General features: G+C 38.9%; 51 protein-coding genes (2 of these 51 running past the window's edge). 26 read left to right on the top strand and 25 right to left on the bottom strand.

Annotation, left to right across the window (positions count from 1 at the left end; genetic code table 11):
• A protein-coding gene (yhjE, locus tag F931_RS20990) for an MFS transporter (RefSeq protein ID WP_016143091.1) crosses the window boundary here: on the bottom strand, nucleotides 1–1,295 show its 5' portion. Its footprint begins 16 nt before the window's first position; 1,295 of the gene's 1,311 nt are visible here — the first part of the coding sequence; the start codon lies at nucleotides 1,293–1,295; its stop codon lies off the left edge, out of view.
• 132 nt (nucleotides 1,296–1,427) lie between these two features.
• A complete protein-coding gene (trhA, locus tag F931_RS20995) occupies nucleotides 1,428–2,069 on the bottom strand; it encodes a PAQR family membrane homeostasis protein TrhA (protein ID WP_031945569.1) in 642 nt (213 codons plus the stop codon).
• A 127-nt stretch (nucleotides 2,070–2,196) separates the two neighbouring features.
• On the opposite strand from trhA, the gene gstcD reads away from it, so the two are divergent.
• Complete coding sequence (gene gstcD / locus F931_RS21000; protein ID WP_016143093.1) at nucleotides 2,197–3,408, top strand: class I SAM-dependent methyltransferase; 1,212 nt, start codon at nucleotides 2,197–2,199, stop codon at nucleotides 3,406–3,408.
• Between the two features lie 12 nt (nucleotides 3,409–3,420).
• Nucleotides 3,421–3,840, top strand: a complete 420-nt coding sequence (locus tag F931_RS21005) for a GNAT family N-acetyltransferase (protein WP_016143094.1) — start codon at nucleotides 3,421–3,423, stop codon at nucleotides 3,838–3,840.
• 29 nt (nucleotides 3,841–3,869) lie between these two features.
• Here the strand turns inward: F931_RS21005 and yjjU are convergent, their stop codons facing one another.
• The 5 genes from yjjU to F931_RS21030 all read right to left on the bottom strand — a co-directional run bounded on the left by yjjU (nucleotide 3,870) and on the right by F931_RS21030 (nucleotide 9,706).
• Nucleotides 3,870–4,730, bottom strand: a complete 861-nt coding sequence (yjjU, locus tag F931_RS21010; RefSeq protein ID WP_016143095.1) for a patatin-like phospholipase family protein — start codon at nucleotides 4,728–4,730, stop codon at nucleotides 3,870–3,872.
• Between the two features lie 15 nt (nucleotides 4,731–4,745).
• Nucleotides 4,746–5,003 carry a hypothetical protein gene (locus F931_RS21015; RefSeq protein ID WP_001280981.1) on the bottom strand — a complete coding sequence of 86 codons (258 nt, stop codon included), beginning with the start codon at nucleotides 5,001–5,003 and terminating at the stop codon, nucleotides 4,746–4,748.
• 163 nt (nucleotides 5,004–5,166) lie between these two features.
• Nucleotides 5,167–7,302, bottom strand: a complete 2,136-nt coding sequence (locus tag F931_RS21020; RefSeq protein ID WP_016143096.1) for a 3-hydroxyacyl-CoA dehydrogenase NAD-binding domain-containing protein — start codon at nucleotides 7,300–7,302, stop codon at nucleotides 5,167–5,169.
• A gap of 18 nt (nucleotides 7,303–7,320) precedes the next feature.
• Nucleotides 7,321–8,526, bottom strand: a complete 1,206-nt coding sequence (fadA, locus tag F931_RS21025) for an acetyl-CoA C-acetyltransferase (protein ID WP_025470457.1) — start codon at nucleotides 8,524–8,526, stop codon at nucleotides 7,321–7,323.
• Nucleotides 8,527–8,695: 169 nt separating this feature from the next.
• Complete coding sequence (locus F931_RS21030) at nucleotides 8,696–9,706, bottom strand: AraC family transcriptional regulator (RefSeq protein WP_002116561.1); 1,011 nt, start codon at nucleotides 9,704–9,706, stop codon at nucleotides 8,696–8,698.
• 210 nt (nucleotides 9,707–9,916) lie between these two features.
• Between F931_RS21030 and amacR the strand changes: the two genes are divergently transcribed.
• From amacR to F931_RS21060, 6 genes are all read left to right on the top strand, one after another.
• Nucleotides 9,917–11,035 (top strand): CaiB/BaiF CoA transferase family protein, encoded by a 1,119-nt coding sequence (amacR, locus tag F931_RS21035; protein ID WP_016143098.1) that lies wholly within the window; start codon nucleotides 9,917–9,919, stop codon nucleotides 11,033–11,035.
• Nucleotides 11,036–11,190: 155 nt separating this feature from the next.
• Nucleotides 11,191–12,423, top strand: a complete 1,233-nt coding sequence (gene oprB / locus F931_RS21040) for a carbohydrate porin (RefSeq protein ID WP_080648594.1) — start codon at nucleotides 11,191–11,193, stop codon at nucleotides 12,421–12,423.
• A gap of 177 nt (nucleotides 12,424–12,600) precedes the next feature.
• Nucleotides 12,601–15,006, top strand: a complete 2,406-nt coding sequence (gene gcd, locus F931_RS21045) for a glucose/quinate/shikimate family membrane-bound PQQ-dependent dehydrogenase (RefSeq protein WP_016143100.1) — start codon at nucleotides 12,601–12,603, stop codon at nucleotides 15,004–15,006.
• Nucleotides 15,007–15,171: 165 nt separating this feature from the next.
• Nucleotides 15,172–16,815 (top strand): nitrite/sulfite reductase, encoded by a 1,644-nt coding sequence (cysI, locus tag F931_RS21050; RefSeq protein ID WP_016143101.1) that lies wholly within the window; start codon nucleotides 15,172–15,174, stop codon nucleotides 16,813–16,815.
• Nucleotides 16,808–17,293, top strand: coding sequence for a DUF934 domain-containing protein (locus F931_RS21055; RefSeq protein WP_016143102.1), 486 nt, complete (start codon nucleotides 16,808–16,810; stop codon nucleotides 17,291–17,293). The genes cysI and F931_RS21055 overlap by 8 nt, the downstream gene beginning before the upstream one ends.
• A gap of 81 nt (nucleotides 17,294–17,374) precedes the next feature.
• Nucleotides 17,375–17,728, top strand: coding sequence for a DMT family transporter (locus tag F931_RS21060; RefSeq protein ID WP_016143103.1), 354 nt, complete (start codon nucleotides 17,375–17,377; stop codon nucleotides 17,726–17,728).
• 51 nt (nucleotides 17,729–17,779) lie between these two features.
• On the opposite strand, the gene F931_RS21065 is transcribed toward F931_RS21060, so the two are convergent.
• The 3 genes from F931_RS21065 to F931_RS21075 form a co-directional block, all read right to left on the bottom strand.
• Complete coding sequence (locus F931_RS21065; protein ID WP_016143104.1) at nucleotides 17,780–18,223, bottom strand: VOC family protein; 444 nt, start codon at nucleotides 18,221–18,223, stop codon at nucleotides 17,780–17,782.
• A 130-nt stretch (nucleotides 18,224–18,353) separates the two neighbouring features.
• Complete coding sequence (locus F931_RS21070; RefSeq protein ID WP_016143105.1) at nucleotides 18,354–19,529, bottom strand: thiolase family protein; 1,176 nt, start codon at nucleotides 19,527–19,529, stop codon at nucleotides 18,354–18,356.
• Between the two features lie 108 nt (nucleotides 19,530–19,637).
• Nucleotides 19,638–20,153: a GspH/FimT family pseudopilin gene (locus F931_RS21075; protein ID WP_016143106.1), complete on the bottom strand. Its 516-nt coding sequence runs from the start codon at nucleotides 20,151–20,153 to the stop codon at nucleotides 19,638–19,640.
• Nucleotides 20,154–20,532: 379 nt separating this feature from the next.
• Here F931_RS21075 and omp38 point away from each other — a divergent pair, with 379 nt between their 5' ends.
• Nucleotides 20,533–21,576, top strand: coding sequence for an outer membrane protein Omp38 (gene omp38, locus F931_RS21080; RefSeq protein ID WP_014207589.1), 1,044 nt, complete (start codon nucleotides 20,533–20,535; stop codon nucleotides 21,574–21,576).
• 120 nt (nucleotides 21,577–21,696) lie between these two features.
• Here the strand turns inward: omp38 and F931_RS22485 are convergent, their stop codons facing one another.
• The 5 genes from F931_RS22485 to yicE form a co-directional block, all read right to left on the bottom strand.
• On the bottom strand, nucleotides 21,697–21,840 hold the full coding sequence (locus F931_RS22485; RefSeq protein ID WP_171067908.1) for a hypothetical protein: 144 nt from the start codon (nucleotides 21,838–21,840) through the stop codon (nucleotides 21,697–21,699).
• A gap of 17 nt (nucleotides 21,841–21,857) precedes the next feature.
• Nucleotides 21,858–23,063, bottom strand: coding sequence for an RtcB family protein (locus F931_RS21090; protein WP_016143108.1), 1,206 nt, complete (start codon nucleotides 23,061–23,063; stop codon nucleotides 21,858–21,860).
• Between the two features lie 268 nt (nucleotides 23,064–23,331).
• Nucleotides 23,332–24,792: an amino acid permease gene (lysP, locus tag F931_RS21095; RefSeq protein WP_016143109.1), complete on the bottom strand. Its 1,461-nt coding sequence runs from the start codon at nucleotides 24,790–24,792 to the stop codon at nucleotides 23,332–23,334.
• Between the two features lie 21 nt (nucleotides 24,793–24,813).
• Complete coding sequence (gene rsmC / locus F931_RS21100; RefSeq protein WP_016143110.1) at nucleotides 24,814–25,827, bottom strand: methyltransferase; 1,014 nt, start codon at nucleotides 25,825–25,827, stop codon at nucleotides 24,814–24,816.
• Nucleotides 25,828–25,890: 63 nt separating this feature from the next.
• Entirely contained in the window at nucleotides 25,891–27,249 is a 1,359-nt protein-coding gene (yicE, locus tag F931_RS21105; RefSeq protein WP_016143111.1) for a uracil-xanthine permease family protein, read from the bottom strand.
• A 178-nt stretch (nucleotides 27,250–27,427) separates the two neighbouring features.
• Between yicE and typA the strand changes: the two genes are divergently transcribed.
• The 4 genes from typA to lamB all read left to right on the top strand — a co-directional run bounded on the left by typA (nucleotide 27,428) and on the right by lamB (nucleotide 31,808).
• Nucleotides 27,428–29,263, top strand: a complete 1,836-nt coding sequence (typA, locus tag F931_RS21110; RefSeq protein WP_002116501.1) for a translational GTPase TypA — start codon at nucleotides 27,428–27,430, stop codon at nucleotides 29,261–29,263.
• A gap of 254 nt (nucleotides 29,264–29,517) precedes the next feature.
• On the top strand, nucleotides 29,518–29,949 hold the full coding sequence (mscL, locus tag F931_RS21115) for a large conductance mechanosensitive channel protein MscL (RefSeq protein WP_016143112.1): 432 nt from the start codon (nucleotides 29,518–29,520) through the stop codon (nucleotides 29,947–29,949).
• 136 nt (nucleotides 29,950–30,085) lie between these two features.
• On the top strand, nucleotides 30,086–30,427 hold the full coding sequence (locus F931_RS21120) for a gamma-glutamylcyclotransferase family protein (RefSeq protein WP_016143113.1): 342 nt from the start codon (nucleotides 30,086–30,088) through the stop codon (nucleotides 30,425–30,427).
• Between the two features lie 199 nt (nucleotides 30,428–30,626).
• The gene (gene lamB / locus F931_RS21125; protein ID WP_016143114.1) at nucleotides 30,627–31,808 is read left to right on the top strand and encodes a maltoporin; all 1,182 of its coding nucleotides are present in this window, start codon (nucleotides 30,627–30,629) and stop codon (nucleotides 31,806–31,808) included.
• 99 nt (nucleotides 31,809–31,907) lie between these two features.
• Here lamB and ppiC read toward each other — a convergent pair whose 3' ends face one another.
• Both ppiC and mutM read right to left on the bottom strand, forming a co-directional pair.
• Nucleotides 31,908–32,198 carry a peptidylprolyl isomerase gene (ppiC, locus tag F931_RS21130; RefSeq protein ID WP_002051379.1) on the bottom strand — a complete coding sequence of 97 codons (291 nt, stop codon included), beginning with the start codon at nucleotides 32,196–32,198 and terminating at the stop codon, nucleotides 31,908–31,910.
• A 19-nt stretch (nucleotides 32,199–32,217) separates the two neighbouring features.
• On the bottom strand, nucleotides 32,218–33,042 hold the full coding sequence (gene mutM, locus F931_RS21135) for a bifunctional DNA-formamidopyrimidine glycosylase/DNA-(apurinic or apyrimidinic site) lyase (RefSeq protein WP_016143115.1): 825 nt from the start codon (nucleotides 33,040–33,042) through the stop codon (nucleotides 32,218–32,220).
• A 75-nt stretch (nucleotides 33,043–33,117) separates the two neighbouring features.
• Here mutM and F931_RS21140 point away from each other — a divergent pair, with 75 nt between their 5' ends.
• The 4 genes from F931_RS21140 to mdcF all read left to right on the top strand — a co-directional run bounded on the left by F931_RS21140 (nucleotide 33,118) and on the right by mdcF (nucleotide 38,046).
• Nucleotides 33,118–33,684: a DNA-3-methyladenine glycosylase gene (locus tag F931_RS21140; RefSeq protein WP_016143116.1), complete on the top strand. Its 567-nt coding sequence runs from the start codon at nucleotides 33,118–33,120 to the stop codon at nucleotides 33,682–33,684.
• A gap of 133 nt (nucleotides 33,685–33,817) precedes the next feature.
• On the top strand, nucleotides 33,818–35,947 hold the full coding sequence (yncD, locus tag F931_RS21145) for a TonB-dependent receptor family protein (RefSeq protein ID WP_016143117.1): 2,130 nt from the start codon (nucleotides 33,818–33,820) through the stop codon (nucleotides 35,945–35,947).
• Nucleotides 35,948–35,956: 9 nt separating this feature from the next.
• Nucleotides 35,957–37,066, top strand: coding sequence for an NADH:flavin oxidoreductase/NADH oxidase (locus F931_RS21150; protein WP_016143118.1), 1,110 nt, complete (start codon nucleotides 35,957–35,959; stop codon nucleotides 37,064–37,066).
• Between the two features lie 56 nt (nucleotides 37,067–37,122).
• Nucleotides 37,123–38,046 (top strand): AEC family transporter, encoded by a 924-nt coding sequence (gene mdcF / locus F931_RS21155; RefSeq protein WP_016143119.1) that lies wholly within the window; start codon nucleotides 37,123–37,125, stop codon nucleotides 38,044–38,046.
• A 33-nt stretch (nucleotides 38,047–38,079) separates the two neighbouring features.
• Here mdcF and ybeQ read toward each other — a convergent pair whose 3' ends face one another.
• From ybeQ to F931_RS22320, 4 genes are all read right to left on the bottom strand, one after another.
• Nucleotides 38,080–38,904, bottom strand: a complete 825-nt coding sequence (gene ybeQ / locus F931_RS21160; RefSeq protein WP_016143120.1) for a tetratricopeptide repeat protein — start codon at nucleotides 38,902–38,904, stop codon at nucleotides 38,080–38,082.
• A gap of 183 nt (nucleotides 38,905–39,087) precedes the next feature.
• Entirely contained in the window at nucleotides 39,088–39,798 is a 711-nt protein-coding gene (locus tag F931_RS21165) for a DsbC family protein (RefSeq protein WP_016143121.1), read from the bottom strand.
• Between the two features lie 146 nt (nucleotides 39,799–39,944).
• Nucleotides 39,945–40,667 (bottom strand): CAF17-like 4Fe-4S cluster assembly/insertion protein YgfZ, encoded by a 723-nt coding sequence (locus tag F931_RS21170; protein WP_016143122.1) that lies wholly within the window; start codon nucleotides 40,665–40,667, stop codon nucleotides 39,945–39,947.
• Nucleotides 40,668–40,726: 59 nt separating this feature from the next.
• Nucleotides 40,727–40,843, bottom strand: coding sequence for a hypothetical protein (locus F931_RS22320; protein WP_080649775.1), 117 nt, complete (start codon nucleotides 40,841–40,843; stop codon nucleotides 40,727–40,729).
• 41 nt (nucleotides 40,844–40,884) lie between these two features.
• Between F931_RS22320 and F931_RS21175 the strand changes: the two genes are divergently transcribed.
• The 4 genes from F931_RS21175 (at nucleotide 40,885) to F931_RS21190 (ending at nucleotide 42,818) form a co-directional block, all read left to right on the top strand.
• On the top strand, nucleotides 40,885–41,334 hold the full coding sequence (locus F931_RS21175) for an SRPBCC family protein (RefSeq protein WP_016143123.1): 450 nt from the start codon (nucleotides 40,885–40,887) through the stop codon (nucleotides 41,332–41,334).
• A 138-nt stretch (nucleotides 41,335–41,472) separates the two neighbouring features.
• Complete coding sequence (gene yeaO / locus F931_RS21180) at nucleotides 41,473–41,829, top strand: DUF488 domain-containing protein (RefSeq protein ID WP_016143124.1); 357 nt, start codon at nucleotides 41,473–41,475, stop codon at nucleotides 41,827–41,829.
• A 91-nt stretch (nucleotides 41,830–41,920) separates the two neighbouring features.
• Nucleotides 41,921–42,265, top strand: coding sequence for a zinc ribbon domain-containing protein YjdM (gene phnA / locus F931_RS21185; RefSeq protein ID WP_004789255.1), 345 nt, complete (start codon nucleotides 41,921–41,923; stop codon nucleotides 42,263–42,265).
• Nucleotides 42,266–42,476: 211 nt separating this feature from the next.
• Nucleotides 42,477–42,818, top strand: a complete 342-nt coding sequence (locus F931_RS21190; protein ID WP_016143125.1) for a YegP family protein — start codon at nucleotides 42,477–42,479, stop codon at nucleotides 42,816–42,818.
• Nucleotides 42,819–42,870: 52 nt separating this feature from the next.
• Here the strand turns inward: F931_RS21190 and proS are convergent, their stop codons facing one another.
• The 4 genes from proS to F931_RS21210 form a co-directional block, all read right to left on the bottom strand.
• Nucleotides 42,871–44,586, bottom strand: coding sequence for a proline--tRNA ligase (gene proS / locus F931_RS21195; RefSeq protein ID WP_016143126.1), 1,716 nt, complete (start codon nucleotides 44,584–44,586; stop codon nucleotides 42,871–42,873).
• Between the two features lie 58 nt (nucleotides 44,587–44,644).
• Nucleotides 44,645–47,743: an efflux RND transporter permease subunit gene (locus tag F931_RS21200; protein WP_016143127.1), complete on the bottom strand. Its 3,099-nt coding sequence runs from the start codon at nucleotides 47,741–47,743 to the stop codon at nucleotides 44,645–44,647.
• A gap of 15 nt (nucleotides 47,744–47,758) precedes the next feature.
• Nucleotides 47,759–48,868 (bottom strand): efflux RND transporter periplasmic adaptor subunit, encoded by a 1,110-nt coding sequence (nolF, locus tag F931_RS21205; protein ID WP_080649776.1) that lies wholly within the window; start codon nucleotides 48,866–48,868, stop codon nucleotides 47,759–47,761.
• A 68-nt stretch (nucleotides 48,869–48,936) separates the two neighbouring features.
• The gene (locus F931_RS21210; protein ID WP_016143129.1) at nucleotides 48,937–49,575 is read right to left on the bottom strand and encodes a hypothetical protein; all 639 of its coding nucleotides are present in this window, start codon (nucleotides 49,573–49,575) and stop codon (nucleotides 48,937–48,939) included.
• Nucleotides 49,576–49,859: 284 nt separating this feature from the next.
• On the opposite strand from F931_RS21210, the gene pilG reads away from it, so the two are divergent.
• The 5 genes from pilG to chpA all read left to right on the top strand — a co-directional run.
• Nucleotides 49,860–50,243: a twitching motility response regulator PilG gene (pilG, locus tag F931_RS21215; protein ID WP_000389061.1), complete on the top strand. Its 384-nt coding sequence runs from the start codon at nucleotides 49,860–49,862 to the stop codon at nucleotides 50,241–50,243.
• A 22-nt stretch (nucleotides 50,244–50,265) separates the two neighbouring features.
• Nucleotides 50,266–50,628, top strand: a complete 363-nt coding sequence (gene pilH, locus F931_RS21220) for a response regulator (RefSeq protein ID WP_000101096.1) — start codon at nucleotides 50,266–50,268, stop codon at nucleotides 50,626–50,628.
• 60 nt (nucleotides 50,629–50,688) lie between these two features.
• The gene (gene pilI / locus F931_RS21225) at nucleotides 50,689–51,225 is read left to right on the top strand and encodes a chemotaxis protein CheW (RefSeq protein WP_016143130.1); all 537 of its coding nucleotides are present in this window, start codon (nucleotides 50,689–50,691) and stop codon (nucleotides 51,223–51,225) included.
• Nucleotides 51,226–51,267: 42 nt separating this feature from the next.
• On the top strand, nucleotides 51,268–53,346 hold the full coding sequence (gene pilJ, locus F931_RS21230; RefSeq protein ID WP_016143131.1) for a methyl-accepting chemotaxis protein: 2,079 nt from the start codon (nucleotides 51,268–51,270) through the stop codon (nucleotides 53,344–53,346).
• 147 nt (nucleotides 53,347–53,493) lie between these two features.
• A protein-coding gene (gene chpA, locus F931_RS21235; protein WP_016143132.1) for a hybrid sensor histidine kinase/response regulator crosses the window boundary here: on the top strand, nucleotides 53,494–57,671 show its 5' portion. Its footprint extends 334 nt past the window's final position; the window shows 4,178 of its 4,512 coding nt (coding positions 1–4,178); its start codon is at nucleotides 53,494–53,496; its stop codon lies beyond the right edge, outside the window.

Raw genomic sequence — 57,671 nt, forward strand, 5'->3', positions numbered from 1 at the left:
ACATCATCATTTTTTGTTTCACGAATGAGTAAGAACGCGATGAGTGATAAAAGTGATGCAGCAGTAAGATAATAACCAACCGCATATAAACCATAAGTTTCAGCAAGCTTAGTCGCAATGAGTGGGGCAAAAGATGCACCAAAAATACCAGCCAAGTTAAAAGTTAATGCTGAACCTGTATAACGAACTGAAGTTGGGAAAAGTTCAGAAAGAACTGTACCAATTGGACCATAGGTTAAGCCCATAATTGCCAAGCCAGTACATAAGAAAAGGAAGACAATTAAGGTATTTCCAGACTCTAACATACTAGAGAAGAACAAGCCGAAAATCGCAGCAGCAATACAAACCCCAATAGAAGTTGTTTTACGACCAAATTTTTCTGCAAAAATAGCCGATAAAGGAATGAATGCGGCAAAGCAAAGTGTAGCAAAGAGTTGAAGTTCTAAGAATTCACCACGTGCATAGCCAAGCTTTGTGGTTCCCCAGTTTAAAGCAAATACGGTAGTAAGATAGAACACGACAAAGGTACAAATTGCTGCAACTGTGCCAAGAATAAGTTTACCTGTATGTTTAGTTAATACTTCTTTAAATGGAATATTAACTTCTTTTTGCTTATCTAAAACCTTTTGGAAAGCTGGAGTTTCATGAAGCTTTAAGCGAATGTATAAGCCAACAATAACCAATACAGCACTGGCAATAAATGGAATGCGCCAGCCCCATTGCATGAATGCTTGCTCAGGAATAACTGCACTTAATAATAAGAAAGAACCTGTTGCTAGAATAAAGCCAATTGGAGCACCTAGCTGTGGAAACATGCCATACCATGCTCTTTTACCTTCTGGGGCATTTTCAGTCGCTAATAGTACTGCGCCACTCCATTCACCGCCCAAGCCTAGACCTTGTCCTAAACGACAAACGGCTAATAGTAATGGTGCGACAATTCCGATTTGGGCATAGGTTGGAAGCAAACCAATACATACGGTCGAAATACCCATGGTCAGTAAAGCTGCAACTAAAGTTGCTTTTCGGCCAATACGGTCTCCGAGATGGCCGAATAGTGCAGCACCAATAGGGCGAGCAATAAAGGCAATTGCAAAGGTTGCCAGAGATTGTAAGACTGCGGCACTGCCACTACTAGCAGGGAAAAATAGGTGTGGAAAGATAATCACGGCAGCTGTTGCATAGATATAAAAGTCGAAGAACTCAATGGTTGTACCGACTAAGCTTGCAAACAAAACTCGTGTCTTTGAATTAGTGGCTACTACAGGAGCAGCAGTCGCAGAGGTTGACTCCATATAAGTCCTTATATAAGTTAAAATTTATTTTTAATTACTACTCTTTTTAAAGACATATTTTTCTCAAAGAATAGCGTGAAAGAACATCATCCATGACTCTTTCAGGATCACTGAATATGAGTGAAAAATGGATTAAACTATGTACCAATAGATGGCAAGAAAATGTGCCCCTGCACCTAAAAGCACAAAAATATGCCAGATCGCATGGGTATATCTTACCTTTTTTAACGCGTAAAACAATGCTCCAACCGTATAAGCTAATCCGCCAATGATTAAGAAAATCAATGCATCTTTGCTTAAATAAGTACGCATATCATCCATAACAAAAACAGCAAGCCACCCCATAAGAACATAAGCAAGTAAAGAAATTTTCTGAAAGCGGTGAATGAAAACTAACTTGAAAAGTGTACCAATTGCAGCAATGCTCCAAAGTGCAATAAGCAAAATATGAGCTTTTTGTGTAGGAATCGCGATGCTCAGGAACGGGGTATAGGTGCCAGCAATTAAATAGTAAATGGCTGTATGGTCGAGCTTTTTATACCAGTAACGCAGATTTTGGGTTTGGGCAAAGTGATAGAGAGTCGAGCTAGTAAAAACTAAAATAAGACTAAATGAATATACCCATAAACCTACCCACTGAGCAGTGGAAAGATAAGATCCCTTTATAATTAAAAAGATAGAAGCTACGACTGCCATAATAACACCAGCGCCATGACTATAGGCATTAAATAGTTCTTCTTTTGGATCGTAAGTTTCCAACACAGATTTACTCATAACTTTAATTTTTTTGATTAAAAATACAAATGTATAGAAATACAAAACAGTCGTAAAGTTATTTTATTTTTAATCCTAGACCCTTTAAACTTCTATTTTATATGAGTCTTCATTTTTAGGTATATCCGTGTCGGTTTTCTCCTTTGAGCAAGAACAGCAATTCTTTCATGAAATCAAGCAAATGCTTGATCAACAAGCTTTTGAGCGATTGATCTTGAGCCAATATAAGGGAGAGTTGGCGCAGCTGGAAAAAATTACTTTCCGTGTTGTAGAGCTACATGGACAAAAACAGCTTTCAGCTTTATATCACTATACCACCCAAGATGTGACTAAAAACTATTCATTTGAAGAAGGCTTACAACAGATTGAGCAATTAATCACTCAGTGTAAGCAAGCAAACTTATTTTCGACTACTCAAGAAATTCAACTTAAAAAAAATAAGAAAAAAGCCCTATTGAATATGGGTAAAAAGCAGGCGGTAAATGCGACACAAACGGTTCAGTCACATGACCGTGAAAAGCAGCGCTATGTACAGCAGGGGAATGCATTTTTAAAAGAGCTGGGTATTACTGATGAAAAAGCTCAAGTCATTCCAAGCATGGCTCGTAAATGGAAACAGATTAATAAATTTATCGAAATTTTTGCGAGTGCTTATGAACAGATTGATGCATCTCAACAAGAGTTACGCATTGTCGATTTTGGTTCGGGGAAAGGTTATTTAACTTTTGCTTTGTATGATTATCTGCAACAACAACAGAAAACACCATTGATTACGGGTGTAGAGCTGCGTCGTAATTTGGTGGAGTTTTGCCAAAATGTTGCAGACAAAGTGCATTTTAACCATTTAGACTTTTTTGAAGGTGATGTACGCAGTTATCAACCAGAAAAGCTAGACGTCATGATTGCTTTACACGCTTGTGATATTGCGACTGACTTCGCCATTCACACGGGAATTCGTTTAAACGCTTCGATGATTATGTGTGCGCCCTGTTGTCACAAAGAGTTGCGCCCACAATTACATAGCCCAGAAGTTTTACAGCCAATGTTACAGTTTGGTATTCATGCTGGGCAACAAGCCGAGATGCTAACCGACACTTTACGTGCGTTACTTTTAAAAGCGTATGGCTATGAAACCAAAGTTTTTGAGTTTGTATCGCTTGAACATACCAGTAAAAACAAAATGATTTTGGCAACAAAGCGCAAAAATGTTTCTCAACCTGATGCCAAAATTATGGCTCAAATCCAAGCATTGAAAGAAATGTATGGGATTAAGAAACACACACTAGAACTGCTGTTACAAGATCAGTTACCAATCGAAAATATTGGCTGCAAGTGCTAGGACGGTGAGCGGATGTATAAAATTATAGAGAGTGATTGGGAACAACTCGGAAAAGATGCGAAATACATCCGTGAGCAAGTCTTTATTCAAGAACAGGGAATTGCACCTGAAGATGAATGGGACGACTTGGATGCCATAGTTTTGCATTTTATTGTCTATGACAAAGAACAGCCTATCGCTACAGCACGTCTATTACCGCAGCATAGCGTAGGGCGTGTTGCTGTTTTAATGCCTTATCGAAAGCAGGGTATAGGTAAAATTTTAATGCAGTATATTATTGAATATGCGCGTCATCATAAATTGCCTTACTTAAAGCTTTCGGCGCAAACCTATGTGACCGCTTTTTACGAAGCTTTAGGCTTTAAAGTACAAGGCGAAGTTTACCAAGACTGTGGCATTCCACATATTGATATGGTTTTAGAGTTAAATTGAGACTTCTTTTTAGAAATCTCAATTTTAATTTATTTCATTGCATTCCAACTTTCGATGGCTTGTAAGCCAGTCTCTAAACCAACTTCATAACTGTAGCGAAGCTTTTTCGGATTGGTAGTTAAACGGCCAGCCATATTTTTAAGTGGCGGTGGACACACTTCTAAAATTTGTTGGTCTGGATTTTCACCACGAACAAAATCTACTGAAGCGTTATAACGAGCACAGCGGCTACGCAAACTATTTGCAAAACCATAATGATGTTTAAAAGCGTATTTTGCGAGGAATTGATCACCTCGACTACTTGCCTTGAAGTAGTTTTTCGGACGAGTGCGTAAAACTAACAGTTTTTTGACGCCACTTTGCTGAGCCGTCCAGCGAACGGGTAAGGCATCTGCAACACCACCATCAAAATATGGTTCACCCATAATATCAACAGGATGACGCGTTAAAACTGGAATGGAGCTAGAAGCACGAAGTGCATTGAGTAAATTATCTTTACCTGCACGAAGATATTCCGCATGACCCGTTTTGGCATGGGTCAATACCATATAAAAATCTGGATTTTTGGCAAAAAGACTTTGTTGATCAAGTGGGTGCTCTTGCTCACCAATTTCCCACATCCATTTTAAATCAAGTAAATCGCCGCCTTTAAAAAAGCGTTTGTAATCGATGAATTCTGGACGGAGTGAATGATCAATATAAAAGGTTAGCGTGCGGCCTTGCTGGCCTGCTAAGTAGTTGGCGACATTGGTTGAGCCAGATGATACACCAACATATAAATCGAAAGGGTTGAACTGTTGTTGTAAAAACGCGTCAAGTACACCACTGGTAAAGGCACCGCGCATGCCTCCACCTTCTACAACCAGTGCATTACGGGAAAAATCTGTCATTTGAAAAATATCTAATTACTGAGTTGATTGCTTGTGTTCTTGCATATCCATTTCAGGCATATTGTCACTATGTTGAGCGTGTTGCTCAGTAGAGTGTTCAGCCTTTTGCTGCATTTGCTCTTGTTGAGCTTTACGCTGTGCACCTGGCATATAGTCAGGTTCATTACTCATCGCTAAATAGAAAAAACCAAGGAAAATCGCACTTAAGACACCAACGATCAGAACAAATTTCCAGCCTAAAATTGCTGACTCGGAAGAATTTTTATCGGACATAAGGATTTCTCGAATGTGCTGTAGAAGCACAAAAATGAAGTCTATTTATAGCATATTTAGGTGGGGGCTGAAATCTTAAAGGTTATAAAGAAAAACCCATATAAATAAAATATATTTATATGGGTAAGGTTTATGCAGTTTTTGAATATTCAGTAAGTCTAAGTTATTGAATATTTTGTTTCTGCTCAGCTTTGGCTTTTAGTAAGGCAGGTGGGGTAAAACGTTCACCATATTTTGCAGCCAATTCTTCGGCACGTTTTTGTGCTTTATCAGTACCATACTGATTTAGGAATTGAATTGCTCCTCCCGTCCAAGGCGCATAACCAATTCCAAAAATAGAACCGACATTGGCATCAATTACAGACTCTAATACACCTTCTTCATAACAACGTAAGGTATCTAGCGCTTGTACAAACAGAATGCGATCAATCATATCTTGTTCAGAAATATCATGATCTTTTTTCCAGCGGTTTAAGCCTTCCCAAAGGTGCTTTTTACCATTTTCTGGATATTCATAAAAACCTGCACCAGCAGCTTTACCTTTACGGTTTAACTCATGAATCATGGTGTGAACCACTTCATCTACAGAAGTTTTAGGTAAATCTTTTCCTTCGGCTTGTAGGGCTTTACGTGCTTCACTGGCAACATGCTCTGTTAATGTTAAAGATACTTCATCTTGAATAGCGAGGGGTCCAACTGGCATGCCAGCTTTCAGTGCAGCCATTTCAATACGTGCTGGGTGAACGCCTTCTGCAAGCAAACGCATACCTTCTTGAATAAAAGTACCAAATACACGACTCGTAAAGAAACCTCGGCTATCGTTAACGACAATTGGTGTTTTTCCAATTTGTTGTACAAAGTCGTAGGCTTTGGCAAGGGTTTCACTTGAGGTGTTTTTGCCTTTAATAATCTCGACCAACTGCATTTTGTCGACAGGGCTAAAAAAGTGTAGGCCGATAAAAGCTTTATCATCCTTACTTGCTTGCGCTAAACCTGTAATTGGCAGGGTCGAGGTGTTGGAAGCCATTACACCGTTAGGTGCTAGATATTGCTCGGCTTCTTGAGTGACTTTAGCTTTGAGTTCTTGATTCTCAAATACGGCTTCAATAATTAAATCACAATCTTGTAAGTCTGCAGCAGAAGCTGTAGCCGTGATGAGCGATAAAACCTGATCACGTTTTTCTGCCGTCATGCGGCCTTGTGATATACGTTTATCTAAGAGCTTTTGTGAGTAAGTTTTGCCTTTCTCTGCATTTTCAATAGATACATCTTTAAGTACAACTGGAATGCCTTTAATGGCTGTTGAATAAGCGATGCCTGCACCCATCATGCCTGCACCCAACACACCAACTTTAGTAGCTTGCCATTTTGCAACGTCGGCAGGGCGGCTTGCACCAGACTTAATTGCATTTAAACCATGCCAGAAAGTGCCGATCATATTTTTAGAAATTTGGCCTGTGGTAAGCTGAGTAAAGTAGCGAGACTCAATACGCAAGGCGGTATCGACATCAACTTGAGCGCCCTCAACTGCGGCAGCCATAATCGCTTCAGGGGCAGGGTAACAACCTTTAGTTTTGTCTCTTAACATGGCTGGTGCAATTGCAAGAATTTGTGCAACTGCTGGCGTTTTTGGATCACCACCTGGGATTTTATAACCCTTCACATCAAAAGGCGGTTGAGATTTTGGATTGGCTTTGATCCAAGCAATTGCTTTATCTAAAAGTTCTTGTTCATTTTCGACAGTGTCATGAATTAAGCCTAAAGATTTTGCTTTATCAACACCAAACTGTTTACCTTCCATTAAAAATGGGAACGCGTTTTGAAGCCCCAGTAGACGTACCATACGTACAATACCGCCGCCGCCCGGTAACAAACCTAAAGTAACTTCTGGTAGGCCAAATTTACTTTTCGGGTCATTAATTGCAATACGATGATGGCAACTTAATGCGATTTCCCAACCACCGCCAAGTGCTGTGCCATTTAATGCTGCAACCACTGGAATACCGAGTGTTTCAATTGTACGTAAATGACCTTTTAGCTTTTCAACCATATTGAAAAACTCAGTCGCATGTTCAGGCTGAACTTGAATCAGCTCATCTAAATCACCGCCTGCAAAGAACGTTTTTTTAGCTGAGCGGAAAATTACACCTGAAAGTTCTGTTTCTGCTTTAAGTTTCTGAGTCGCTTCATCGAGCGAGTCACGAAACTCGGCATTCATGGTGTTCGCAGATTGACCAGTTGAATCAAGCGTTAAAATGACAATATTGTCGGCATTTTTTTCGTATTGAATTGCACTCATCTTTTATATCCCTAATTTTTATACGCGTTCAATAATGGTGGCAATACCCATTCCACCGCCCACACAGAGCGTTGCTAAACCGCGCTTTTTATCTTGTCGTTCAAGCTCATCAAGTAGTGTGCCTAAAATCATGGCACCTGTTGCTCCTAATGGATGGCCTAAAGCAATCGCGCCGCCATTTACGTTGACTTTTTCAACAGGAACGTTGAGCTCATTAATAAAACGCATAACAACCGCCGCAAATGCTTCGTTGACTTCAAATAGGTCAATATCATCGATCGTGAGGCCAGCTTTTTCTAAAGCTTTACGTGCGGCAGGAGCAGGTCCTGTTAGCATGATAGTTGGGTCAGTACCGACTAGGGCAGTCGCCAAAACTTTAGCGCGCGGTTTTAAATTTTGTTCTTTTACCGCTTTTTCAGAAGCTAATAAAACTACAGCTGCTCCATCGACAATACCTGATGAGTTACCTGCGTGATGAACATGATTGATTTTTTGTGCTTCAGGATATTTTTGCAAAGCTACTGCATCAAAACCCATTTGTCCCATCATTTCAAAACTTGGGTTGAGCTTCGTTAAACCTTCGAGTGTGGTGTTGCCTTTAATAAATTCATCTTTATCTAAAATCACCACACCGGCGTGATCTTTTACTGGCACAACTGAGTGATTGAAATAACCATTTGATTGAGCCGCCGCCGCTTTTTGTTGTGACTTCACAGCAAAATTATCGACATCTTCACGGCTATAGCCATCTAACGTTGCAATGAGGTCGGCCCCAATGCCTTGTGGAACAAATGATGACTTAAGGTTTGTTTCTGGGTCTAAAGCCCATGGCCCACCATCAGAACCCATTGGAATGCGTGACATTGATTCAACGCCACCAGCAACCACTAAATCTTCCCAACCAGAGCGGACTTTCATTGCTGCCATGTTGACTGCTTCTAAACCTGATGCACAAAAACGATTGATTTGCACCCCAGCAACATCATCGTTCCAACCTGCTGCAATCGCTGCTGTTTTAGCAATATCACCACCTTGGTCGCCAATTGGTGTTACACAGCCTAAAACAATGTCGTCAACTTTAGATGTATCGAGTTGATGGCGCTGCTGTAATTCATTTAATAAGGTGGTCAGTAATGTGATTGGTTTTACTTCATAAAGAGAGCCATCTTTTTTTCCCTTTCCGCGTGGGGTGCGAATGGCATCAATAATATAAGCCTCGCTCATAGCAGTTCCTTTTTTATTACTTAAACTTTGTTGTGTTTTGAGTGTACTGGTTTTAAGAGCGAGTGCAATGACGATAAGCGCACCCATCAGGTGATGATTTTTGCCAATAGAAATACAAAAAAGCCCAAGTTGAACTTGGGCTAAATGTAAAGCTAAATAGATTTAAGTATTAATGGTAACCGTGTAGCTGGCGATAAAGGCCAGGGGTTACTCCCGTCCATTTTTTAAATGCACGGTGGAACGTACTGGTTTCACTAAAACCAACTTGTTGAGCAACGTCTTCAAGTGTTAACTCGGGGTTGAGTAACAGGTGAATTGCAGCATCTCGACGTAAAGCGTCTTTTACGCCTTGATAACTTTTACCTTCGGCAGCTAAGCGGCGACGTAAGGTTTGAGGAGATAGATACAACATTGATGCAACATCATTAAGCGTTGGCATTTCTTCACCAATCTGGCTTTTGAGCACTTCACGAATACGAGAAGTTAGCGAATTGGTATTTTTGAATTTTACTAAAAGCTGAGCAGGTGCTGCTTTTAAGAACTCTTCCAGCGTTTTTTCATCTTGACGGATTGGCAAATCAAGATAATCGGCTGCAAAGGTTATTTCAGTACGCGGTGCATCAAACTGCATGACTGGTGCAAAAAATAATGCATCATATTCATCTGCATGTGCAGGGCGTGGATAGCTAAAATGAACACGCTCTAATGGCAAACGGCGTTCAATCAACCATGATGCCAGACCATGCCAAATCATGAGCATACTTTCAGTAATGAAATGATCTGGATCTAAAGTTTTTGGAATAAGAGGAACGAGACGTGCTTCGTGTTTGTCACGTTCTAGTGTTACCGACCATTCATCACCAAATAATTTATAAAATTGAGATGATAGTTCAAGGGCTTGTCCTAATGTTTTTGCGTGAATAATCAACTGACACATAATGGCAAAAGTGCCCAGACGACGTGGTTGTACGTCAAATCCAACGTGTTCATCCTGTGTGACCATCCACAACATTTTTATAAAACGAGTGTATTGTTCTGGTGAGATTCGAGCTTTAGGTTGACGTAATAATTCTGCTTCAATACCCACATGTGAAAGGAGCATTTCAACATCCATGCCAAGGCGTTTTACGCCTGTCAAAGCCGCATTCACGAAGTGGATGCTAATCGTATCGCGACTCATATTGAATCCTTCAGTCTCTTTGATGTTCACTTTAAATTGACCTAAATGACCGTCTAAAAAAATAAATTGGCGATTTACAACAGAGTAAAAGCACTTTTTACATGTTAAATTGCCGAAATGATCAAGGTAAATGGCTGAACATGACATTGTTTTACTATATTTGCTTAACTAATATAAAAGAAAATTCGAATAATAGTGGTTAAAAATACGATGACGACAGCATTAAATGGACTTAAAGTTCTCGATTTCTCGACGCTCTTACCAGGACCTTTTGCAACAATGTATCTGGCCGATATGGGAGCCGAAGTCATCCATATCGAATCTCCATCACGTCCTGATTTAATCCGAATCATGCCACCATATGCAAATGGTCAAGCAACAGCACATAGTTATCTAAACCGAAATAAACAGTCGATTGTTCTAGATTTAAAGGATAAGACGAGTATTGATCTGATCAAAGCCAAAATTTCTGAGTTTGATATTGTCATAGAGCAGTTCCGACCAGATGTCATGCGCCGTCTCGGATTAGACTACGCGACACTTGCCGAAATTAATCCACGTCTCATTTATTGTTCAATTACAGGATACGGACAAACAGGAAGCTATAAAGACAGAGCTGGGCATGACATAAACTATTTAGCTTTAGCTGGTATTGCTGGATATAGTGGTCGACAAGACAGCGGTCCGCCTCCGCTCGGTATACAAGTTGCAGATATTGCGGGTGGTTCACTTCATGCGGTCATTGCGATTTTGGCTGCGGTCGTCGAACGCGGACGTAGTGGAATGGGGCAATATATTGATATTTCTATGACTGACTGTGTTGCTAGCCTCAATAGTATGGCCGCATCCGCTACACTTGCGGCACAAGTTGAACAGGCTCCTGAGCATGGCATGCTTAATGGTGGCATTTTCTATGACTATTATATGACTCAAGATGGGCGTTATCTTTCAATAGGTAGTCTTGAGCCACAGTTTATGTCTGGTTTGTCAGTAGCTCTTGATTTACCTTTATTATTACAAAAAGGTGCTTCTTTGGATGTAGAAGACAGACAGGAAGTTAAACAAGCAATTCAAGAGAAAATTAAAAGCAAAACATTTAAAGAATGGCATGAAATTTTCGCAAATCTTGATGTATGTGTAGAACCTGTTTTAAGCCTATCTGAGTCCCTAAACTCGCCTTTAGCACAAGAACGTGGATGGATTGTGGATGTACCTTTGCAAAATAATGCGACCGATACAGAACCACAATTGGCTTGTCCAATTAAGTTTTCAAGATCGAAAATGAGATATTCCTTTATTGGTCAAAAACTTGGTGAAGGACGCTGGTAAAGAGCCAAGGCCGTTTCTTATACAATGTGTATTAAAATTATTATTAGATTAATCAATCGATTAACATTTTGAATAATTTCTTTACATAAAATTAGCGTACCCTTTATAAACAAAGACATAAAAGGTATGTAAACATGAAAACACATAAATCCTTGATGGCTTCTTGTTTATCCGTTTTATCAATTACTCTTTTTATACAGCATGCACAAGCTGCTGCTGCATTCGACCCAAATAGTCCTTGGATGTTGGGTGATTGGAACGGTCAACGCACTGCGTTACAAGCACAAGGTTATGATTTTTCTTTTGGATATACCGGCGAATATGCCGGTATTTTAGATTCAAAAAATACATCTACGCATGGTAGTGCTTATACGGGGCAACTGGCATTAGGAACTCATTTTGACCTAAATAAAATTTTAGGTTGGCAAGATACTGAAGCTCAAATCACGTTGACTTATCGTGATGGGCAGTCACTTTCTGAACATTCACCAGCTTTAGCAGGGCACTTAAGCTCGGCACAAGAAGTGTGGGGGCGTGAGCAAACTTGGCGTTTAACTGATTTGTGGATTAAGAAAAAATTCATGGATCAAAAATTAGATGTTAAAGTCGGTCGTTTTGGTGAAGGTGAAGACTTTAATAGTTTTGATTGTGATTTCCAGAACTTGGCGCTTTGTGGTTCGCAAGTCGGTAACTGGGTGGGCGATCAGTGGTATAACTGGCCGGTTAGCCAATGGGCAATGCGTGTTAAATATAACTTGCAACCTGACTTATATACCCAAGTTGGTGTATATGAATACAACCCGGAAAATCTGGAGCGAGGCAAAGGTTTTAACTTAAGTACTGATGGTTCTCACGGTGCAATTATTCCTGCCGAAGTGGTTTGGTCACCTAAATTAGGTGCTCAAAGTATGGCGGGTGAATACCGTTTAGGTTATTACTACAGCACTGCTGACGCCAAAGAAATTGCAGATGAAACCAAAAACTCTCATAAACAAGGTGTATGGGTAACTGCAAAACAAAAATTATTCCAGCCTGCTGATCAAACAGATCGCGGTTTAACAGGTTTTGTCAACCTGACTTTCCACGACTCTGACACCAACAAAATTGATAATATGCAAAATGTAGGCTTAGTCTATAAAGGTTTGCTTAATCAACGTCCTCAAGATGAGTTGGCGCTCGGTGTGGCTCGTATCCATATCAATGATGATTGGAACGATGTTCAAACTAAAGAATATGACACCGAATACAATACCGAGCTTTACTACGGTATTCATGCGACGAACTGGCTAACTATTCGTCCAAATGTGCAATATGTTCGTCATGTTGGTGCATTAAAAAATGGTGATAACACTTGGGTAGGCGGCATTAAATTCTCAACCGCATTCTAAGCGTAATTACTCCGAAAAAACGGATTGTCGAGGGCTAACTCATTGATTGAAGTATCCTGACCTTCCGTTTTTTTCTTTATGCCTGAATTTTGTTTTAGATGTATGGGTAATGTCGATTTTTAATTAGAAACTCGGCATATCTTTCCTATAAAAATGATGATTGATAAGAGGTGGTTTATGAATCAACCTACTTCAAGATCAGGTTTAACGACTTTTACCGTAATTATTATTGGGTTATTAGCGTTATTCCTGTTAATTGGAGGTATTTGGCTCGCTACATTAGGCGGTTCAATTTACTACATTATAGCTGGAGTCTTGCTCCTCATTGTTGCATGGCAACTCTACAAGCGTGCTTCTACTGCTTTGTGGGTTTATGCTGCATTAATGCTAGGAACTATTATCTGGAGTGTCTGGGAAGTTGGAACAGACTTTTGGGCGCTTGCACCACGTTTAGATATTTTAGGTATTCTTGGTTTATGGTTATTGGTTCCGGCTGTAACTCGTGGAATCAACAACCTTGGATCAAGTAAAGTTGCTTTATCTTCAACTTTAGCAATTGCAATCGTGTTGATGGTTTATTCAATCTTCAATGATCCGCAAGAAATTAATGGTGAAATTAAAACTCCTCAGCCTGAAACTGCTCAAGCCGTTCCGGGCGTTGCAGAGAGCGACTGGCCTGCTTATGGTCGTACTCAAGCTGGTGAACGTTATTCTCCATTGAAACAGATCAACGATCAAAACGTAAAAGACTTGAAAGTTGCTTGGACTTTACGTACTGGCGATCTCAAAACGGGTAATGACTCAGGCGAAACGACCAATCAGGTTACACCGATTAAAATCGGTAATAACATGTTTATCTGTACGGCTCACCAGCAATTAATTGCGATTGATCCTGCGACAGGTAAAGAAAAATGGCGCTTTGATCCGAAGCTTAAAACGGATAAATCGTTCCAGCATTTAACTTGTCGTGGTGTGATGTACTACGATGCAAACAATACAACTGAGTTTGCAAAGAGTCTCCAAAGCAAGAAATCTAGCTCTACACAATGTCCGCGTAAGGTATTTGTACCAGTGAATGATGGCCGTCTAGTGGCTGTGAATGCTGACACTGGTAAAGCATGTACTGACTTTGGTCAAAATGGTGAAGTGAACTTGCAAGAGTTTATGCCATATGCTTATCCAGGCGGTTACAACCCGACATCTCCTGGTATCGTAACTGGTTCAACAGTTGTTATTGCTGGTTCGGTAACCGATAACTACTCAAATAAAGAACCATCTGGTGTAATTCGTGGCTACGACGTTAACACTGGTAAACTTCTTTGGGTATTTGATACTGGTGCAGCAGATCCAAATGCAATGCCGGGCGAAGGTACGAATTTTGTTCATAACTCACCAAATGCATGGGCTCCTTTAGCATACGATGCCAAACTTGATATCGTTTATGTACCAACAGGTGTAGGTACACCAGACATCTGGGGTGGTGACCGTACTGAGCTGAAAGAGCGTTATGCAAACTCAATGTTAGCGATTAATGCTTCTACTGGTAAATTAGTGTGGAACTTCCAGACAACCCATCATGATTTATGGGATATGGACGTACCATCACAACCATCTTTAGCTGATATTAAAAACAAAGCTGGCCAAACTGTTCCTGCAATCTATGTATTGACAAAAACAGGTAATGCTTTTGTTCTTGATCGTCGTAATGGTCAACCAATTGTTCCTGTGACTGAAAAACCAGTACCACAAACAGTTAAACGTGGACCACAAACTAAAGGTGAGTTCTACTCAAAAACTCAGCCATTCTCTGACTTGAACTTGGCACCACAAGACAAATTGACAGATAAAGATATGTGGGGTGCCACAATGCTTGATCAGCTCATGTGTCGTGTATCTTTCAAACGTCTAAATTACGATGGTATTTACACTCCACCATCTGAAAACGGTACTTTAGTTTTCCCTGGTAACTTAGGTGTATTTGAATGGGGTGGTATGTCAGTTAACCCTGACCGTCAAGTTGCTGTAATGAACCCGATTGGTTTGCCATTCGTAAGCCGTTTAATTCCTGCTGATCCAAACCGTGAGCAAACTGCAAAAGGTGCGGGAACTGAACAGGGCGTACAACCGATGTACGGCGTACCTTATGGTGTAGAAATTAGCGCATTCCTATCTCCGCTTGGTTTACCTTGTAAACAACCAGCTTGGGGTTATGTAGCTGGCGTTGATTTAAAAACTCATGAAGTGGTATGGAAAAAACGTATTGGTACAATCCGTGACAGCTTGCCGAACTTGTTCCAGTTACCAGCTGTGAAAATTGGTGTGCCTGGTTTAGGTGGTTCAATTTCTACTGCCGGTAATGTCATGTTTGTTGGTGCAACTCAAGATAACTACATACGTGCGTTTAACGTCACTAACGGTAAGAAACTTTGGGAAGCACGTTTACCAGCTGGTGGACAAGCAACACCAATGACTTATGAAATCAATGGTAAGCAATATGTTGTAATCATGGCTGGTGGTCATGGTTCATTTGGTACGAAAATGGGCGACTATTTAGTGGCTTATGCCTTACCAGATAACAAATAAAAAGCTTTTATAGAAAGGGCCCGGATTTATCCGGGCTTTTTTATGTCGATTTGTATTAAAGCTTATCAATAAAACCGTTATTAAATATGCAAAAAAAGCATTTTATTGATGAATAAAAGCTCGCTATGCTATCCGCCTTAATAATGAATCTACTAGCCATACGCCATGTATTTATATACCGATTTCGACCAGCAGCTGGTTAATGAACGAGTTGCTCAGTTCCGTGATCAAACAGAACGCTATTTAGCTGGCAAACTTTCTGAAGACGAATATCGTCCATTACGTTTGCAAAATGGTTTATATGTGCAACGTTATGCGCCTATGCTGCGTATTGCTGTGCCGTATGGCTTAATGAATTCTAAACAATTACGTAAAGTCGCTGAAGTTTCAACTGCTTATGACCGTGGTTACGCACACGTATCTACACGTCAAAACATTCAGTTGAACTGGCCTGCACTTGAAGATGTGCCAGATATTTTGGCGGAACTTGCAACTGTACAAATGCATGCTATTCAAACCAGTGGTAACTGTATTCGTAATACGACAACTGACCAATATGCTGGTGTGGTTGCTGGTGAAATTGCAGATCCACGTCCAACATGTGAATTGATTCGTCAGTGGAGTACATTCCACCCTGAATTTGCATTCTTACCACGTAAGTTCAAAATTGCTGTTTCTGCACTTGAAGAAAAAGATCGTGCGGCGACTGCATTCCATGATATTGGTGTTTATATCGTACGTAATGAAGCGGGCGAGATCGGCTATAAAATTATGGCTGGTGGTGGTTTAGGCCGTACTCCAATCATTGGTAGTGTCATTCGTGAGTTTTTACCACGTGAAGATTTAATTGCTTACTTAGAAGCGGTTTTACGTGTTTATAACTTGCATGGCCGTCGTGATAACAAATATAAAGCGCGTATCAAAATTCTAGTTAAAGCATTAACTCCTGAAGTGTTTGCACAGAAAGTTGAAGCTGAATTTGAACATACACGTGAAGCATTGAAAATTCAGCCAGAAATCTTGAAAAAACTGGATGAAGAATTCACTCCGTTTGATTATCAAGATTTAGAGGATGAAGACTTCACAGCATTATTTGCTGAGCATCCAAAATTCAAACAATGGTTTAACATCAACACGCATGCACATAAAGTGAAGGGGTATCGTATTGTTACGATTTCTCTAAAACGTGCAGGTATCGCACCGGGTGATATGACCACTGAAGAAATGAATTTTATTGCAGATCTTGCTGATAAATACACTTTCGGTGAACTTCGTACTACTCACGAACAAAACATTGCTTTGGCTGACGTACCTCAAAAAGATTTGTTTGATGTATGGCAAGCGCTTGAACAACAAAATATGGCGCGTGCACATATTGGTTTTATTACCGATATCATTAGTTGTCCAGGCGGTGATTTCTGTTCACTTGCAAATGCGAAATCAATTCCAATTGCTGAAGCAATTACACGCCGTTTCGATGACTTAGACAAAGTTTATGATCTTGGTCATTTAGATCTCAATATTTCTGGTTGTATGAATGCTTGTGGTCATCACCATGTAGGTAACATCGGTATTTTAGGTGTAGATAAAAAAGGTGCTGAATTCTACCAAATTACATTAGGTGGCAATTCAGACCATGATGCATCAATCGGTGACATCTTAGGGCCATCATTTGCAGCAGATGCTGTGCCTGATGTCATCGAAGAGGTATTGAATACTTACCTTGATCTACGTACTGAAGGTGAGCGTTTTGTTGATACATATCGCCGTGTAGGAATTCAACCATTTAAGGAGCGTGCATATGCTTAATACAGCTCTACCAGTGCTTTATAAAGATGGCACGATTGCAGATAATACTTATCAAATCATTGCTGAAGATGGTGTTGTTCCACAAGGTGATGTTGTTGTAACAACAGCTCAACTCGATCAATTGGCAAACATTCAAGGTAAAAAAGCTTTGTATGTAACTGTGAATGATTCACCAGAAGAACATACATTTCCATTAAATGAACTTGATGCAATCTTTATTGAGTTTGCAGGTTTTGGTGATGGGCGCGGTTATTCATTCGCTGCACTATTGCGTCGCCAAGGTTTCCAAGGTGAACTCCGTGCAACAGGTGATGTATTTAAGGATGTTTTAAACTACTTAAAACGTTCAGGTTTTGACAGTTTTGTGATTAAAGAAGGTAAAGATGTGCAAGAAGCGGCAGCTGGTTTGCAAGACTTTACTCGTCCATATCAAGCTTCAACAGCCGTACCGCAAGCAAGTTATCAAACTGGTGCTTAAATAACTTTAAAATATAAAGGCTGAACTCTGGTTCAGCTTTTTTTATGAATAATTTTTATATGACTCAACTGAAGAACAATAATGTTAGGTTTAATTTCAAAAATAAATCCCGGTGCTTGGTGGTTACTGTTTGCTATAGCAACAGATGTTCTTTCAACATTTTATTCTGCTAAGGGGAATGGCTTAGTCAATAAAACAGCTCAGGGCATTGCTCTGGTTTTATATATTATTTCTTTTGCATGTGCTGCTATTGCTTTGAAGTACATGCAAGCTGGAATCTTATATGTGCTTTGGTCTGGAATAGGTGTATTAGCGACGGCTTTTTTAGCAAAGATTTTTCTTGGTCAGAATATTGATATTGCAGGGTGGATAGGAATCGGCTTCATTACAGTTGGTTTAATGATTATTGCACAATATTCCAATATCGATGTTTAAAGCCCTTATAGAAATAATAGGCATTTCTATAAGGGCTAAATATTGAAAATATTAACTATCAAGTTGGCAGTTAACCATCCACTTTATACCGAATTGGTCGGTAAAAGCACCGTACAGTGCACCCCAGAATGTTTTTTCTAGAGGCATTTCAATTTGACCATTAACAGATAAAGCATCAAAAAGCTGTTTTGCTTTTTCTTGCTCGTCCTTTTCGAGATTAATTGCGATGTAGTGATTATTTCCTTGAGTAAAAACGCTGTTAGGCGCACAGAACTGATCATTTGTATCTGAGGCCATAAGTACAGTGTATTCATTAATCGGTAGAGAAACATGAAGAACCAGATTTTTATCGGCTTCCGATAAAGTTACTCCTTCAGGCGCGGGCATATCACCATAACGGCTTAACATACTGAATTCACCACCAAATACTGATTTATAAAAGTTAAAGGCTTGCTCTGCTTGACCTTGGAAATTGAGATAGTGATTGAGTTGCATTGTTATTGTCCATTGTTGTTTTCGTTTAAAGGAATAAGTTAAAACTTAAAAGTGATTTTGTGGGTCATTTTTTGTAGTTTTTTCATAAAAAAATCCCGCCGAAGCGGGATTCTAAAATAATGAATTTGGATTAAATGAGTTCAATTGCAACTGCTGTTGCCTCACCACCACCAATACAGAGGGCAGCAATACCTTTTTTACCACCAGTACGTTTTAGTGCATGAATAAGGGTAAGAATAATGCGAGAACCCGTAGAACCTACAGGATGACCTAGGGCACAAGCACCACCATTGATATTCACTTTCTCTGCATCAAGTTTGAAGTCATCGATTGGACACATGGTAACCATAGCAAAAGCTTCGTTAATTTCCCAAAGGTCAACGTCTTGAGCATTCCACCCCGCTTTTTTAAGCACTTTCTCGATAGCACCCACAGGAGCGATCGTAAATTCTGAAGGATGCTGAGAGTTTGAAGCTGTCGCGATAATTTTTGCAAGCGGTTGTAAACCACGTTGCGTAGCAACATCACTTGAAGTTAATACTAATGCCGACGCACCATCCGAAATAGAACTCGCATTTGCCGCGGTAATTGTACCGTCTTTTGCAAAAGCTGGTTTGAGTGACGGAATTTTGTCAATCTTTGCATTTAAAGGTTGTTCATCCTGATCAACAACGACATCACCTTTGCGACTAGGTACGGTAACTGGAACGATTTCATCTTTGAAATAGCCTTCAGTAATTGCTGTTTGCGCACGCTTCAAAGAGCGAATCGCAAAGTCATCCATTTGTTCACGTGTATAGCCACGAGTATTTGCCATATCTTGAGCAAAAGAACCCATTAAACGCCCAGTTTCAGCATCTTCAAGCCCATCAAAGAACATATGGTCTTTAATTTCACCATGGCCCATGCGGTAACCAGCTCGTGCTTTTGGTAAAACATAAGGTGCATTTGTCATAGACTCCATGCCGCCAGCAACAACAACTTCCGCACTACCTGCTTTAATCATATCAGCAGCTTGCATGACTGCCTTCATACCAGAGCCACAAAGCTTATTAATCGTTACAGCACCTGTAGAGTCAGGTAAGCCAGCTTTACGCATGGCTTGACGAGCAGGGCCTTGTTTTAAGCCCGCAGGAAGGACACAACCCATAATGACTTCTTCGACATCAGTAGGCTGTAAACCTGCTCGTGCGATTGCTTCTTTAATCGTTACAGCACCTAATTCAGGCGCTGTAAGTCCTGACAGTGATCCTTGAAAACCACCCATGGCAGTACGAGCACCATTTACAATTACGATGTCAGTCATTGTTGTAATCTCCGATTGTTCTTAATCTCGAAATAAGAAATATTTAAAACTTAGGCAGTATATTGCAAAAATTAAAGAGAGATATCTTCTGCATTAGACTGTAGAGTTCTAACAATTTTTTAGGTCTTCTAAACGAGTGTGCCCCATTTTGCTGAGAACTAATTTAAAGTTTTTAAGCTGGTTATAAGAACAATAAGTAAAAGTGCCGTTAGATTCTCGTGGAAGGCCAGTATCGCCTTGAAATACAATACTATTTAATTTTTTTCCAAACTTTTGAAATTTTAAAGAACCGTAGTGGTGAGCAAGTTCAATATTGCTCAAAATCTCTTCATTGCTTTCTCTCTGTAGGTTATGATTTGTGTCTACAAAGCTAATAAGACTTGTATCCCAATTACTATTACATATAGACAAATCAACACTTGGACAAAGTACGACGCTCTTATGTCGTAGAATTGCGTCGTATTTGGCTTTTTGTATATGAATTGTGAGTAATCGAGAAACATTTTTTAATTCTACAGAAGCCATAAATTGATGGTATAAAGGTAGAGCTATAATGACCATAATCATAAGAATTGCGAGTGTTATAGCGAGTTCAAATAGCGTAAAACCGGGAGATTTAAACATTAAAATTCCTTAATATATGTATAAATATTTTGATTTTATGCTTTCTATCAATGATTTATAATGATTTTTATAGTGAGGAAACACAAAATTAAATAAAGGTTATCAGGATGCTAGAATACTGGTAAAATCACCGTAAGCGAAAGAAAGAAGTTGTTCATATTTACTAGTTGAGTGAAAAATTACCGAATTACAACGGAAATTGTAAGTAATTTTGTCAATAATTTACTTGATTAAAATTATCAAGCACTTGGAAAGTCTATCAAGTGTTTGTATGATTCAAATGTGAATAGCTTAAAAATAATACTGGGGTAAAAATATCTCAGGGGCCAATAAATTTAGGCTGAGCTTGAACAACAATTGTTATCTCTGGAGGATATCCATGAAATTGAGTCGTATTGCACTTGCTATGCTTGTCGCTGCTCCATTAGCTGCTGCTAATGCGGGCGTAACTGTTACTCCTTTATTAGTAGGTTATACTTGGCAGGATAGTGACCACAACAACGATAAATTAACAAGTCATGCTGAATTACAAGATGATTTATTCGTTGGTGCTGCACTAGGTGTTGAATTAACTCCTTGGTTAGGTTTCGAAGCTGAATATAACCAAGTTAAAGGTGATCTTGAAGGTACTGGCGTAGCTGGTTCTGAATACAAGCAAAAAACTATTGCTGGTAACTTCTACGCAACTTCTGATTTGATTACTAAGAACTACGACAGCAAATTCAAGCCGTATGTATTATTAGGTGCAGGTCAAACTAAAACTGAGTTTGATGGTATCTATGAAGACAAGAAAGATACTATCGGTAATGCCGGTGTAGGTGCTTTCTATCGTTTGAATGATGCATTATCACTTCGTACAGAAGCTCGTGGTACTTATGATTTTGACGAAAAATACTGGCGTTACACAGCTCTTGCTGGTTTAAACGTAGTTCTTGGTGGTCACTTGAAGCCTGCTGCTCCTGTAGTAGAAGTTGCTCCAGTTGAACCAACTCCAGTTGCTCCACAACCACAAGAGTTAACTGAAGATCTTAACATGGAACTTCGTGTGTTCTTTGATACTAACAAATCAAACATCAAAGACCAATACAAGCCAGAAATCGCTAAAGTTGCTGAGAAGTTAACTGAATACCCTAACGCTACTGCACGTATCGAAGGTCACACAGATAACACTGGTCCACGTAAGTTGAACGAACGTTTATCTTTAGCTCGTGCTAACTCTGTTAAATCAGCTCTTGTAAACGAATACAACGTTGATGCATCTCGTTTGTCTACTCAAGGTTTCGCTTGGGATCAACCGATTGCTGACAACAAAACTAAAGAAGGTCGTGCTATGAACCGTCGTGTATTCGCGACAATCACTGGTAGCCGTACTGTAGTTGTTCAACCTGGTCAAGAAGCGGCAGCTCCTGCAGCAGCTCAATAATTTGAGTTCTTGAACAGTAAAAAAGCGACTCGTTAGAGTCGCTTTTTTTATTGCGATTTTTAAAATATTTAGTCATTTCTAAGTCTCCTTAATAATTACTACGATCTTGGTTTAAATTATTTACCAAATACCTTTCTTCAATTGCTGTTTAGTATCTTGTCTATCTTTACGATGTTGGGCACGAGGTTTTTCCGTTTCATGCATCCCACCTTTATGAAGTAAAGGGGATAGAACTACTTGATTACGGACTTTGATTTTTGACATTTCTTTAATTTTCATGTTTAGCCTTTAATACATAAAACTTGTTTAAGAGTGTGAATAACTTCAATGAGGTCAGCCTGATTTGCCATGACTTCATCAATATCTTTATAAGCACTTGGGATTTCATCGACAACACCACTGTCTTTACGGCATTCAATACCTTGGGTTTGTTCAATAAGATCTTGCTGGTTAAAAAGAGTTTTTGCCTTGCTTCGACTCATCTTGCGACCTGCTCCATGAGAGCAAGAACAAAATGATTCAGGATTTGCCTTGCCTTTAACGATATAAGATCGTGCTCCCATTGAGCCAGGAATAATTCCTAATTCATCTAAGCCTGCTCGAATTGCACCTTTTCGGGTAATCAATAGATTTTCACCAAAATGTGTCTCACGGCTCACATAATTGTGATGACAATTAATCGCTTCTTTTGTCATTTGAAAGGAAGGTAAAAGTGGACGAATCGCTTCTAATATTAAACGCATCATCTCTTTGCGATTTTCAAAAGCATACTCTTGCGCCCACTCTACAGCTTCTACATAATCATCAAAACTGTTTGAGCCTTCGGCAAAATAACTTAAGTCTTTATCTGGAACATGGCCAAAGCGATGTTGAGCTTCTTTTTTTGCTAGCTCAATAAAATAAATACCAATGACATTACCCAGCCCTCTGCTGCCAGAATGTAGCATCACCCAGACATCTTGATTCTCATCAATACATAACTCTATAAAGTGGTTACCACCACCTAAAGTCCCAAGTTGCTTTTGCCATGTTGCATCAAATTGTCGAAGCATACGAACAAGGCCAGGATGCTTTTTGATAATTGGCTCTAAGCGTTTTTCAAGTGGAATAATGCTGGAAGCCTTTGCCTTAACCTGTTTATGTAAAGCAAAGCCAACCGGGACTTTGCGTTCGATTGCATCGCGTAAACGACTTAAGTTATCAGGTAATTGTGAAGCCTTTAAACTCAATCGAATTGCATTCATACCACAACCAATATCTACTCCTACAGCAGCAGGGATAATGGCGTGTTTAGTTGGAATAACACTACCTACAGTTGCGCCTTTTCCTAGGTGAACATCGGGCATAACAGCAATATGTGAATATATAAATTGCAGTTGAGCCATTTTCTTGAGTTGTTCGATACTTTCACTATCTATATCTTGAGTGAAAATTTTAACAGGAACACCGTAGAGTGCCTCCTTGTTTAATATTTTTTGTATGCCCATAATTTTTTTCTCTTATTTTTGTCCGAGCAGGCATAAAAAAACCTAGCGAATGCTAGGTTTTAAATTTAAGCATTCGGACAAGTGGTATGAATTTGTACACTTGTCCGTGAGCTGACATCGTGCCAAATTATTTAATTTGTTTTACCTTGTAGTGTTGGCATGATGTCCTCCTTATTTAAAAGTGCCGTTGAAAATCTGAACGGCATTTTACGCTTTTTTAATCAAAGATCAAGCTTTTGATCTTTAATTAACTTTTAATTACCGTTTCTTAGTCTTGCTCAGGCTTCACATTCATTTGATCGTAAGAGATCAATTTGGTTTTATTTTTCCACTTATAGCCTAACCAGATGATCAAGAACAAAGGCAAGCTAATATAGGTCGAAAGTAAGCCTAACCAATCAATTTTTCCACCTAAAATGGCTTGATAGTTTTGCCCTAAAATGATGACTGAACAGAGAATAAAGGCAAACCAAGGGGCAAATGGGAAAAATTTGGCACGATATGCTAAATCTTCTAATTTATAGCCTTGAGCAATATATCCTTTACGGAAACGATAGTGTGAAATCGCAATTCCTAACCAAACAATAAAACCGCACATACCAGACATATTGAGTAGCCAGTTAAATACTTGCTTCTCTCCAATAAATGTCGTCAAGAAACAAAATGCGGCAATAAATGTGGTGGCATATAGCGCGTTCATCGGGACGCCACGACCATCAAGTTTTGCAAAACACTTTGGTGCGCGGCCTTCTTGAGCCATTTTAAATAACATACGAGTTGAAGAATACATGCCTGAATTACCTGCTGACAAAATAGCAGTAAGAATGACGGCATTCATTAAACCCGCAGCAAAAGCAAAGCCTACTCTTTCATAGAGCAATGTAAATGGAGATAGTGCGATATCTTCAGTGGCAGCTGCTTGTAATAGGTTCGGGTCATCATAGGCGATTAGAGTACCGATAATGAAAATACATAGAATGTAAAATAATAAGATTCGCCAGAAAATCTGTTTGATTGCCAGTGGAATCGTCTTCTTTGGATCTTTTGATTCGCCCGCAGCAACCCCAACCATTTCGGTTCCTTGGAAAGAGAATCCGGCAATCATTGCTACACCAATCATGGCTTGTAAACCGCCAACAAAAGGTGCTTCTTTGTAGGTCCAGTTCCCGAAAGTTGCCACACCAGGGGTTAGCATAATCTTGATGATCATGGCTAAACCAATAATAATAAAGGCAACAATCGCAATCACTTTAACCATTGAGAACCAGAATTCGCTTTCCCCGAAGCCCTTAACCGTCATCGCATTAATCATGAAGATAATGATAAGAAATAGGGCACTCCAGTAAAATCCTGGAATATCAGGGAACCAGAACTTCATAATGAACTGGACCGCAACAAGTTCGAATGCGACTGTGATGGCCCAGTTATACCAATAGTTCCAACCTAGAGCGAAACCAAAACCTTCTTCGACATAACGACTGCCGTAAGTAAAAAAGGCACCGGATGTTGGCGTATGAGTTGCAAGCTCACCTAAGCTGGTCATTAAGAAGTAAATCATAATGCCAATAAGTGAATAGGCGAGTAGCGCTCCACCTGGGCCAGCATTTGCAATGGTTGATCCAGAAGCAAGGAAGAGGCCTGTACCAATGGAACCACCAATGGCGATCATATTCAGATGACGAGCCCCAAGCTTACGCTGGAGTTTTTCAGGAGCATGTGTTTCGCTCATGGAGATTCCTTACATAGTTTGTTATGCACAGGCATATAACACCTTAAAGCCTTGAAGATCAGTTTTAATCTGGCACTGACCAAAGTGCTTCTCAATTAAGATCGGATAGTTTAAAAAACGGTTTGCTACAATCCATAGCTCACCTGATGCCTTTAAATGTTTTTTAGCGTTTTGGCAGAGTCCTTCACTTGCATCATAGTTGGTATGAATACCTTGATGGAAAGGGGGATTACTGACAATGGCATCGAGTTCTGTTGGAGCGTCTGCAATACCTGTAACAGGCTGCAATCTCAACTGGTCTGAACCTATTCCATTTCGACTAAAAGTCATTTCCGTTGACCGTAAAGCGAAAGCATCAATATCTAGGGCATGAATAATATTACTTGAATTTATTTTTGCCAAATAGCAACTGATAATTCCCGCACCACACCCGAAGTCGGCAATTCTACCTGATTTCACCTGATTAAGATAAGGGAGTAAAACAGCAGTTCCGACATCGAGATGATTTTGGCTAAAAACACCCGGAAGGGCACAAATCGTAAGCTCTTGGTCATTCACCTGAACAGTGTAACTTTTAAGCCAACTTTCGAGAGGTTTAAGTTGTTCTGTTTTTTCAATCTTTAAGTGCCATAGCTGACAATGGCGTGCGCTATCGAGTTTAAGGGCTTTACCGAAGCTTTGTAATTGTTTGGCAGCGCGTTCAACACCACCCTTTTTTTCACCCACTAAAAAAACAGACTGGCCAGTTTTCAGATTGCTCATGACTACATGCAGTATGTAATTTAACAGTTCTTTAGATTTGGGAACAAAAATAACGGCTTGATCGAATTCTTGTAATGGGAACTCAACTGAGAAATGTGCATTTGTTCCATTATTTATAAAGCCTTGATAATCAGCATGATTCCACGTCCAAACTGACACATCAGTCTCAGCTGGTAATTGACTGACTAGGGCATCACTCGGTGCATTAATTAACAAGACTCTACCTTTTAAATAGTCTTGTTGTCTCAATACCACTTCACTTCTAGGATCCATGTACATCTCTCATGAAGAAGAATGCCCAGTGGAAACTGGGCAGTAATCAAAATTAAAAAATAGTTATTTGTGTGTTTCAGGGAGGACAACATTTAAAATTAATGCTGCGATACCGCCTGTCGCTACGCCAGAGCTAAAAATATTTTTAAATAATTCTGGTAGGTGTTCCAAAATTTGAGGAACTTGAGCAACACCCAAACCTAGTGCAAGTGAAATTGCGATAATTAAAAGTGCTCGGCGGTCTAAGTGAATAGATGAGAGGATGTTAATACCTGATGCAGCCACGGCACCGAACATGACCATCACAGCGCCTCCTAAAACAGCTTGAGGAACTGCTTGTATTACACCAGCTACTGCGGGGAATAAACCTAATAAAATAAGTAAAGCCGCAATCCAGATACCTACATAACGACTTGCTACGCCAGTGAGTTGGATTACTCCATTATTTTGAGCAAAAACAGAACTAGGGAAGGTGTTAAATAAACCTGCGAGTAAAGAGTTTGCACCATTTACTAAAACACCACCTTTAATACGTTTCATCCATTCAGGACCATTAACAGGTTGGTTTGAAAGTTTACTGGTTGCAGTAACGTCACCAATCGCTTCTAAAGAAGTGACTAAGTAGATAAAAGCCATTGGGATGAATAAGCCCCAAGAAAAGCTTAACCCAAAGTGCATTGGTGTTGGAATTTGTACAAGAGGGGCATCTTTAATACCTGAGAAATCCAGGTGTCCCATAAATCCTGCAAGAATATAACCAATGACTAAAGCAATTAAGATTGCCGAACTTTTAATCCATACCACTCGAATACGATTTAGAATGATAATAATGGCAAGTACGGTACATGACATAATAAGGTTGTCTGCACTTGCAAAAGTATGGTCTTGCATGGCTTGGTAGCCACCACCCATGCTAATCAAGCCTTCCTTAATAAGCGTTAAGCCAATTAATAAAACAACAATACCGGTTACTAAAGGAGTAATTAGTCTTTTTACCCATGGAAGAATCTGGGAAACACCCATTTCAATGAATGAGCCAGCAATTACTACACCGAAAATTGCAGCCATAACTTGGTTTACTGGCGTTCCAGCAGCCACCATTGCACTACCAATACCAATAATTGGACCAATAAAGTTAAAACTTGTGCCTTGAACAATCAAAAGACCTGCACCAAACGGGCCGACTTTTTTACATTGTAAAAATGTAGCAATACCGGAAATCACCAAAGACATCGATAAAATCATGTTGGTTTCGGTACGTGACACACCTAAAGCTAAACAAATTAAAAGCCCAGGTGTAACAATTGGTACAATAATCGCAAGTAAATGCTGGAACGCTGCTAAAAAAGCGACCAAAGGTTTTGGACGATCATCTAAGCCATAAACGAGGTCAAGATGGTCTTGAGAGTGTTGATTGGACATGGGTGTAGGTACGCCGCAATTTCGCAAATTGGCGCTATTCTAATCGAGATACCTATCTTTACAAAACGAAATACAGGCTATTAGAAAATTTTTTTGTCAATGTCAATAAACTGTCACTACTCAAGAGTAGTGTTTTTCTGTATAATTTGCCCTCAAATTTCAGGCGTTTCGAATTTTCATGTCAGATATCAAAAATCTCCGTAATATCGCAATTATTGCGCACGTCGACCACGGGAAAACCACACTTGTCGATAAACTACTTCAGCAATCTGGTGCTCTCGGTGAACGAGCAGGCGAGATTGAGCGTGTCATGGACTCAAATGCGCTTGAAAGTGAACGTGGTATTACCATTCTTGCAAAAAACACTTCTATTACTTGGTTAGATAAACGTACTGATACAACTTACCGTATCAATATCGTGGATACCCCGGGACACGCCGACTTCGGTGGTGAAGTAGAACGTGTAATGTCGATGGTTGACTGCGTATTACTTTTAGTTGACTCTCAAGAAGGCCCAATGCCACAAACTCGTTTTGTGACACAAAAAGCCTTTGCTCGTGGTTTAAAACCAATTGTTATTATTAACAAAGTAGACAAACCAAGTGCGCGTCCAGATTGGGTTATTGATCAAGTATTTGATTTATTTGATAACCTTGGTGCAACTGATGAGCAATTAGATTTCCCAATCGTTTATGCATCAGGTTTACGTGGTGTAGCGGGTCCTGCTCCTGAAGAACTTGCAGAAGACATGACTCCGTTGTTTGAAACGATTGTAGACATCGTTGAACCACCAGCAGTTGATGTTGATGGTCCATTCCAAATGCAGATTTCATCACTTGACTATAACAGCTTCGTAGGTGTTATCGGTGTTGGTCGTATTCAACGTGGTTCAGTAAAATTAAATACTCCTGTTACTGTAATTGACAAAGAAGGCAATACACGTAACGGTCGTATCTTAAAAATCATGGGTTACCATGGTTTAGAGCGTATCGATGTTGAATCAGCATCTGCTGGTGATATCGTATGTATTACTGGTATCGACGCACTTAACATTTCTGACACGATTTGTGATCCGAAAAATGTTGAAGCATTACCAGCTTTATCTGTAGATGAACCTACAGTATCTATGACTTTCCAAGTAAACAACTCTCCGTTTGCTGGTAAAGAAGGTAAATTCGTAACTTCACGTAATATCCGTGAACGTCTTGACCGCGAATTAATTCATAACGTAGCGTTACGTGTTGAAGATACTGACAGTCCAGACCGTTTCAAAGTATCTGGCCGTGGTGAACTTCACCTTTCAGTTTTAATTGAAAACATGCGTCGCGAAGGCTTTGAAATGGGCGTATCACGTCCACAAGTAATCATCAAAGAAATTGATGGTGAAAGACAAGAGCCTTACGAAAACGTAACTTTTGACGTTGAAGAACAGCATCAAGGCGCTGTAATGGAACAAATGGGTCACCGTAAGGGCGAGATGACCAATATGGAAGTTGACGGTAAAGGCCGTATCCGTATTGAAGCAACTGTACCTTCACGTGGTTTGATCGGTTTCCGTTCTGAATTCTTGACCATGACTTCTGGTACAGGGATCATGACTTCAAGCTTCTCGCATTATGGTCCTGTTAAACAAGGTACTGTTGCGAAACGTCAAAACGGTGTATTGATTTCTATGGTTCAAGGTACTTGCTTGGGCTATGCATTGTTCAGCTTACAAGACCGTGGTCGTTTGTTCGCTAAACCACAGTTGGAAGTTTACGAAGGTATGATCGTGGGTATTAACTCTCGTTCAGACGATATGGTTGTAAACCCGACTAAGGCGAAACAATTAACTAACGTTCGTGCATCTGGTACAGATGATGCTTTAACTTTAGTACCTGCAATTGAATATACGCTTGAACAAGCGCTTGAATTCATTGAAGATGACGAATTAGTTGAAGTAACACCTAAATCAATTCGTATCCGTAAGCGTTACTTGACTGAAAATGAACGTAAACGTAACCGTGATAAATAATTTTTCTTAACTGAAAAAGAAAAAACCGCTAAATTAATTTAGCGGTTTTTTTAATCGTTTATTTGAAATTAAATTAGGCTTAAAATCATATTTTTCTTGTAAGAGAATATGTTGTTAAAGTGTGAAATAGCTTTCTTTTTTTGATAAAAATATTAAATTATCAATATCATGGCGAGTACTATCTAATCCGATAAGATGCCAATGAAAAAGAAAAATATGATGTATTTCGACCCCCGACATCTGGAGATGTTTAGATGAGTATTATTCAAGAATTTAAAGAATTTGCCATTAAAGGCAATATGATGGATTTAGCCATTGGTGTGATTATTGGTGGTGCTTTTGGCAAAATCGTGGACTCTTTAGTTAAAGATATCATCATGCCGCTTATCACTGTAATTACTGGTGGTGGTGTTGATTTCTCTCAAAAGTTTATTGTGTTAGGTTCAAACCCTAACAATTTACAATCTTTAGATGCCTTACAAAAAGCAGGTATCAACGTATTAACTTATGGTAACTTTCTCACCATTCTAATTAACTTCCTGATTTTAGCTTGGGTTGTATTCTTGATGGTGAAATTATTAAACAGACTTCGCCGTGATAAGAATGAGCCAGAAGCTCCAGCTGCAACTCCTGAAGATGTTCAGTTATTGCGTGAAATTCGTGATGAGTTGAAAAAACAAGCTTAATAAAATTTGAAATAAAAAACGGTACCAAGAGTACCGTTTTTTATTAATGAGTATTTTATGCTGAACTATAGATATTGTTAAAATTATCAAAGTACAGATATGCTTAATTGCGTATATTTAAAAAGGATATAAATAAATGAATCAGCTTTTTGTGTATGGCACTTTATGTCCAAATCAAGCAAACGCTCATATTTTAGAGCAGATTGGTGGTGACTGGACGAAAGCAAGTGTACGAGGAGTGATCCATATTTTAGATTGGGGGCCAGATAAAGGTTTAAAAGCGCTTGAGTTAGATTCGCAAGCAGATTGGGTGGAAGGTTATGTGTTTAGCACAGAAAAACTTACCGAAAACTGGCAGATGCTAGATGATTTTGAAGGTTTTCAATATCAGCGTGTAATCGCAGATGTAAAACTAGAATCAGGAGAAATCATTAAAGCTTGGACCTATCAAATGAATGTTCATGCTAAAAATATTTAAATTAAAAAATTATTTTATAACTATCGTTTTACTTTTTTGATGTAATTTTTAGGAAATAAAATATTTAAGGCTCTATTTGAGCCTTTTCAAATTAGTCTAATACTCTCCAATTTATTTCTCATAACTAAACCTCCTTTTATCCAACCTTGCTTGGAATATAAGTAAGCGTGGAAAACTCACGCTTAAAAAGGAATTTTAAATGAAGAAGTCTCCTTGGATGATTGGAGTAACGCTGTATGTCATATCACAACTTATTTTTGCTGCTGAAATTGGAGGATATGTACGTACAGGCATAGGAGCTACCGAAAGTGGAGAAATACAAGAATGTTTTCAACTTACTGGTGCGCCTTCAAAATACCGTCTTGGAAATGAATGTGAACAATATGCAGAGCTATTTGCTAAACAGAGTCTACTAAAACTGAATGATAATTCTGAGATTACTATTAATGGAATGCTTCAATTTTATAACCAGTATGGTCAAAGCCTAAGTTTTCGTGGTGATGATGGGTATACTCGCTTAAACCAGATCTATCTAGATTGGAAAAATATTTCTTATTTAAATGGCGCAAATATTTGGCTAGGAAGAAGATTTTATAATCGAAATGATATTCATATATCTGATTTATTCTATTGGAACCAAAGTGGAACAGGATTTGGTATCGATAATTATAAGATTAATGATCTGTCATTGAGCTATATTTTCTCTAGAAAAGATAATGTATTTCAGAAAAATTATATTAATAGACATGATTTTACCGTAAAAGACATTCAGCTAAACGATACAAACAAACTGAATACGGGATTATCTATCATTGATGCAGATCATACAGGGTGGGCTTTAACTTTGCAGAATATAACGTCGAATGTCTTAAATGGTAAAAATACAATCGCTTTGCAGTATGGCGAAGGAGCGGGTATGGGACTAAGTTATACCGGCAATCCGGAGCTAGATAGAGATAACTCTTCTTTAAGGTTTATTGAAGTTTTAGATTGGGATTCTGAAAATAAGCGTTTCAATGGACAAGCTCAATTTCTATATCAAAAAGATAAGTATAAAAATCAGCATGACAGTGAATGGTTTTCGATAGGTTCTCGGTTGGCTTATGTTGTACACGATCATTTTAAAATATCGACCGAAATTGGCTTTGATCAGATAGACAGTAACGATCAAAATCGAAATCTAACCAAGTTAACTATTGCACCCACGTGGTCACTAAAAGGGACAGGATTTTACGATAGACCTGAGCTTCGCTTGTATTATACCTATGCCTTTTGGAACAAAGATGAACAGAATCTGAGAGACCGTTTATATCCTGACAGTGATTTTTATAACACAGGACATGGGTCAAATTTTGGCATGCAACTAGAATATTGGTGGTAAATTTAAAAGATAAAAGAGGTTGATAATGACCTCTTTTGTTGAGTAACTAGGCTATCGTTTATTAAGTTAAATTATCTTTATAGAGAGCTTGAGAGGAAACTATCGTAAGCTACCCATTCTGAATTTAACTTCTAAAAGATGATAGCCAAATTGGCTTTTGATTGGACCTTGTAGCACACGTTCAGCAGCTGTAAAAACAACTTTATCAATAACAGGCACCAATTGCCCTTTTTTGACTTCGCCAAGTTCACCACCACGCTTTGCCGAGTTACAGGTAGAATATTGTTTAGCAAGCTTGGCAAAATCAGCACCACTTTGTAGCTTCTTTTTTAGCTGTTCGGCTAAGTCTTTATCTTTGACTAAAATATGTCGGACAATTGCTGTTTGCATGTTGTCTTCCTCCAAAAAATTAAGGCTTTCTCAGCTTTTTAAGCGGTTGGCACTGTGGGCAAAATACGCTGGCACGCTGACCAAGTTTCAAGTTTTCTAATGGGGTTTCACAGTTAACACACATTTCTCCAGCACGACCATAAGCAAGCAATGTTTGCTGGAAATAACCATTTTCTCCCATGGCATTGCTGTAGTCTCGTAAAGTCGAGCCACCCAACTCAATTGCCGACTTTAAAATACGTTTAATCTCGACAACCAGTTTCTCAATTTGTTGCATGCTTAAGTCACCAGCGGGCTGGGCTGGGTGAATACCCACATTAAACAAGCTTTCGGTTGCATAGATATTGCCTACACCGACTACAACATGGTTATCCATAAGTGCAATTTTTATGCCGACAGCTTTGTTTTTAAGTTTGGAAGCTAGATATTCTGCATGAAAGTCGTTACTTAAAGGTTCAGGCCCTAAAGTATCTATCAGTTTGCCTTGAGTTTCTGGGTTAAGCCAAAGAATACAGCCAAAACGACGTGGGTCATGATAGCGTAACTGTTGATCTTCAAATTGAATAATCAGATGATCATGTTTTCTCAGTTCATCGTTCGGTTGACACAGGCGAAAGCTACCTGACATTCCTAAATGCCAAAGCATTTGATCTTGTTCAAATTCTGCCAAAATATATTTTGAACGTCGATTTAAGCCAATCAGACGTTGTCCAACAAGTTTTTGAACATCATCTGGTATAGGCCAACGTAAACTTGGGTTACGTACCTCTATACTTTGAACTTTTTGATTCAATAGCGGAAATAAACTGGTTTTGGTTGTTTCGACTTCGGGTAACTCAGGCATGCCAACTCGCAGAATTAACAGATATACTGGATTAATCAAGTATAACGTGTGGTATGTAATATTTCAGAGATTACTATGTCAGATATTTTACCATTAAGCTGGTTTCAACGTGAAACCTCAGAAGTGGCTTATGATTTAATCGGTTGCGTATTGTGTAAGCGGCAATCTGATGGTCAAGTCATCCGCTCTACAATTAGTGAAACAGAAGCTTATTTGGGTGTTCGCGATAAAGCTTGCCATAGCTACAATGATAAACGGACAGCACGAACAGATGTAATGTATCGCCCTGGTGGTACGATTTATGTCTATTTAATTTATGGCATGTATGAAATGCTTAATCTTATTACTCAGACAGAAGGTATTCCTGAAGGGGTAATGATTCGTTCTGCATTTTTAAGTGGTGCTTCAACCAAAAAAGATTATAAGCTTTTGGCTGGACCGGGCAAATTGACCCGTTATTTAGGCATTGATCGATCTTTAAAAGGCCAGACTTTGGGTGAAGAATCTGGTTTGTGGGTGGAAGCAGCATCAACACAGCCAGAAGTGGTATTGACGCCACGTATTGGAATTGATTATGCCGAAGAGGCAAAAGATTGGCCTGAACGATATTGCTGGAAAGATCATCCATCTTTGAGTCGATAATTTTAATCTGGAAGTAAATTTTTGGATATTGATGAGGATTGTTCCAGATTTACAACAATACAGACCGAATTCAATAGCCAGACAAGACACTGCTTTTGTTATCATAACTACAATATAAACAAAGGAAATAAGCATGTCATTATTACGCTTAGACCGACTTCATTACTGTATTTTGATGAGTATGGGCTGTATTTCTAGCCCGATTGTGTGGGCAGAAGACTTAAATTCAGACGTGGCCAAATTGCCAACTTTACATGTGGAAGCGACACGTACCGATACAACCTATTTGCAAACACCAGCTTCGGTTTTTCGAATAGATGCACCTCAAGCTGATACTTCTTCACAAGTAAATTTAACTGAAGTTGTGAAGGGTGTCCCGAGTTTACAGCTTCGCAATCGTGAAAATTATGCTCAAGATTTACAACTGTCTATGCGTGGTTTTGGTGCACGTTCTACTTTTGGTGTCCGTGGTATTCGTCTATATGTGGATGGTATTCCTGCGACAATGCCAGATGGACAAGGCCAAACGTCTAATATCGATTTAAGTAGTTTGGATCATGTTGAAGTTCTAACAGGACCTTTTTCTTCACTTTATGGAAACTCATCGGGCGGGACAATTTTAACGACTACTAAAGAAGGGCAAGGGAAGGACTCAATTGAGCTGAGCTATTCGGGAGGCAGCCACGATAAAAGCAGAGCAGGACTCGTGCTACAAGGCGGGGCAAAGGGCGCGAATGAACCAAGCTATGTTATTAGTTCATCATATTTCGATACGGATGGTTACCGAGAACATAGCGGTGCAGAAAAAGTATTAAACAATGCAAAGCTCAGTTGGAATCTTGATGATGGTAGTAAAATCAACTGGGTGACCAACTATGTCAAAATCCATGCAGACGATCCGCAGGGCTTGACCCGTGATCAGTGGAATGCCAATCCGAAGCAACAAGTCCCATTTTTAAAGCAATTTAATGTCCGTAAAGATATTGAGCAGACTCAAACGGGTGTGACTTGGTCTAAACCGATTAATGACCATAATGAGCTTTATGCGATGGCATATTTAGGTAATCGCCAAGTGACTCAATATCAATCTATTCCTAAGTCAACACAAGATGCGAATGTAAACCATGCGGGTGGAGTGATTGATTTTGAGCGTAATTATTATGGTGCCGATTTCCGTTGGACAGGTAAAGAGTTGCTTTCAAATACCACTGTAAGCGTTGGTGTTGCACTTGATGCAATGGATGAAGACCGTAAAGGTTTCGAAAACTTTAATTTAGTAAACGGTCAGCCTTCTTATGGCGTCAAAGGTAATCTACGCCGTGATGAAGACAATACTTTGTGGAATATTGACCCCTATTTGCAAGCTTCATGGCAGTTCTTACCAACATGGCGTTTAGATACAGGTGTACGCTATAGCAATGTCCACTATAAGTCGGAAGATAACTATTTAAGCAATGGCGATGATAGTGGTAAGACTGATTATAATAAAGTTTTACCTTCTACTGCTTTAAGCTGGCAAATTATACCTGAGCTTATGGCCTATGTAAGTTATGCCAAAGGCTTTGAAACACCCACTTTTACTGAAATGGCATATCGACCAGACGGCAAAAGTGGTTTTAATTTTGATTTAACGGCATCAACAAGCGATACCTATGAAACGGGCTTAAAATCACAAAACTATTTAGGTGATTTTACTTTGGCGGTATTCCAGACTAAAACCAAAGATGACATCGTTTCTGCTGGAAGCTCAAATGGCCGATCAACTTTCCGCAATGCAGATAAAACCTTGCGTGAGGGGGTAGAATTTGCATGGAATAAAAAGTTATGGAGAGATTTAACAGCGACTGCAAGCTATACATATTTAGATGCAACTTTTGATGCTGATATTCCAGCTTTAGGGAATATTGCTCAAATTCCATCAGGCAATGCCATTCCTGGAATTGCCAAAAACCAAGCTTATGCCTCTTTGGCTTGGCAGCCATCGCACGGTCTATATGGTGGTGTAGATGTACAGTATATGGATAAAGTATACGTGAATGATACCAACAGTGACGCAGCACCGAGCTACAGTGTAACCTCAGCTAATGTTGGTTATGTATGGGTAATGGGCGATTGGAAAGTGAATAGCTTTGCCCGTGTCGATAACCTATTTGATAAAAACTATGCAGGTTCAGTGATCGTAAATGATGGTAATGGACGCTACTTTGAACCAGCGGATGGACGTAACTGGAGTGCAGGTTTACGTGTAATTAAGCAATTCTAGGAATTAAAAATGGCAAAATTATTTGAAACGGTTAACTTTGGTTCACTACAACTGGTCAATAGAATTGTAATTGCTCCGATGTGCCAATATTCGGCAACAGATGACGGTGAAATTACCTATTGGCATGAACAGCAATGGGCAAATTATGCATTGTCTGGTGCAGGGCTCTGTATTGTGGAGGCGACTGCTGTACAGCCTGAAGGTCGAATTAGCTATGCTGACCTTGGACTGTGGAATGATCAGCAACGTGACCAAATCAAAACGTTGTTAGCTAAGGTTCATACACTTTCACCGATGCCATTTGGAATTCAGTTAGCACATGCAGGCCGTAAAGCATCTACTGAAAAACCGTGGTTAGGTAAAGGTCAGATTGCAAAAGATCAGCCTCATGGTTGGCAAACGGTTGCTCCAAGTGAAAGTACCTTTTCAGTGCATGATGCAGCGCCCCATGCTTTGACCATTGCTGAGATTAAACAAGTTCAACAAGACTTTGCTGCAGCTGCAAAACGTGCAGTAGAGGCTGGATTTGAGTTGATTGAAATTCATGCGGCGCACGGTTACTTACTACATCAATTCTTATCGCCAATTGCGAATCAGCGAACTGATGAATATGGCGGTTCTTTAGAAAACCGTATGCGTATGACCCTTGAGGTTCTTCAGGCAATTAAACTCGCTGTACCAGAAGGTTATCCTGTAGGTGTTAGATTGTCTGCGACCGATTGGTTAGAAAGTATTGAGCATTGGGATATTGAGTCTACAGTGGGTTTATCAAAAGCTTTAGAGCAATTGGGCGCAGCCTACGTGCATGTGTCTAGTGGTGGTTTGCACGAGCATCAATCTATTACGATTGGAGCCGGCTACCAAGTTCCTTTTGCTGAACAAGTCAAAAAGCATGTGTCTATTCCAGTCATTGCTGTAGGGTTAATTACTGAGCCAGACCACGCTGAACAAATTTTGGAAAACCAGCAAGCCGATGCTATTGGTCTTGCTCGTGCAATGTTATATGACCCAAGATGGCCTTGGCATGCAGCAGCCGCTTTAGGTGCAGAAGTTAAAATTGCACCTCAGTATTTGCGTTGCCAACCTCATGGATTAAAACAGCTTTTTAACTCTTTTTAATTGTATTGGGCAAAGTCATCTTTGCCCATTTTTCTTTCGCTAAGTGAGGACGGTCAGTGGTTTTTCAGGTTATTTTACCTATCTTGATATTGCTATTGATGGGCTATATTTGTGTTCTCATCAAATTGGTAACACCTGAACAAATCAGGGCACTTAGCGCATTCGTAATTAAAATCTCCTTACCCGCATTTTTAATTCACTCATTGGCGAATAAAAATTTACAAGATATTTGGCATCCCGCTTATTTTATTGCTTATGGCGGAGGGTCCTTAATTTTATTTTTCTTGGCTTTCATTCTCTATCGAAAATATTTTAAAAATAGCTTAACTCATAGCGCCGTCATCTCGATGGGTGCATCTATGTCCAATACTGGATTTATGGGAACGGCTATTTTGACCATGCTGATAGGTAATCATGCTGCGATCTATATTTCTTTAACACTTATTATTGAAAATTTATTGATTGTCGCACTCATGTTGATTTTGGCCGAAGCTGGTTTACATCAACAACAAAATCTTTTGCCGCTTTTAAAACAGACTTTTTTAAACTTACTTAAGAATCCTGTCATTATTGCTATTTTGGTTGGGATGGGATGCATTCTTTTAGATGTTAACCTTCCTACAACGCTTGATCAATCACTTGAGTTACTTGGGCGTACAGCTTCACCTTTGGCTTTGTTTGCCATTGGCGGAAGTCTAGTCGGTATTGGAATTACAACAGTAAATATAGAAAGCGTTTTGTTGGCGATATTGAAAGTTATCCTCATGCCATCCGTGATTTTTTCACTCTTTTTGATCACTCCCAATGTAAGTCGTGAAATGCTTTATGCAGGAACATTAATTGCTGCTTTACCAATGCCGATTGCTTTTGGAATTTTTGGACAAGCCTATGGCTTAAATGAAAAAGCATTAACACCGCTTATGATTAGTACGATTGTTGGTTTTATTGGTGTTAGCGGGCTGATTGCTTTGTGGTGGTAAAAGAAAAGCCCCATGAGGGGCTTATATCATTCATTATTTTTTCGGTACTGGCTGTGTTGGAGCATTGGCAGCCTGTTTGCTCTTTTCTGCAATAATCTTATCAACCGAAGCTAACGATTCTTTAGCATTTGGAACATTTTGATTGGCAAGTTCAGTAAAAATCTTTTTGGCCTCAGGTAGATTTTGCGGAATGATATTGCCATTTGCCATCATGGTTGCTAAAGCCATAGAAGCAGGTGCATAACCTTTTTGTGCAATTGACTGTAAAGCCTCAATGCCTTGGCGTTTCATTAAAGGATTTTTATTTTCAACCCCTTGGCTAATATCGTAAAGTGCTTTGACCTGAATCGCAGGGTAGTTGCCTTTTCGAATTAAAGGTGCCAATTTTTGCAGGGCGATTTGATGTGACTGCGGTTTTTTCTGAGCAAATAAAATCGTCGCAATTTTTACAGTTGCATCATCAGAACCTTGAGCAGATGCCTTTTGAACATATTGACTGAATTTATTGCTATCTTTAGCAACACCTAATTCACCAGTCTCATAAATTTGTGCAAGCGTGTAACTTGCTTGGGCGTAGCCTTTATTTGAAGCGTCTTCATAGTATTTAAGGGCTTTAGAAGAGTCTTTTGCTGTACCTTGGCCCATTTGAGTCATATAGCCTAAGTTATAGATAGCTTGGGCATTACCTGATTGGGCTAAGCGTTGCATTTCCTGAAATGCAGCAGAATAATTTTTTGCTGCATAGAGTTGTTCAGCTTGTTTGAAAACATCGGTTTTCGCAGCAGTCGCTGTGTTATCAGCTGCAAAAATTGATGCACTTGAAAGGGTGATTAGGCTTGCGATTAGTAATTTCTTCATTTCTTTTTAACCTTTTACTTCGTAGCTACATCAATCCATTGATGCATTAAAGAGTTTCAATTTCTCATCATAAATATTGATTGATGAAAGTAAACAGCCGATTTGTATATAAAGCACTGCACTTTGGGCAAATTGTGGAGAAAAATACCCACCCACATTCATAAAATGGAGTGGGTAATATTGTTATTTTGCTGACTGAAGTAATGCTTCAATTTGCTTGGCATCAGTTGGTACACCAGAGAGTCTTTGGCCATCTTGCAAGAACAGAGTAGGTGTTCCATCGATATTTAATTTTTGACCTAAAGCGATATTTTTCTGAATTGGGCTTGAGCAACTTTTGCTATTTGTTGGCAATTTGCGATTAAGCATGTAGTTTGTCCAAGCTTCTGCCGGATTTTTTGAACACCAGATTTGATTTGAAACTTTTTCAGCATTTGGATGCAAACTGGTGAGAGGATAAAGGAATACATATACCGTTACGTTATCAACCCCAACCATATTTTGTTCTAGACGCTGGCAATATGGGCAATCAGGGTCACTAAAGATATAGATCGTACGTTCGCCTTTACCTTTTACATATTTAATGGCCTGATTTAATGGCAAACTTTTAACGTCAATCTTACTCAATTCGGCAATTCGTTCTTCAGTCATATTTTTTTGTTGTTTGATGTCGACTAAATTACCAACAAAAAAGTATTTCGCATCTTGGTTTGTATAGACAATGCGACCGCTTGTATACACTTCATAAATACCTTGTACAGGAGATTGATAAACACCTTTTACAGGCAAATCGGGATAATTCGTCTTAAGATTTTGTTCAAGTGTTTTAACATCAGCGTGAGCAGAACCGAAAATAGCCAGACCCAACATGAGTGTAGCAAGTTTAGTTTTCATCTTTTTTCTCTTGAATTACAACAGGGCTAATGATGGCATATAAAGCTTAAAAAATTGACGTTCTAATATAATGAAATCATTAGTGTTTTGTATCTATAAAAAAGCCCACTAACTTAGCAGTGGGCAGTTTGAACTAATAAAAGTTATTATTGTGGTCTTGCTACGTCGCCACTTAAAGCTTCTGGTAACTCAAGAACTTGAACCCCTAACTCTTGAAGAGCAGCAGGTTTAGCTACAACTAAAGCAAGATAGCCTTCATCATTTGCAATACTATTAACGACTTCTACATCGTTATTTAATTGAGTTGCTGAAGCTGGTGCTTCACCTGTACCTTGCACAAGATGTAACCAGTGTTTTGGTTTTGCTTTAAACCAAAGGCGTGCCACAATTTCCTGGCCTAAGTAACAGCCCTTGTCGTAATTGACGCCTTCACGTTGATGTAAACGTAATTCCTGTGGTTGGAATTCATGTTCCGTTGTCTGTGTAATCCAAGCTTGACCAGTCATAATGGCTTGTTTTTGCCATTCAGAAATATCAGTTTCAGCAGTAGTGAACTCAGTTTGATGATTCACTACTTTTGGGAACACAATGCCTTGTTCACTTAAGGTCATTTTTGAAAAGGCGCCATATTTTTTAATGTGCTTGGCAAACTCTTCAGCTTGATCTTGAGTAACTACAATTTCAAAACTTTCAGCATTAATTTTCTTTAGCCATAAGCCAAAGTGAATACGACCTTTAAGATCACAAATAGCTGTATAGCGAGTTGTATTTTCAGCTAAACGTTCAGTATCTACAGTAACTTGGCCTTGTAAAAACTTTTGTGCATCTACACCGTTTAAAGCATATGAGGAGAAAGCGAGCAGACTCATGATTAATCTCAAATTCAATATGTTTCTTTATGATTGCTGACTATTTTGCTCCATTTTTACTAAAAAATCAGCCATAGTTTTCGTAATTTGATTTTGTGCTGTATACCGATTTTTAGTTTAAAAAAACACCAAAAATATACGTTTGGATAAATTGGAAGGTTTAAGCTAATAACGATAATTTCAATAATTTTAGGGAAATTAAAATAAGGAGAATACGATGACAACAGGAACAGTAAAATTTCATCGTGTGTTTAAGGCTCCAGCCGAGCGAGTCTATCGTGCATTTTTAGATCCAGATGCTTTAGTAAAGTGGTTGCCACCCCACGGTTTTACTGCCAAGGTTCATAATTTTGATGCAAATGTTGGTGGCTCATACAAAATGAGCTTTACCAATTTTTCAACAGGTTCAACACATGCTTTTGGTGGAACATATGTGGAATTAATTCCAAATGAATTAATTCGCTACAACGATCAATTCGATGATCCAAATTTACCCGGAACTATGCAAGTCACTATTACATTAAAAACGGTAATGGTGGGTACAGAAGTGCACATTACACAAGAAGGAATACCTGAAGTTATTCCTGTAGAAGCCTGCTACTTAGGATGGCAAGAATCACTATCTTTACTCACGTTATTAGTTGAAGCTGAAATTCCAGACCAATAAAAAGTTATTTTTAGAGTCACATATAAAAGTGAGTAGATTTATTTCTGCTCACTTTTTCTTTTTGAGCTTTATTCTAAATGAATAAAATATAGAATAATTTTATAACTCCAAAATATAAGTTGTATGCAGAGAAAAACGATGGATATACATATTAAAAGAATTTATGAAAAGGCCGACCCTAGTGACGGTAAGCGAATTTTGGTTGACCGCCTATGGAGCAGGGGAATTAGTAAAGAGAATGCTCATTTAGATTTGTGGCTAAAAGAAGTGGCTCCTTCAACTGAACTTAGAAAATGGTTCCATGCTGCAACGCCAGATCATTGGGAAGAATTTAAGCAGCGTTATTTAAAAGAGCTTGAAACCAACTCCACAGTTGAAGAGCTGCAAAAGATTGTAGCTGAGCATACAGTTACGCTTTTATATTCAGCAAAAGATGTTGAAAATAACCATGCAATTATTTTGAAAGAATATTTATTAAGTAAAAACTTAAAATGAATATATAAATTTTTTTTTGGTAAAAGTCTTTTATTTAAAACTTTAAAAAATGAGTGGTATCTCGCATAATATACTTTTTGAGATTTTTTTCATGTCTTTGCCAAACTGCCCAAAATGCCAATCAGAATATACTTACCAAGATGGCGACTTATTGATTTGTCCTGAATGTTCACATGAGTGGAAAGAAGGAGAAGCATCGCTTACTGAAGAACAAGAAATTATTAAAGATGCGAATGGAAATGTCTTGGCAGATGGCGACAGCGTCACTGTAATTAAAGACTTAAAAATTAAAGGTTCATCTTCAGTCGTTAAAGTCGGTACAAAGGTAAAAACGATTCGTTTAGTTCCAGATGCAAGTGATGGCCATAATATTGATTGCAAAATTGATGGCATTGGTCAGATGAAATTAAAATCTGAATTTGTAAAAAAAGCTTAAACTGTTAATTATTATTACATTTCAGCAGAGATAGATGTATATATCTCTGCTTTTTAAATTTCTAACATCATTCTAATTTTATTACGAAAAAGTATAAAAAATGGGCTATTCAAGGAATAATTGGGGCTTTATATTGTTATTAATAACAAAAAACTTTCGTCCAGAATAATAACGAAAGTCATACCCACACCAACAAAAAAATGAGGTTTTTATGGCAGGATGGTACGAAATTTCACAAGCGAGTGATGGACAATATCGCTTTATCCTAAAGGCAGGTAATGGTGAACCTATTTTAAATAGCGAGCTATATAAGGCAAAAGCCTCTGCTGTAAATGGTATTGAATCAATTCAGAAAAATAGTGGTGATGACGCCCGATATGAGCGTTTAACTGCAAAGAATGGAAAACCTTACTTCAATTTAAAAGCTGCAAATCATCAAATTATTGGCACGAGTCAGTTCTATGCAAGTGAAGCTTCACGAGATAAAGGAATTGAGTCGGTTAAAAACAATGGTTCATCGACAACTATTAAAGACTTAACGGTTCAGGCATAAAGTTGAGTTAAAAAAAGCAGCTTCTAAAAGCTGCTTTTTTATTTAGTATTTATTAACGCGCTAACTTAGCTAAAAGCTCTTCTTTCGTTAAATTGCTCGCTTCAGCATCTCGGCGGCCTTTATATTCAAACGTACCCGCATCAAGACCTTTTTCACCAATCACAATACGGTGTGGAATACCCATTAACTCAAGGTCAGAGAATTTAACGCCTGGGCGTTCGTTACGGTCATCAAGTAATACGTCAAAGCCTTGAGCTTGAAGTTCTGCATAAAGTGATTCTGCTGCTTCAAGAGTACGTGGTGATTTGTGCGCATTCATTGGAACAATGGCAATTTCAAAAGGTGCAATGGCTTGAGGCCAGATAATACCTTTGTCATCGTAGTTTTGTTCAATTGCAGCTGCAACAACACGTGTTACACCAATACCGTAACATCCCATGGTTACTGTAAATGGTTTACCATCTTCACCTAGAACTTTACACCCTAAAGCTTCGGAGTATTTAGTACCAAGCTGGAAAATATGACCTACTTCAATACCACGTTTAATTTGTAATGTGCCTTTGCCATCTGGAGATGGATCGCCTTCAACCACATTACGTAAATCAAAAACTTCGCTAATTTGCGCATCACGTTCCCAGTTTACGCCAACTGCATGTTTGTCTGCTTCGTTTGCACCAGCAACGAAGTCTGAAAGAACAGATGCAGCACGGTCAACAATGACAGTTAAGCCTTTTTCGACTAAACCTTGTGGACCAGTAAAGCCAGCAGTTAAACCAAATGCTTGAAGTTGTTCTTCAGTTGCAAAAGTAAGAGGAGCCGCAACTAAAGGATGCTTCTCAGCTTTAATCTCATTCAGTTCGTGGTCGCCACGTATAAATAGAGCAACGACAGGAACATTACCTTTTTCATCAGCAACGCCTTGAACCAATAATGCTTTAACAGATTGCTTTGGATCAGCATTTAAGAATTGGCAAACATCATCAATTGTTTTTTGGTTTGGTGTTTCAACCAATTTTAGTTCTTGTGTCGGTGCTGCACGTTCACCAACTAAAACAGCCTCAGCCATTTCAACGTTTGCTGCATAATCAGACTCAGTTGAAAATGCGATGTCATCTTCACCACTTGAAGCCAATACATGGAACTCATGTGAAGCTGAACCACCAATCGAGCCTGTGTCAGCTTGAACTGGACGGAAATCTAAACCTAAGCGAGTGAAAATACGGCTATAGGTGTCGTACATCACGTCATAAGTTTCTTGTAATGATTCTTGAGTTGCATGGAAAGAATAAGCATCTTTCATGATGAACTCACGTGAACGCATTACACCAAAACGTGGACGGATTTCATCACGGAATTTAGTTTGAATTTGATAGAAATTTACAGGAAGCTGCTTATAACTTTTTAATTCGTTACGCGCCATATCCGTAATAACTTCTTCATGCGTTGGCCCAAGTACAAATGGGTTCGTATGACGATCTTTAAAACGTAATAATTCAGGACCGTATTGTTCATATCGACCTGATTCTTCCCAAAGACTTGCGGGTTGAGTCACGGGCATGAATACTTCCATAGCGCCTGAACGGTTCATTTCTTCACGAACAATCGCATCTACTTTTTTAAGCACACGTGTTCCCATCGGCAGCCATGTATATAAACCAGATGCCAATTTACGAATCATCCCCGCACGTAACATGAGCTGGTGTGAAATCACTTCAGCATCATTTGGGGTTTCTCTCAACGTTGCAAATAAAAAGCGGCTTGCGCGCATGGAAAAAGTCCTAAAAGTTAAGCGTTATAAAAACGCAGATTATACGATAATCGCTGCATTATGACATGAATCGTCGAGTTTGACGCAGCATAAAGTTTTTCAAGTCATCCAGATAAGTGAAAATGACGGGTACAACTACAAGAGTCAACAGGGTAGAGGTAACTACACCACCAATCACAGCATGAGCCATTGGTGCGCTTTGCTCACCACCTTCACCAAGACCTAAAGCTAAAGGGACCATCCCCATCACCATAGCACTTGTTGTCATTAAAATTGGACGTAAACGGGTTTTCCCCGCTTGTAAAATCGCATCATAACGGCTGACACCCTGATCCATTGCTTTCTTAATAAAATCGATTAGCAAAATCGCATTTTTAGTGACAAGCCCCATCAGCATGATAATACCAATAATTGAAAACAGATTTAGGGTGCTTTGGAACAAGAAGAGGGCAAGAAAAACCCCAATTAATGATAAAGGTAAAGACGCCATAATGGCCGCTGGATGAATAAAGCTATTGAACTGAGAACCTAACACGATATAAATAAATACAATCGATAGGGTAATGGCTGTTAATGCGTATCCCGCAGATTCAGCCATATCGGCATTTGCCCCTTGTGTATCAAATGTATAGCCTGCTGGTAGCTTAAACGCCTTTTGCATTTTGTCGATGTCTTGACCAATATCGCCACTCGGGCGACCTGAGGTATTTGCCTCAATCAAAACCTCACGCTCAAGATCACGTCGGTTAATTTGTGAAGCACCGAGCTTTTCTTCGGTCATTGCAACTGCACTTAGTGGAACTAATATACTTTGTCCGGTTGCATTGGTCTTATTAGAATTGATATATAAATTTTGCACATCTTGTGGAAGCATACGTTTATTTTCATTTAAACGTAAATTTACATCATAAGTTTCGCCGTCACGGTCTTCCCACGTGGTGACATTGTCACCCGCAATTAATGGTCGAATTGCATTCGCAATTTGGGATACAGATAAGCCTAAATCACTTGCTAGTACACGATTAATATTAACACCCAAAGTTGGTTTAGGTTCTTTCAATGAACTTTCTAAATCAACTACGCCTTGAATTTTTTCCATTTCAGCGATAAAGCGATCTGAAATTTTCTGTAGTTCATTTAGGTCAGATCCTTTAATAGAAATCATGATGGGCTTTTGGCCGCCAGAGACAGAGTCTTGTGCTGCGGCAACAGAAGTTATTCGAATACCTGCTACTGTTTGTAAACGATCACGGAACTCGTTGTTGAGTGTATTAAGATCTGAGCTACGTTCTTGTTTTGGCTTTAAGGTCACCCCTAAACCCGCATGGTTTTTACCAGAGTCGACTTCACTGTTGACTACGCCATAAGTAGAAACGACATCAGGGAATTGCCTAATAATTTGATCGACCTGATGTAATTTTGCTTGAGTATATTCCAAAGAAGCATCTACAGGAGTTTCGAACTGGATACGCACTTCACCTTTATCTGGTGTAGGTACAAATTCGGTCCCAATCAGTTTAGATAGTCCTAATGCAGCAAATAATGAGGCGATTGCAATAATGACTGTAATGAAACGGAAGCGTAGAGCAAGTTTTAATAGCTTTTCATAAACATGAGCAAGCCGATCTAGCAAATTAGAAATATGGTCAAAAAACCGTTGTAGCCAATTGTCTTTTTTCTTGACTGGATCTTTCCAGTGGGCTGATAGCATTGGATCGAGTGTAAAACTAATAAACATTGAAATTAAAACAGCGGTACTGACCGTTACACCAAATTGATAAAAGAAGCGTCCAATCAGACCACCCATGAAGGCTACAGGTAGAAATACTGCCACAATGGTAAGTGTAGTTGCGAGTACGGCTAAACCAATTTCTTTTGTCCCTTCAAGAGCTGCAGTGACGTGGTCTTTGCCAAGTTCAGTATGCCTGACAATGTTTTCCCGCACTACAATTGCATCATCAATAAGTAAACCAATACTGAGCGATAGCGCTAACAGTGTCATCATGTTAATGCTAAACCCAAAAGCCCAGATAAACGTTAAGGTTCCGAGCAAAGTAATCGGTAAGGTTAGACCTGTAATAACGGTAGAACGGAAAGAGCCTAAAAAGAGTAAAACAATGAGAACTGCTAAGGCCGCACCTTCAATAATGGTTCGAGCAACATCTTTAATTGAGGCACGAATACCTTTAGAGCTATCAGCTACCACTTTGTAATTTAAGCCCGCAGGCATTTGATCTTTTAATTTCTCTAACGTTTCATAAGTCTGATCGACAACTTTAATGACATTGGCATCGGAGCTTTTTAAAATATCGACAGAGACAGCGGTTCTTCCATTATAAAAGGCACTCGATTGTAGTTCGGCTTGTGTGTCTTCAACAGTTGCCACTTGCTTTAAAAAAATGGGCGAACCATTTTTATTGGCAATCACCAAATCGCCAAATGCAAGGGGATGGATAACTTTCGATTGAATCTGTACGACCAGTTCAGAATTTTTTTGTTGTAAGGTTCCGGCAGGGACTTCAATATTTTCATTTTTTAAGGTGTTAATGACCTGATCAATACCAATGCCGTAGCTTTGTAATTGTGCAGGAATAACCTTTATTCGAATTTGCCGCTTTGCATCACCCAATAAATTTACATTACCGACACCTGAAACAGTTTTAAGCTGAGGCACAATTTTTTTATCTACGTACGAACTTAATTGCGCCAAACTCATGCTGTTTGATTCAAATACAACCGACATGATTGGGCTAGAGGAGGGATCATAGCGCTGTACAATCGGTGTATCAATTTCATCACGGAACTGTGCTGTGACGGGTGCAATTTTGTCACGAACATCTTGTGCTGCAATCGCTGAAGATGTATCGAGATTAAATTCGGCAATCACCATCGAAAAGCCTTCACTTGAGCGTGAAGTAATTTGTTTAATTCCTGAAATTGTATTGATTTGATCTTCAAGTTTTTTTGTAATATCTGACTCAACCGCTTCAGGCGACGCACCCGCATATTGCGTAGTGACCACGACGAATGGGAAATCTATATTTGGAAACTCTTCAACAGTCATGCGTTTCCAAGAAGCTAACCCGAGTACCATTAAGCTGAGCATCATCATAATGGTAAAAACGGGGTATTTCACACTGATTCGAGTAAACCACATACGCTATTTGCTACCTTATTTATTTTTGTCGGTTGTAACCGTCACTTTTTTATTAATGTCGGAATCTTCAAATTGAATACGGCTTACCAGATCTGAGCTTTGTAAACCTTCGACTAAAGCAATATTGTCGTTATAGCGCTGTTCAATCACCCGAATTTTAACTTTTTGAATGGTGTGATTGCGTATCACCCATACAAACGGGTCATGTTGCATATTTTGAATACTATCTAAAGGAATAGTTTGGCCTTGATGAGTGTCATTGCGCAAAATGTTTCCATTAATGAAAGCTCCGATGCTTAACGAATCAATTTTCTCTTTAGGAGCAGCAAAGAACTCAATTTGTCGACTGTCTTGATCGGCGACAGGTGAAATGCGAGTAAGCGTTGCATTTAATTGTTTAGAATTACCTTGAATCTGATATTGGATGTTGCTACCTACCTTAAGCGCAGATTGCTGTTCAATGGGTAACTTCGCCTGTATTTCAAGTTGATCTGGATTTACGATTTCAAATAGTGTCTGTCCAACTGATACGGTTTGGCCGGGTTCAACTTGCCGTTTAGTAATCACACCTGAAATTGGACTGGTAATAATTCCATCCTGATCCGCTTTTTTTGCAATATCAACATTGGCTTGTTGCGCTTTTACACTTTCAAGCTGCCCTTTATAGTCCACCTGACTTTGTTCAAACTCGACACGAGCAATAAAACCTTGATTGAATAATCTTTGTTTTCGGTTCATCAAATTACGTGCAAGTTCAGCTTGTGACTGAGCCGATGCAAGGTTAGCTCGTGCTTGTGCTAATCGTGCAACATTGTCCTGATTATTCAATCTCACCAGAACTTGACCTTTTTGTACCTGTTGGCCCACATTTGCAGTGACATTTGTCGCTGTTGCACTCACTTGTGCCTGAATGGAACTTTGCTGAACCGCACGGATAGTTCCTGTAAATGCAGTTTGAGAGTCAAGTGCTCCTTGTTTAACTGCAATAAGATCTTGAGGAATAAGCTCAATTTTGGCAGGAGTTGATGTAGTAGTTTTGGTTGTTTCTTGCTGATTACATGCAGCTAAAATTAAACATAAACTAATAATACTCAGTTTAAAAAAAGTAGAAGGGGTGAGATGCATTGTGTGCATACAGCATCATCCTATAATTCAAATTTTATTTTGCCCCTATTCTTGATAAACCTTTGCAGTTATTCAAGCTTTTTTAAACGTTCGATAATATTTTCATACTCACTGTTAGTTCGGTTATAGGTCTTGGAAAGTGTTTGAAGCGTTTGTTTAACCCGATTAATATTATTTAGATTGTTTTCAATCAAAGCCTTATGACGCTCAGGAGTTATTTCTCCTTTTCTGAAATACTCCATTTCCTGACGTTTAAATAAAATTTTGTCTTGTTGTAGTTGATTAAGTTGTTCCTGCTGATAATTAATTTGTTTTTTTATAGACACTAATGCCTGATCTCTTTTAATCAACGCTATCTTACTATTGCTATAAGCTTTTTTTAATTTAATATCTTGTTCTTTATGTCGTGCCAATAATGCTCGTTGACTCGATTGATTTAAATCGGCTTCAGCATTATAAGAATGGTTTCTTTTTATCACTTGCATATTGCGATCAAGCGCTTCATAACCATAACGAATATGGGCTGGAGTAACTGATGTACTAATATTGGTAATACCATGTTGATCATAATAACGATACCAAACTGCTTTAGAAGTATCGGCAATAGCAAGTGTAGAAGCTAAGAAAAAAAGTGATCCGAAGGAAATAATGCCTATAGATACAGACAAGCAGTTCCTATAAAAGGCATATTTCATCCTAACATTCATTGAAAATCCCCAAAAAAGATAGCTAAGCCACTTATTTTTAAATATTTAATCTTCATTATATTAATTATTATTTAGTTGAATAAAAATATAGTCATTATAAAAAAAATGATAATTTTAATTAAAGTGTGATGAGGTTAAAAGTTATTGTTTATAAATGAGAAAGTAGACAAAAATGCCTCATTGAAAATAGAAGGTGAGATATGTTAAAAATGCGTATAAATGTGTAAAAACAAATTTAAGTTAAATTGCATTTATATTTTATATTTATGGGGATGGAAGATTAAATGGAAGATGCATTCCAAAATCTGAAAGTAATGGTGATTGATGACTCAAAAACCATTCGCCGTACAGCAGAAACTTTATTGCAGCGCGAAGGCTGTGAAGTCATTACTGCTGTGGATGGATTTGAAGCTTTGTCCAAAATTGCAGAAGCAAATCCGGATATTGTTTTTGTCGATATCATGATGCCTCGTTTAGATGGTTATCAAACTTGTGCTTTGATAAAAAACTCTCAAAATTATCAGAACATTCCCGTTATTATGCTCTCTAGTAAAGATGGTTTATTTGATCAGGCAAAAGGGCGTGTGGTAGGTTCAGATGAATACTTGACGAAACCTTTTAGCAAAGATGAATTGTTAAACGCGATTCGTAATCATGTAAGTTCATAACCAGTAATTTGAGGGCAAAAAAATGGCACGTATTCTCATTGTAGATGATTCACCAACAGAAACTTTTCGTTTTAAAGAAATCCTAACAAAACATGGTTATGATGTACTTGAAGCATCAAATGGTGCAGATGGTGTAACTCTTGCAAAAGCAGAGCAACCAGATCTTGTCTTGATGGATGTTGTTATGCCGGGTGTAAATGGTTTTCAGGCAACACGTCAGATTACTCGTGATGAAGACACTAAGCATATTCCTGTTGTTATTGTGAGTACTAAAGATCAGGCAACTGACCGTGTATGGGGCAAGCGTCAAGGTGCAATCGACTATTTGATTAAACCAATCGAAGAAAAGCAATTGATTGATGTAATTAAACAATTTCTAAATTAACTCATCCATCCATAAAAACATAAATAACGGGCATTTTGTACCCGTTTTATAGGATCGAGTATGGCAGCGAATGGATTTATCGAGTTACTTCGTTTGTCTAAACGGGGTAATAAGAATTACGCTTCAGTTCAAAATGAAGCACAGCGATGGTCAGGAATTGCTTTTGAAATGAGAGGGCAATACTTCGTCGCACCACTTGGGGAAGTGTCAGAAGTAATCTATCCGCCAAAATATACACCGGTTCCAAATACCCAAAGTTGGGTAAGGGGATTGGCAAATATTCGGGGCAGATTACTTTCAGTGTCTGATTTGGCGCATTTTATTTTAGGGCAACGAAGTTCATTTTCGTCAACTCAAAAAGTATTGTGTATTAGCCATCGCGACCAGTATGTGGGGTTGGTCGTAGATCAGGTTTTGGGGATTCAGCACTTTAATAAAAAAAGCTTTTTTTCTCAAAGTTCAGACTTAGAGGAAAATCTAAAAGAATATTGCCAAGGTTATTTTCATCAACATAACCAACACTGGCATGTTTTTTTATTTAGTCGTTTATTGCAAAACCCACATTACATGAATGCATCGACAAAATTTATAAACTAATTTTTACGCTGTGAAAACAGAGTATTTTTCTGGGGAAAAGCTATGGGCTTTAAGCTTAAAAAGAAAGGCAGCAGTCGGGTTGCGTCCGAAAAATCGGGTGTTAATTTTATTGCAACAATCCAGTCAAGAATTGAGCAGTTTGCCGGTTTATTTGGGGAAAGTGAAAAGTCCAAGCCAATCCTATATGCAGCAATTTTATGTTTTGTTCTTGCATTAGTTTCTCTAGCCTATTTGTTCTATAACGTTCCACGTCATAACCAGTTAATTCGAAGTCTTGGTGAGTTACGTTTGTTATCTCAAACGATTTCTAAGCAAGCAACTGAAGCAACTGAGTCTGGCTCTCAAGAGGCAATCACCAAGCTACAGCAGTCTCAAAAAGACTTTAACGAAAACTTACTTGAGATTGAAAATATTCACGGTAAGTCGACTGATGAATATCAAAAAGTTCAAGTTATGTGGACTGAACTTTCAAAAAACATCGATTTGATTTCAGCACATCAAAAAGTCCTTAACCAGCTATATGACACCAACATCTCTATTAGCGAAACCGTTCCTGAGATTCAGGCAGAATATAACTTGATGGTTGACCAAATGGCACGTCAAGGTTTGCCAAGTAGTCAGGTAATTATTGCTAAAAACCAAGTGTTTATTGCCGAACGTATTTTACGTTCTATTAACTCGGTGCTAAGTGGTACTGATGGTAATGTGTCGACTAGCGATTTTGGTGTAGATATTGATACGTTTGGTACGTATTTAAATGCTGAACTTAATGGTAATGCTGAATTGGGTGTGGACCGTATTGCAGATCCGGCTTTACGTGAATCATTAGAAAGTATTAAATCTGAATATGACAAAGTCTTAAAATCTGCTGCTGCCACGGTATTAAAAAATGGTAACCAGATTGTCAATGTTCGTCAGGCATCTTCTCAGATCTTCTCTAAATCAGATGTGATGTTAGATAACTTGGGGCATTTATCTGATGTAGCAAGAAAGAACTGGCTTACTTTATTCTTAGGTGCAGTGCTAATCAGTTCTTTAGCAGGCTTAATCTTCTCAGTATTTAAATTAATTACATTACGTAGTGTAATGGATAAGCAACGTGTTACTCGATTACAAGACGAGTATGATCGTAACCAAAACGCAATTTTACGTTTACTTGATGAAATCGCCGATCTTGCAGATGGTGACTTGCGTTCATATGCAACAGTATCTGAGGATTTTACGGGAGCGATTGCCGACTCGATTAACTTTGCGATTGACCAACTACGTGACCTTGTATCCCGTATTCATGAAACCTCTCAAGAGGTTGCTCGCTATACGCAAGATACCCAAAGTATTACTAACCAATTGGCAGAAGCGTCTGAGCATCAGGCCCAAGAAATTGCTGGTGCATCAACAGCAATGAATGAAATGGCGCAATCGATTGACCAAGTATCTTCAAATGCATCTGAATCTGCTGAGGTAGCAGAACGTTCGGTACAAATTGCCTCTAATGGTGCGCAAGTGGTAAACCGTTCAATTGAAGGTATGGATACAATCCGTGAACAGATTCAAGAAACGTCTAAACGTATTAAGCGATTAGGTGAGTCGTCACAAGAAATTGGTAACATTGTATCGCTCATTAACGACATTGCCGACCAAACAAACATTCTTGCATTAAACGCAGCAATTCAAGCCTCTATGGCGGGTGAAGCAGGCCGTGGTTTTGCCGTGGTTGCTGACGAAGTACAGCGTCTTGCAGAGCGTTCAGCATCCGCAACAAAACAGATCGAAACACTGGTTAAAACGATTCAGACAGATACAAATGAAGCTGTTATTTCGATGGAACAAACCACTACTGAGGTTGTGCGTGGAGCGAACTTAGCAAAAGATGCGGGTATTGCTTTGGATGAAATTCAAAAAGTATCGGGCGATTTGGCTAACTTAATTGCTAGCATTTCTGATGCAGCAAAACTTCAATCTGCATCTGCCAGCCACATTGCGACCACCATGACAGTCGTACAAGAAATTACTTCACAAACGACCACTGCAACTTTCGATACAGCGCGCTCTGTTTCTGAATTAGCAAACATGGCAGAGTCATTACGTGAATCGGTAACGGACTTTAAATTACCTGATTAAATTGGGGATGAGAATAGCTGTTCCTATAATCGCTATTCTTCTAAAAAGTATTACAACACCAGATAAATATTGGGGAAAACAGCTATTTTTCTGGTGTTGACTTGTCGTTTTTCTCCATTTTGGAGACAAGCAAAAGAAGCCTTTGCTATGAAAGAAATATTAAAAACTTTAACTGAAGCAATGATGCTACCGGAAGATAGCTATTCTCAACAAGATGATGAATTCCTTGAAATCTTTGTCGAAGAAATTGAGGAAATTTTTGTTGAATTACAATCTTTGATTGACGAATGGATGCAATCTGAAAATATTGCTACGCTTACCGAAATCCGCCGTTATTTTCATACATTGAAAGGTTCTGGCCGGATGATTGGTGCAAAATCATCTGCTGAGCTTGCTTGGACTGTAGAAGATACGCTGAATCGCGTAATCAATCAGAGTCTCGGATTAACTCCTAACATCCAACAATATGTTCAGTTGGTATTTAAGTTCTATTTCTTTAAGTTAGTAGATGACTTTAAATCTAAAAAAGATCATACCTTAGACTTTAGGCCCCTTATTTTATTAGGACAACAATTACAACAACAGCAAAGTATAGAACCCGCATTAGATGAACTTTTATTATTATCAGATACTCTTACTGCTGAAACTCAAACTGGTTTAGAAACGAATGACTTCGAACCACAGTCAACTAATGTTTTAACTATTGCCACTCCAGAGTTTGCTATAGAAACTGAACAGACTCTTGCTGAAACCTTAATTTTATTTATGGAAGAGGCAGAAGAGCACTTAGCGACGATTGATCAATTTTTAGAACAAGAAATACATCAGCATGAAAGTTATAATGCTTTAATACGTGCGCTACATACGTTACGTGGCAGTTCTGCTATGGCTCATGTAGAACCAATATTTGATGCCAGTACCAAAGTTGAGCATTTATTTAAAATACTATTACAAGAAGAGCTTTCTTCTCATTCAGAAGAAATTTCATTACTTCGCGATTACCGCGAGTTTATTCGAAATTGTTTAGATTCATTGGCTAGCCATTGTTCTACTGAGCAATTGGAATCTGATCTACAAAAATTTAATCAGATTTGGGATGCTTATATGGAGCAGCATGGTGAGCATTCAAGCCCGCTCATGCCTCCACATGGTTTAGTGTCTCAGCTATTGCAGTTAGATGTTTCAGAATTGCTTGATGCAGAATTAGACTTTGAGAAGGGAATACGGACAGAGTTTCCTCATTATCTTGAACGCTTAAGTGAACAAGCAGATGTGTTGTTGGAACATACTCAGTCGCAGGCAATGGTTGGTTTATATGAATATACTAACCAGCTCAAAGACAGCTATAAGGTATTACTTGAACGACCTGATTTACTGCAATTGGATTATGTTTTTGAAATTTATCAAAAAGCACACCAACAATTAATTCAGTTATTTGATGCCTTAGCTGCGGGACAAAGAGTAAGTATTATTGAGCAACACCAAAATGTCTTGGAAGAACTAAAACTATATACTCAACATATTCCGAGTCTTAATGTTGAACCATTAGAAACTCATCAGGAAATTATTGAATCAACCTTTAATACTGAAGTTGAACAAACAACGAATGAACCTCTAGTCTCAACAGAAAATGTATTCACTGATCAGATCTTAATGAGTCAAAGTGTACAACTAGATCGACAGTTCATTTCGACTGAACAGGTAAACTGTAATTTTGATCCAGATCTATTAGATATTTTTCTTGAAGAAGCTGATGAGTTGCTTGAAGGAATGGATAAAGATCTTAATATTTGGGTTAATGATCAAGAAAACTTTGCAGCTCTTAATAACCTGATGCGTTATTTGCATACCTTAAAAGGTGGAGCAAATATGATTCAGGCAAGCTATATTGGTTTAATTGCACATGAGTTAGAAAGTATTTATGAGCGCTTAATTCAAAAACAGTTGATAGCTTCTTCTGCTCTCATTGATGTTATTCGACTAGTTCAAGATGACTTGGCTGACCGTCTTCAAATAGTACGTGAACAGCATCTAGATTATGCTGCTTCTCATACTATTCAAGCGCTTAAAAATGCAGGCCAAGTATTTGATTCTCTTATTAAAGAAGTGCAAGCAGAATCTGAAACCTATGTTATGCCTGAAGTAAATTTTGCAGAATTACCACAAGAAACGATAAATAATACAGCGTTAATCTTCAGTGAGTTAACTTCTGGTTGTGAACAGATTGCTGAGACTAATAATCAACTTGTTGAGCAAACCGACTTACAAGTTCTCAATGCTGACCAAGGCTATACGGAAAATCTTCAAGATCAGGATATTAGCTCTGTTGTCGAGCAGACATTCATGGAGGAAGCGGCTGAACTATTAGAAACGGCCGATCATCTATTAAAACAATGGTTCGAGCAGCGTACTAACCGAAGTATCTTGCTTCAGCTACAAAGGGCTGTGCATAGCTTGAAAGGCGGTTCCCGTATGCTGGGACTTGAAACCGTGCAAGCGATTGCTTATCAGCTTGAGAATGCTTTTGAACAATTTGCACTTCATCATTTCAGCTCAAATATTTATGACAATTTATTAGAGAGTGCAATTGTCTGGTTAAAAGAGGCTATTTTTAAACAAAATTATCAACACTTCGATGGTTTACAACAAAGTCTGGAAAATATTCAGTTCATTGAAACAGCAATTCAAATTCCTAGTAAATTAACTCGAACTGATCTATTCAGCACAGAACCTGTCATGAGTTTTGTGCAAGGTGACGGTACAGAGCCACCGCCAATGATGGGTGCGTGGGAACAAACACAACGCCTTGATCAAAATAATGAGATGATTCGAGTCTCGGCAGATTTAATTGAAAAAATGATTGACCTGTCTGGCGAAAATTCAATTAACCGTTCGCGAATTGAAATGGATTTAAGCCAATTTGGCCATACCCTCGCAGAAATGGAATTGGCTATTCAGCGACTTGCAGATCAGTTGCGTCGAATGGAAGGTGAATTAGAAACTCAAATTATTGCAAAGCACGGTATTGAAAACTCTCGGTATACGGAATTTGATCCTTTAGAGATGGATCAATATTCTTCATTAAATCAGTTGTCAAAATCTCTTGCCGAATCTGCGTCAGATTTAGTGGATTTTAAAAATACATTATCGGAAAAGATCAGAGACACTGAAGGTTTATTGGTTCAACAATCACGTATTCAGGCTGAAATTCAAGAAGGTCTCATGCGAACACGCTTAGTACCATTCTCTCGGTTGCTGCCTCGTTTACAAAGAATCGTGAGACAGACTTCTACTGCGTTAAATCGACCAGCAGAGCTTTTCGTGAATAATACTGAAGGTGAGTTGGACCGGACAATGTTAGAGCGTTTGGTCACACCACTTGAGCACATGCTTAGAAATGCAATTGACCATGGTTTAGAAGACCGTGTGCAACGTGAACAAGCGCAAAAACCAGAAACTGGACGCATTGAGCTGAATATTCATCGTCAAGGTACAGATGTTGTCGTTACATTTAAGGACGATGGACAAGGTATTGATATCGAGAAGGTTCGTCAAAAGGCATTAATGTCTGGTTTGATTCACTCGGAACAAGTATTAGAACATCAAGATATTTTACAGCTGATTTTCCATCCAGGTTTAAGTACAGCCGATCAAGTCACTCAGATTTCAGGTCGTGGCGTAGGACTGGATGTCGTGCAAAGTGATATTAAGACCTTAGGTGGCCACGTGAGTGTCGACTCTGTCTACGGGCAGGGCACTGTCTTTACCATACGTGTTCCAACTACGGTAGCTGTTAGTGATGCCTTAATGGTTAAAGTTGCTGATCAGCAATTTGCAATCCCATTGGCTCAAATTGATCGAATTGTGCGGGTTTCACCAGCCTCGTTAGAACAATATTTCGGAAGTGCACAAGAGTTCTTTGAATTTGAAAATAAGCGCTATCCATTACGTTATTTATCTGAGTTTGTTGGTAATCAACCCATTCCGCGTTTAAGTGGAATGATGTATTCATTACCAGTATTAATGATTAAAGCAAATAATGGACAAACTGTTGCATTATTAGTCGACCAACTGATTGGCTCACGTGCGCAGATTGTAGTTAAACCAGTCGGACAGCAATTCTCTAGTATTGGGGCAATTGCGGGAGCAACTATTTTAGGTGATGGCCAAGTTTGTCTAATTTTAGATGGACAAAATATTGCTCGCCAGATCCAATCTACCCAACGGCATAAGTCGCTTAATGAAGCTATCTATAGACAACGTGAGTCTGATGAACGCCGTCTCATCATGATTGTAGATGACTCGGTAACTGTGCGTAAGGTCAC

This window comes from Acinetobacter pittii ANC 4050 (assembly GCF_000399685.1).
Taxonomy (GTDB): Bacteria; Pseudomonadota; Gammaproteobacteria; order Pseudomonadales; family Moraxellaceae; genus Acinetobacter; species Acinetobacter pittii_E.

Excerpts from the sequence above, each read along its gene's own strand:
- gcd (WP_016143100.1), top strand. The coding sequence starts at position 12,601 with ATGAATCAACCTACTTCAAGATCAGGTTTAACGACTTTTACCGTAATT.
- ybeQ (WP_016143120.1), bottom strand. The coding sequence starts at position 38,904 with ATGAAGAAATTACTAATCGCAAGCCTAATCACCCTTTCAAGTGCATCA.
- F931_RS21120 (WP_016143113.1), top strand. The coding sequence starts at position 30,086 with ATGAATCAGCTTTTTGTGTATGGCACTTTATGTCCAAATCAAGCAAAC.
- lysP (WP_016143109.1), bottom strand. The coding sequence starts at position 24,792 with ATGAGCGAAACACATGCTCCTGAAAAACTCCAGCGTAAGCTTGGGGCT.
- pilH (WP_000101096.1), top strand. The coding sequence starts at position 50,266 with ATGGCACGTATTCTCATTGTAGATGATTCACCAACAGAAACTTTTCGT.
- F931_RS21090 (WP_016143108.1), bottom strand. The coding sequence starts at position 23,063 with ATGGGCATACAAAAAATATTAAACAAGGAGGCACTCTACGGTGTTCCT.
- F931_RS21005 (WP_016143094.1), top strand. The coding sequence starts at position 3,421 with ATGTATAAAATTATAGAGAGTGATTGGGAACAACTCGGAAAAGATGCG.
- typA (WP_002116501.1), top strand. The coding sequence starts at position 27,428 with ATGTCAGATATCAAAAATCTCCGTAATATCGCAATTATTGCGCACGTC.
- F931_RS21015 (WP_001280981.1), bottom strand. The coding sequence starts at position 5,003 with ATGTCCGATAAAAATTCTTCCGAGTCAGCAATTTTAGGCTGGAAATTT.
- F931_RS21175 (WP_016143123.1), top strand. The coding sequence starts at position 40,885 with ATGACAACAGGAACAGTAAAATTTCATCGTGTGTTTAAGGCTCCAGCC.
- F931_RS21075 (WP_016143106.1), bottom strand. The coding sequence starts at position 20,153 with ATGTTTAAATCTCCCGGTTTTACGCTATTTGAACTCGCTATAACACTC.
- F931_RS21060 (WP_016143103.1), top strand. The coding sequence starts at position 17,375 with ATGTTAGGTTTAATTTCAAAAATAAATCCCGGTGCTTGGTGGTTACTG.
- yeaO (WP_016143124.1), top strand. The coding sequence starts at position 41,473 with ATGGATATACATATTAAAAGAATTTATGAAAAGGCCGACCCTAGTGAC.
- trhA (WP_031945569.1), bottom strand. The coding sequence starts at position 2,069 with ATGAGTAAATCTGTGTTGGAAACTTACGATCCAAAAGAAGAACTATTT.
- rsmC (WP_016143110.1), bottom strand. The coding sequence starts at position 25,827 with ATGGATCCTAGAAGTGAAGTGGTATTGAGACAACAAGACTATTTAAAA.
- F931_RS21150 (WP_016143118.1), top strand. The coding sequence starts at position 35,957 with ATGGCAAAATTATTTGAAACGGTTAACTTTGGTTCACTACAACTGGTC.
- F931_RS21140 (WP_016143116.1), top strand. The coding sequence starts at position 33,118 with ATGTCAGATATTTTACCATTAAGCTGGTTTCAACGTGAAACCTCAGAA.
- F931_RS21190 (WP_016143125.1), top strand. The coding sequence starts at position 42,477 with ATGGCAGGATGGTACGAAATTTCACAAGCGAGTGATGGACAATATCGC.
- yicE (WP_016143111.1), bottom strand. The coding sequence starts at position 27,249 with ATGTCCAATCAACACTCTCAAGACCATCTTGACCTCGTTTATGGCTTA.
- proS (WP_016143126.1), bottom strand. The coding sequence starts at position 44,586 with ATGCGCGCAAGCCGCTTTTTATTTGCAACGTTGAGAGAAACCCCAAAT.
- F931_RS21165 (WP_016143121.1), bottom strand. The coding sequence starts at position 39,798 with ATGAAAACTAAACTTGCTACACTCATGTTGGGTCTGGCTATTTTCGGT.
- F931_RS22485 (WP_171067908.1), bottom strand. The coding sequence starts at position 21,840 with ATGTCAAAAATCAAAGTCCGTAATCAAGTAGTTCTATCCCCTTTACTT.
- mutM (WP_016143115.1), bottom strand. The coding sequence starts at position 33,042 with ATGCCTGAGTTACCCGAAGTCGAAACAACCAAAACCAGTTTATTTCCG.
- F931_RS21020 (WP_016143096.1), bottom strand. The coding sequence starts at position 7,302 with ATGAGTGCAATTCAATACGAAAAAAATGCCGACAATATTGTCATTTTA.
- amacR (WP_016143098.1), top strand. The coding sequence starts at position 9,917 with ATGACGACAGCATTAAATGGACTTAAAGTTCTCGATTTCTCGACGCTC.
- oprB (WP_080648594.1), top strand. The coding sequence starts at position 11,191 with ATGGCTTCTTGTTTATCCGTTTTATCAATTACTCTTTTTATACAGCAT.
- F931_RS21200 (WP_016143127.1), bottom strand. The coding sequence starts at position 47,743 with ATGTGGTTTACTCGAATCAGTGTGAAATACCCCGTTTTTACCATTATG.
- F931_RS21055 (WP_016143102.1), top strand. The coding sequence starts at position 16,808 with ATGCTTAATACAGCTCTACCAGTGCTTTATAAAGATGGCACGATTGCA.
- yncD (WP_016143117.1), top strand. The coding sequence starts at position 33,818 with ATGTCATTATTACGCTTAGACCGACTTCATTACTGTATTTTGATGAGT.
- pilJ (WP_016143131.1), top strand. The coding sequence starts at position 51,268 with ATGGGCTTTAAGCTTAAAAAGAAAGGCAGCAGTCGGGTTGCGTCCGAA.
- pilG (WP_000389061.1), top strand. The coding sequence starts at position 49,860 with ATGGAAGATGCATTCCAAAATCTGAAAGTAATGGTGATTGATGACTCA.
- nolF (WP_080649776.1), bottom strand. The coding sequence starts at position 48,868 with ATGCATCTCACCCCTTCTACTTTTTTTAAACTGAGTATTATTAGTTTA.
- F931_RS21170 (WP_016143122.1), bottom strand. The coding sequence starts at position 40,667 with ATGAGTCTGCTCGCTTTCTCCTCATATGCTTTAAACGGTGTAGATGCA.
- F931_RS21065 (WP_016143104.1), bottom strand. The coding sequence starts at position 18,223 with ATGCAACTCAATCACTATCTCAATTTCCAAGGTCAAGCAGAGCAAGCC.
- F931_RS21030 (WP_002116561.1), bottom strand. The coding sequence starts at position 9,706 with ATGAGTCGCGATACGATTAGCATCCACTTCGTGAATGCGGCTTTGACA.
- phnA (WP_004789255.1), top strand. The coding sequence starts at position 41,921 with ATGTCTTTGCCAAACTGCCCAAAATGCCAATCAGAATATACTTACCAA.
- cysI (WP_016143101.1), top strand. The coding sequence starts at position 15,172 with ATGTATTTATATACCGATTTCGACCAGCAGCTGGTTAATGAACGAGTT.
- yjjU (WP_016143095.1), bottom strand. The coding sequence starts at position 4,730 with ATGACAGATTTTTCCCGTAATGCACTGGTTGTAGAAGGTGGAGGCATG.
- F931_RS21210 (WP_016143129.1), bottom strand. The coding sequence starts at position 49,575 with ATGAATGTTAGGATGAAATATGCCTTTTATAGGAACTGCTTGTCTGTA.
- omp38 (WP_014207589.1), top strand. The coding sequence starts at position 20,533 with ATGAAATTGAGTCGTATTGCACTTGCTATGCTTGTCGCTGCTCCATTA.
- pilI (WP_016143130.1), top strand. The coding sequence starts at position 50,689 with ATGGCAGCGAATGGATTTATCGAGTTACTTCGTTTGTCTAAACGGGGT.
- lamB (WP_016143114.1), top strand. The coding sequence starts at position 30,627 with ATGAAGAAGTCTCCTTGGATGATTGGAGTAACGCTGTATGTCATATCA.
- ppiC (WP_002051379.1), bottom strand. The coding sequence starts at position 32,198 with ATGCAAACAGCAATTGTCCGACATATTTTAGTCAAAGATAAAGACTTA.
- F931_RS21070 (WP_016143105.1), bottom strand. The coding sequence starts at position 19,529 with ATGACTGACATCGTAATTGTAAATGGTGCTCGTACTGCCATGGGTGGT.
- mscL (WP_016143112.1), top strand. The coding sequence starts at position 29,518 with ATGAGTATTATTCAAGAATTTAAAGAATTTGCCATTAAAGGCAATATG.
- fadA (WP_025470457.1), bottom strand. The coding sequence starts at position 8,526 with ATGAGCGAGGCTTATATTATTGATGCCATTCGCACCCCACGCGGAAAG.